Raw genomic sequence first — 55,525 nt, 5'->3', positions numbered from 1 at the left:
CGGCTACGTGAAGCTGTACGTCGATCACGTCATGCAGGCCCACGAAGGGGCGGACCTGGATTTCCTGACCGGCGGCAGCGGCGCGGCGGTGCCGCGCGACAACCACTAGCGGGCGCCGTCGTGCAGGCGGAACACCTTGTGGGCCACCCCGCCGCGCGCGTCGATGGCCACCGTCACCGGCATGTCGCGGACTTCGAATTCATAGATGGCTTCCATGCCCAGGTCGGCAAAGGCCACCACCCGCGCCGCGGTGATGGCGCGCGAGACCAGGTAGGCCGCGCCGCCCACCGCGCTCAGGTAGGCGGCGCCGTGCCGCGCGATGGCCGCCACGGCCTGCTCGCTGCGCTCGGCCTTGCCGATGGTGGCAAGCAGGCCGGTTTCGGCCAGCAGCCGCGGCAGGAACTTGTCCATGCGCGCAGAGGTGGTGGGGCCGGCCGGGCCCACCGCTTCGCCGGCCACCGGGTCGACCGGGCCGACGTAATACAGCGTGCGTCCGCGCAGGTCCACCGGCAGCGGCTCGCCGCGTTCGAGCAGTGCGGCCAGCCGCTGGTGCGCGGCGTCCCGGCCGGTCAGCAGCTTGCCCGAGAGCCGCAGCGTCTGCCCGGCCCGCCAGCCGGCCACTTCGCGGCCGTCCAGCGTGTCCAGGTTCACGGGGGTGCCGCCCGCTTCGGGGGGCAAGGCGTCCGGAATGCCATGCCACAGGGCGGGATCGGGCGCGGGGAAGCTGGCCGGGCCGTCGGCCGGCATGTCGAAGCTGACGTAGCGGGTGGCCGCGCAATTGGGCAGCAGCGCCACGGGCAGCAGCGCGGCATGCGACGGCGCGGCCAGGACCTTGACGTCCAGCACCGTGGTGTCGCCGCCCAGGCCCTGTGCGCCGATGCCCAGCGCATTGACGCGCTCGTAGACCTGCAGGCGCAGGCGCTCGGTCGCATCGGCCGGGCCGCGGCGGCGCAGCGCCGGCATGTCGATAGGCGAGAACAAGGCGCGCTTGGCCAGCATCATGGCCTGTTCGGGCGTGCCGCCCACGCCCAGGCCCAGCACGCCGGGCGGGCACCAGCCCGCCCCCATGCCGGGCAGCTGCGACACCACCCAGTCGGCCACCGAATCGCTGGGCCGCAGCATGGCATAGCGCGCCTTGGCGTCCCCGCCGCCGCCCTTGGCCGCCACCGTCAGCGACAGGCCGTCGCCTTCGGCCAGCTCCACGTGCAGCACGGCCGGCGTGTTGTCGCCGGTGTTGCGGCGCAGGCCCAGCGGATCGCTGATCATCGAGGCCCGCAGCGGATTGGCCGGCTCCGTGTAGGCGCGCGCCACCGCGCGGTCGGCGATGGCCTGCAGGCTGGGGGTGGGGCCGGCGCCCGCATGGCGTATGCGCAGGTCCATGCCCAGGCGGGCATACACGTGCACCACGCCCGTGTCCTGGCACACCGGCCGGCGGGCCCGGGCGCTGAGCTTGCTGTTGACCAGCAATTGCAGCAGGGCCTGCCGCGCGGCCGGCTGCGTCTCGCAGGCGTGGGCAGCCTTCAAGGCCTGCACGAAATCCGGCGGATGGGTATGGCTGGCCGCCTGCAAGGCATTGCACAGGCTGGCCTCGATGTCTTCGGCGTACACGCAGCGCATGGCGGGCGGCCTATTGCAGCGAGATGCCGGCCTGCCTGATCACCTGCGCCCAGCGCTGTACTTCGTCGGCCGTGTGGCGCTGCAATGCGGCCGGCGCATACTCGGCCTCGGGCAGCATCTGGATCCCCTGGCCAGCCATCTGGCCGGTGAACTGCGTATCCTGCAGGGCCTTGCTCCAGGCGCGATAAAGCGTCTGCACCACGGCCTCGGGCGTGTCCTTGGGCGCGTACAGGCCGTACCAGGTCGAAACCTGGAAGCCCGGGATGGCTTGCTCGCCCAGCGGCGGCACGCCGGGGAACTGCGCCATGGGCCGCGCAGAGGTCAGGCCCAGCGCCCGCACCCGGCCGCCGCGGGTCTGCGGCAAGGCGGTGTTGGTCTGGTCGAACATGGCGTCGACCTGGTTGCCCATCAGGTCGTTCAAGGCCGGCCCCGCACCCTTGTAGGCGATGGGCGTGACCTCCATGCCGGCCTGGCTGGCGAACATGGCCGCCACCAGGTGCGAGGTCGAGCCCACGCCGGCATTGCTGAAGTTGAGCTTGCCAGGGTTCTGCCTGCCGTAGGCGATCAGCTCGGACACCGTCTGGTAGGGAGAGGACTGGCCCACCAGCAGCACCAGCGGCGTATCGGGAAAGCGGAAGACGGCCCGGAAGTCGCGTACGGGATCGTAGGGCAGCCGGGCGTACAGCGAAGGGGCGGCGGCCATGTAGCCGATGTGCCCCACCAGGAAGGTGTAGCCGTCGGGCGCGGCCTTGGCCGCCTTGGCCGCGCCGATCGTGCCGCCGGCGCCGCCCACGTTCTCGATCAGGATGGATTGCCCCAGCTCCTGCGAGACCCGGTTGGCGATGTTGCGGGCCATGGCGTCGGTGGGGCCGCCGGCCGCGAACGGCACGATCCAGGTGATGGCCCGGCTGGGATAGGCGTCCTGCGCCTGGGCGCCGCAGGCCCATGCCAGGCCGCAGGCGGCCAGCAGCGTCGTCATCCATTGCTTCATGATGTGTCTCCGTATCGTATGGTGGGTGTGGTTGGTATCGTGATCGGCGCGGCAGCTCAGGCCGCCGCGCCGGCTTGCCAGGCGCGCATGCGGTCCACCATCTGCGGCGCCGCGCCCAGGTAGTTGGCCGGGTCGCACAGGCGCTCGATGGCCTGCGCATCGAGCCGTTGCGCGACCCGCGGATCCTGCTGGAGCACCTGGGGCAGGCGCCGGCCCGTGGTCGCCGCGGCGCGGCAGGCGTCATAGACCACGTCGTGCGCGCTCTGGCGGCCGATGTGCGGCGCCAGTCCCATCATTACCGCCTCGGCCACGATCAGGCCACCGGACAGCTCCAGGTTGCGGGCCATGCGGCCGGTGTCCACTTCCAGCCCGCCCAGCATGAACTGCGCCTGGTGCAGCGCGCCGGCCGTCAGCACGAAAGCCTCGGGCACCGCGGTCCACTCCACATGCCAGGGGCCGGTGGCTCTTTCGAAGTCCTGCAGCATCGCATCGAGCGCCAGCCCCGCGTGCTGGCGCACGGTCTTGGAGGCGCTCCACATCAGCTCGCAGGAAATCGGATTGCGCTTTTGCGGCATGGTGCTGGAGGCGCCTCGGCCCTTGACGAAAGGTTCGAAGGCTTCGGCCAGCTCGTTGGTCATCATCAGCATGATGTCCAGGGCGATCTTGCCCAGCGTGCCGGCCACCAGGGCCAGGAACTGCACCGTTTCGGCCAGCCCGTCGCGCGCCACGTGCCAGGTGACCGGCGCGCTGCCCAGGCCCAGTTCGCGCATCAGCGCCGCCTGCACCGCCAGGCCTTGATCGCCCAGCGAGGCCAGCGTGCCGGCCGCCCCGCCGAATTGCCCGACCAGCACGCGCGGGCGCAGCTGGGCCAGCCGCTCGCGGTGGCGCCGCACCATCAGCAGCCAGACGGCCGCCTTGTAGCCGAAGGTGATGGGCAGGGCGTGCTGCAAGTGCGTGCGCCCGGCCATGGGCGCGTCGCGATAGCGTCCGGCCAGCTGGTCCAGCGTCCGGTCCAGCCCGGCCAGCTGCCCGTCCACCAACGCCAGGGCATCGCGCACCTGCAGCACCGTGGCCGTGTCCATGATGTCCTGGGTGGTGGCCCCCCAATGCAGGTATTCGCCCGCCGGACCGCACTGGCGCGCGAGCTGGTGCACCAGCGGCAGGATGGGATAGCCGACGATCTCGGTCTCGGCCCGCAGGGCGTCCATGTCCAGCGCGGCGGGGTCGGCGCGCCGGGCGATGTCCAGCGCGGCCTGGCGCGGGATGATGCCCAGTTCGGCCTGCACCCGGGCCAGGGCGACTTCCGTTTCGACGTAGCGTCTTAGCGTGGCCGCGTCGTCGAAGACGGCGCGCATGGCCGCCGTGCCGAACATATCCTTGAAGAGGGAGGATTCCAGTACCGAGACAGGCATAAAATGTACGCTCATAAAAAGTTGTACGTACATTTAAACAGGGCGGCCGCACGGCGTCAAAGCTGGGGATAACCCGCAGCGGGCGCGGCGGCGGGACCAGCAGATAGAATGGAGCGCCTTGCACCCGTGCCTTGCCATGTCCCTTACGCTGTACTCCCGCATCTCGGAAGAGCTTGCCCGGCGGATCGCCTCCGGCGTCTACCCGCCCGGCTCGGTGCTGCCTTCGGAAACCGCCTTGGCGCAGGAGTTCGAGGCCAGCCGCCACACCTTGCGCGCGGCCATGCGGCAGTTGCAGGACCTGGGCCTGATCGCGCGCAAGCGCGGCAGCGGCACGGTGGTGACGGGCGCGCGGCCCAGCGCCGGCTTTACCCAGTCGCTGCGTTCGCTGGAAGACCTGGTGCAGCTGGCCGAGCGCACGCCGCGCACCATCCGGCACATACAGGAAGTGGTGGTGGACATCGAGCAGGCGGGGGCCCTGGGGGTGGGGCCCGGCACCCGCTGGCTGCGCTTTTCCTCGACGCGGGGCCTGGCCGGGCAGCCGCCCATGGTATGGACCGAGCTGTACGTCGATGCGCATTACAAGGGGGTGCGCGCCCTGGCGCGGCGCCACCCCGAGCGCCTGGTCTCGGAGCTGATCGAAGCGCACTACGGCCGGCGCATCACCACGGTCGAGCAGACGATATCGGCCTGCGCCATGCCGGCGGCCATCGCGGCCGAGCTGGCCGTCGAGCCGCGGTCGCCGGGACTGCACATCCTGCGCCAGTACAAGGACTCGGCGGGCCAGATCGTGGAGGTGTCGCGTTCTTATCATCCCGCCGACCGCTATGCCTTCTCCACCACGCTGATCCGTGCCCAGTAGCCGGCCGGGGCGTGCCGCCAGGTATGTTGTCATACAAGGTGGCGGATCGCGGCTCCAGCAGCCGGGGCGGCCGTGCAGGCCTGATTTCCTAGGAATAACCCGAGTTTTACGGATTCTCCGGCAAGACCTCGGCGCATAGCTTGTATGATGACATCCGTTGCGGCCCGGGCCCATTCCGGCCGGCCGCCGAAGGATATCGTCATGCCGTCTGCCATCGCCGAAAAGCCCATACTCATCAAGGTCAACCCCAGCGACAACGTGGCCATCGTCGCCAACGAAGGCGGCCTGCCGGCCGGCACGGCCGTCGACGGCGCGCTGGTGCTGGCCGAGGCCGTGCCGCAGGGCCACAAGGTCGCCCTGGCCGACCTGGCCGCGGGCGAGCCGGTGGTGCGCTACGGGGTGGTGGTGGGCCGCGCCGCGCGGGCCTTGCCGCGCGGCAGCTGGGTCAACGAGCGCGTCACCACGCTGCCGGCGGCGCGCACGCTGCAGGACCTGCCCATGGCCACGCGGCGCGCCGAGCCGCTGCCGCCGCTCGAAGGCTATACCTTCGAGGGCTACCGCAATGCCGACGGTTCGGTGGGCACGCGCAACATCCTGGCCATCTCGACCACGGTGCAATGCGTGCAGGGCGTGGTCGAGCATGCGGTGGCGCGCATCCGCCGCGAGCTGCTGCCGCGCTATCCCAACGTGGACGACGTGGTGGGGCTGGAGCATACCTATGGCTGCGGCGTGGCCATCGACGCGCCGGGCGCGGCCATTCCCATCCGCACGCTGCGCAACATCGCGCGCAATCCCAATTTCGGCGGCACGTCCATGGTGGTGAGCCTGGGCTGCGAGAAGCTGCAGCCCGAGCGGCTGCTGGCGCCCGGGGCCATTCCCGTGCGCGCGGGGCCGGACATGCCGGCGGGGCAGGGCGTGGACACCATCGTGCTGCAGGACGAGCAGAACCTGGGCTTCGAGTCCATGATCGCGGCCATCATGCGCACGGCCGAGCGCCATTTGCGCAAGCTCGACGCGCGGCGGCGCGAAACCTGCCCGGCCAGCGAGCTGGTGGTGGGCGTGCAATGCGGCGGCAGCGACGCCTTCTCGGGCGTGACCGCCAATCCGGCGGTGGGCTTTGCCGTCGACCTGCTGGTGCGCGCCGGCGCCGCGGTGATGTTCTCCGAAAACACCGAAGTGCGCGACGGCATCGACCAGTTGACGGCCCGTGCCGCGACCCCCGAGGTGGCCCAGGCGCTGGTGCGCGAGATGGCCTGGTACGACGAATACCTGCGGCGCGGCCAGGCCGACCGCAGCGCCAATACCTCGCCGGGCAACAAGCAGGGCGGGCTGTCCAACATCGCCGAGAAGGCCATGGGCTCGATCGTCAAGTCGGGCTCGTCGCCCATCAGCGGCGTGCTGGCCCCGGGCGAGCGGCTGTCGGGCAAGGGCCTGTTCTTCGCGGCCACGCCGGCCAGCGATTTCATCTGCGGCACGCTGCAGCTGGCCGCGGGCATGACCCTGCACGTCTTTACCACCGGCCGCGGCACGCCCTACGGACTGGCGCAGGTGCCGGTCATCAAGGTGGCCACCCGCTCGGGCCTGGCGCGGCGCTGGCACGACCTGATGGACCTGGACGCCGGCCGCATCGCCACCGGGCAGGCCAGCATCGAGCAGGTGGGCTGGGAGCTGTTCCGGATGATGCTGGAGGTGGCCAGCGGCCGGCAGCGCACCTGTGCCGAGCGGCTCAAGCTGCACAACGCGCTGGCGCTGTTCAATCCCGGCCCGGTGACCTGAGGCGCGCGGGCCGGGCGCGGCACGCCGGCGACAAACTCAAGAAGCGAAGGAGACACCGTCTATGCAGAACCACCACGGCTTCGAGGCCGGCCGGCGCCGCATGCTGGGCGCCGCGCTGGCGGCCGCGCCCCTGGCCGCGGCGCAGGGGCAGGCCTTCGATTTCACGCCCCAGCAACGCTACCCGGATCCCTCGGTGCGCATCCTGGATCCGGAGTTCGCCCAGTACCGCATCTTCAGCAGCACCGTCGAGCAGCTGGCCACCGGCGGGCGCTGGCTGGAAGGGCCGGTGTACTTCGCCGACGGGCGCTACCTGCTGGTTTCGGACATTCCCAACGACCGCATCCTGCGCTGGGACGAGACCACCGGCCAGGCCAGCGTGTTCCGGCAGCCGGCCAACTTCAGCAACGGCCTGGCGCGCGACCGGCAGGGGCGGCTGCTGACCTGCGAGCATCTGACGCGCCGGGTCACGCGCACCGAATACGACGGCAGCATCACCGTGCTGGCCGACCGCTACGAAGGCAAGCCCTTGAATTCCCCCAACGACATCGTCTGCCGCAGCGACGGGTCCATCTGGTTCACCGATCCGCCTTTCGGCATCGCGGGGCACTGGGAGGGCGAGAAGGCGCAGGCCCAGCTGCCGCACGCGGTCTATCGCATCGACCCGCGCAGCGGCGCGCTGCAGATGATGCTGGACGAGCTGGCCGGCACCAACGGACTGTGCTTTTCGCCGGACGAGCGCACCCTGTACGTCGTGGAGGGGCGGCGCCAGCCTTCCCGGGCGGTATGGGCCTATACGGTCGGCCAGGACGGCGCGCTCTCGGACAAGCGCCTGCACATCGACGCCCAGGGGCCCGGGGCGCTGGACGGCATCAAGTGCGACGAGGCCGGCAACCTGTGGTGCGGCTGGGGCAGCAGCGGCGCGCCGCAGGCCGATCCCGCGGAGCTGGACGGCGTCATGGTGTTTAACCCGGCCGGCAAGCCCATCGGCCATATCCGCCTGCCCGAGCGCTGCGCCAACCTGTGCTTTGGCGGCGCCAAGCGCAACCGCCTGTTCATGGCCGCCAGCCACTCGCTGTACGCGCTGTACGTCGAAACCCGAGGCGCCGCCTGACGCGGACGGCGCCCTGCCCGGGGCGGCGCGCCGCGCCTGCCCGACCTTTTCATCCAAAGGAGACGCAATGACACTGAACAGAAGAGCATTCATGGGCGCCGCCGCGGCGCTGGGCCTGTCGCACTGGGCCCCCGCCTGGGCCCGGCAGGACAGGCAATGGCCGACGCGGCCGGTGACGATCATCGTGCCGTATCCGCCGGGCGGCTCCTCGGACATCATCGCGCGGCTGGTCTCGCAGCATCTGGGCGAGGCGCTCAAGCAGACCGTGGTGGTGGAGAACAAGCCCGGCGCCAACGGCAACCTGGGCGCTGGCCTGGTGGTGCAGTCGGCCAAGGAAGGCCATACGCTGCTGCTGTGCGACGTGGGCGCGCTGGCCATCAGCCCCTCGGTCTATACCAAGCTGACCTTCGATCCTTCCACGGACCTGCGCGCGGTCAGCATGCTGGCGTATTCGCCTCACGTGCTGGCGGTGCACCCGGACGTGCCGGCCAATACCGTGGGCGAGCTGGTCGAGCTGTCCAAGAAGGAGCGCGTCAACTTCGCCGTCACCGCCATCGGCAGCGCGCCGCACCTGGCCGCCGTGGCCGTGCAGGAGGCCACCGGCGCCAAATGGGACTACGTGCCGTACAAGGGCGGCGCGCAGGCGCTGGCCGATACCATCGGCGGGCAGACCCACGCCATCATGAACGGCCTGCTGGCCACGCTGCCGCATATCCGCAGCGGCAAGCTGCGCGCCATCGCGATCTCCAAGCGCGAGCGCATGGACCTGGTCAAGGATATTCCCACCATTTCCGAGCAGGGCGTGCAGGGCTTCGAATCGGGCACCTGGCAGGGGGTGATGGCCCCGGCGAGCATGCCCCAGGAGACCGCCGAGCGGCTGGCCGGCATCCTGGCCGACATCGTCAAGCGGCCCGACATCAGCAAGCAGCTGGGCGACCAGGGCGCCGAGATCGTCACCTATCCGCCCGACGAGCTGTCGCGTTTTTTCAATAGCGAGCGCGAGCGCTGGGCCAAGGTGGTGCAAACCGCCGGCGTGCGGCTGGATTGACGCCGGGGCGGGCCCGGTTGCAAGGATCGGGTAGACTGCTGCGATGGCCGGCGCGGGCATGCGCCGGCAACCACGACTTCTCGACCACGCCATGAGTACCCTGACAGAAAAGGTTCAAGCCTCCTCCTTGCAGTTTCGCGCCACCCGCTCCACGGCCGCCCGCGTGGCGGCCGAGCGCGAGGCCATCCTGGCCGACCCGGGCTTCGGCAAGCATTTCACCGACCATATGGTTTCGATCGACTGGACGCTCGAGCGCGGCTGGCACGATGCGCAGCTCAAGCCCTACGGCCCGCTGTCGCTCGATCCCGCGGCCTCGGTGCTGCACTACGCGCAGGAGATCTTCGAGGGCCTGAAGGCCTACCGCCACCAGGACGGCTCGATCTGGACCTTCCGGCCGCAGGCCAATGCCGAGCGCCTGCAGCGCTCGGCCCGGCGCCTGGCGCTGCCCGAGCTGCCCACCGACATCTTCATCGAATCCATCAGGCAGCTGGTGCAGGCCGACGCCGACTGGGTGCCTTCGGCGCCCGAGACCAGCCTGTACCTGCGTCCCTTCATGATCGCCAACGAGAGCTTCCTGGGCGTGCGTTCGGCCCAGCGGGCGGCGTACTACGTGATCGCCAGCCCCGCCGGCCCTTATTTCGCCAAGGGCGTGGCGCCGGTCTCGATCTGGCTGTCCACCGAGTACGCCCGCGCGGGCAAGGGCGGCACGGGCGCGGCCAAGTGCGGCGGCAACTACGCCGCCTCGCTGCTGCCCCAGAGGCAAGCCTACGACAATGGCTGCGCCCAGGTGCTGTTCCTCGATACCCAGGAGAACAAATACCTGGAAGAGCTGGGCGGCATGAACGTGTTCCTGGTGTGCAAGGACGGCACCCTGCTCACGCCCGAACTGTCGGGCAGCATCCTGGAAGGCGTGACGCGCTCGAGCATCATCCAGCTGGCGCGCGACCGCGGCCACCGCGTCCAGGAACGCAAGGTCAGCGCCCAGGAATGGCGCGACGGCTTTGCGTCGGGCGAGATCGTCGAGGCCTTTGCCTGCGGCACGGCGGCGGTCATCACGCCCATCGCGGCGCTCAAGGGTCCGGGCTTCGTGGCCGGCGACGAAAACGCCCCGGCCGGCGAGCTGACCATGTCGCTGCGCAAGGAGCTGACCGACATCCAGTACGGCCGGGTGGCCGACCGCCACGGCTGGCTTACCCGGCTGGCCTGAGCGCGGCGGGCCGGCCCGGGCCTGCCCGCTCAGGCGGGAAACACCCTGGGACCCGGAATCCAGTACACCTGTCCATCCCGCTCCTGCACCTGCAGGGCGTGCAGGCGGCTGCCCTTGGGCGCGCCGCCCAGGCACAAGCCGGTATCCGGATGGAAGGTGGCGCCGTGGCGCGCACACATGAGCAGCTGGCCGTCGCGCGTAAAAAGCCTGCCCTCCCAATCCATCTCGCTGGCCACGTGGGTGCAGCGGTTGAGGTAGCCGTACGCCCGGCCTTTGTAGCGCACGAAGAATACGGTGGCCGCGCGGCCGGACTCCGTGGCCGGCAGCTTGACGGCCAGGCCGCCATCGACCAGGTCGGCGGCGGCGCACACGGCGATGGGATCGGTGGGCAGGGACATGGCAGGAAGGGAAAAAAGCCTGGCGGGCCGGCCCGGCTTGTTCTTTGCCTTGGCCGGTGTTAGAAAGCCTCAGGGCGCGGCCGGCCGGGACCGGCTGCGCGTATCCCGTCATCCTACAGGAGCATGCCATGCAGTCCTTGCCGGTCCGCCGTATTCCCCGCCTTTCGCCTTTTGCCGCCGTGCGCCGCCTGTGCCTGCATGCGGGGCTGGCGGGCGCGCTGGCCTGCGCCGCGGCCCCGTCGCTGGCCGCACAGCAAGGGCAGGCGCAGGATTACCAGCCCGAGGTGGGCCAGCCCGGCAAGGACGTGATCTGGGTGCCCACGCCCGACGTGCTGGTCGAGAAGATGCTGGACATGGCCAAGGTCTCGCCGCAGGACCGGCTCATGGACCTGGGCTCGGGCGACGGCCGCACCGTCATCGCCGCCGCCCGGCGCGGCCTGACGGCCAAGGGCATCGAATACAACGCCGACATGGTGGCGCTGGCGCGCCGGCGCGCCGAGCAGGCCCAGGTGGCCGACCGGGCCACCTTCGAGCAGGCCGACCTGTTCGAGACCGACCTGAGCCAGGCCGACGTGATCACCATGTACCTGCTGCCCACCATCAACGAGAAGCTGGCGCCCAAGCTGCTGGACCTGGCGCCGGGCACGCGCATCGTCTCGCACGCCTTCGGCATCGGCGACTGGGAGCCCGACCAGACCGAGCGGGTCAACGATGACTGTCCCGGCTATTGCACGGCCTTTCTGTGGGTGGTGCCGGCCAAGGTGCAGGGGCGCTGGTCGATGCAGGGCCAGCCCCTGGTGCTGGAGCAGCGCTACCAATTGCTGACCGGCACGCTGGACGGCAAGCTCCTGGCCCAGGGGCGGCTGGCCGGCGACCAGATTTCCTTCGAGGTCGACGGCGTGCGCTATGGCGGCACCGTGCGCGGCGACCGCATCGAAGGCACCGTGCCGGCCGACGGCAGCCGGCCCTGGACGGCGCAACGGCAATAAAAAGGCCGCCCAATTGCTATCATGACGGGCATTATGAATGCGCCGTTTCCCATCCGCACGGGATGCCCGCCCGGGGCCTGCGTCTGCGACCGCGAGCGCCTGCTCGAGGATCCGCAAGGCGACTGGCGGGTCCTGCGCCTGACCCGCGAAGAGGAAAAGCGCCTGGTCCAGCGGCTGGAAAACCTCTCCAGCCTGCAAGACCTGCAACGCATGCGCGAGCGCATGCATGCGCAGCTGGGCATCTCGCTGCACATCACGCCCAGTCCCAACGAGGTGCGCACCGTGCGCGGCATCGCCATCCTGGTGCAAGAGCGCCCCGGCCTGTGCCGCAAGACACGCCAGGCCATTCCGGCCGCGATACGGCGCAGCATGGAAAGCCGTCCCGAAATCGCCTGGGCCCTGCTCGACTCCTACGACCTCTTGGGCGGGGCCTGAGCGCGGCGCGCCGGCTCATAGCGGCTGCTCGCCCGCGGTGCGCAGCCAGTGCTCCAGCCGGTCGGCCGGCATGGGCTGCGCATACAGGTATCCCTGGATGTACACCACGCCGCGCGCCAGCAGGTAGTCCAGCTGCAGGCGCGTTTCCACCCCTTCGGCCACCGTGCCCAGGGCCAGCTTGTGCGCCAGGCTGATGATGGTGTCCAGCACCGGCGTCTCGCCGTCCAGGCTCTCGATGGCCTGCACGAAGCCGCGGTCGATCTTCAGGTAGTCCAGCGGGAAGGTCTGCAGGTAGCTCATGCCGCAGTGCCCCGTGCCGAAATCGTCGATGGCCAGGCGCACGCCGCGCGTGCGCAGCTTGTGCAGCCCTTCGAGCACGTCCGGCCCGTTGCTGATCAGGCCGCGCTCGGTCAGCTCCAGCGTGATGCATGGCGAGTGCGCCTGCAGGCGCGCGCACAGCGCCTGCACGTCGGCCACGAAATCCGGGGCCTGCAGGTGCTCGGCCGCCACGTTCAGGTTCAGGTGAAAGCCCGGCGCGATGCGCCAGCCGCAGACGTCCTGCGCGACCCGGTCGAATAGGTGGCGCGTCAGCTCCACGATCACGCCTTCGGATTCGGCCGCCGCGATGAAAACGTCCGGGCGCATCCAGCTGCCGTCCTGGCGCTGCCAGCGCAGCAGCGCTTCGACGCCGTTGCAGCGGCGCCGCCGCGAATCGTAGATGGGCTGGTAATGCACCGTGAACTCGCCATTGGCGATGCCGCGGCGGATTTCGTCCCGGAACGACAGCTTGCGCTGCTGCCAGCGGTAGGCCGCCACGCTCAGGCAAAGCGACAGGATCACCGACATGGGCAGCAGGGCGGAGAAGGCCTGCCACCATTGGGCCGTGGCGGCCGCGACGGGCGATATCACGCTGACCGTGACCGGGTATCGCGCCGAGGCGAGGTCCACCCGCGAGGGCGAGAACAGGAAATGGCCGGGCGGGATCGGGCTGCCGGCCTCGATCATCACTCCTTGGCCCACGCGCAGCGCGATCCGGTAGGCGCGCGACTCGCCGATGGCGCGCATGAAGTCGCCCAGGTATTGGGCATCGACGATGGCATAGGCGCCCGGCCCGTCGGGCTGGATGTCGGCGAAGATCACGGCCGGCCGGTCGCGCACGCCCGGCGTGCCGGCCACCGACAGGCTCCAGCGGCCTTGCGGGGCCTGCGGCGAGGAGATTTCCAGCACTTCGGCTAGCGAGGCGGTCTGCATGCCGAAGGTGGACGAGCAGTAGGCCTGGGCGCCCCGGGTCAGGCCGATGGAGCGAAAGTAGCCCGACAGCGAGGCCTGGCGCTGCAGCTGGGCCTCGGCGTGTTCGCACTCCTGGTTGGCGTAGCGCCGCAGCGTCCCGACCGTGCGCCAGGCGTGGTCGGCCACGGCTTCGGCATGCCGAAGCACGATCTGGGCGGTTTCCTCGGCCTGGCGGCGCACGGCGCGGTCGGCGGCATAGAAGGTCGAGGCCAGGCCCAGCAGCAGCGGCAAGGCTGCCGCCAGCAGCACCGCCCAGCGCGTGCGCATCTTGCTCGGGGAGGGATTGGCCATGGTGCCGCCTGCGGCTGTTCTTCTGCCTGGATTGTCCGACAAGCCGCGCATCGCGTCTACGGAGCGGGCCGGCCGGGCAATCCCTGCTTGCACGTGGCCGGCCGGCGCCCGGGCGGCGAAAATGCGGCGTAGACTGGCGGGCTTGGATCCTGCCGCCAAATCGTGATGCTTGCCGCCTTCCTGTTCGCCGCCACCCTCGTCCTGGTCATCTGGCAACCGCGCGGCCTGGGCATAGGCTGGAGCGCCGCCGGCGGCGCGCTGCTGGCGCTGCTGCTGGGCGTGGTGCACCTTTCCGACATTCCCGCGGTCTGGAGCATCGTCTGGAACGCGACGGCCGCCTTCATTGCCATCATCGTCATCAGCCTGCTGCTGGACGAGGCGGGGTTCTTCGAGTGGGCCGCGCTGCACGTGGCGCGCTGGGGCGCCGGCCGCGGCCGGCTGCTCTATGTCCTGGTGGTGCTGCTCGGGGCGGTGGTGTCGGCCCTGTTCGCCAACGACGGCGCGGCCCTGATCCTTACCCCCATCGTCATGGCGATGCTGGCGGCGCTGGGCTTCGGGCCCGCGGCCACGCTGGCTTTCGTCATGGCGGCCGGCTTCGTGGCCGATACCGCCAGCCTGCCGCTGGTCGTGTCCAACCTGGTCAACATCGTGTCGGCCGACTTCTTCGGCATCGGCTTTGCCCGCTACGCCTGGGTCATGGCGCCGGTCACGCTGGCCTCGGTGCTGGCCAGCCTGGCGATGCTGCTGGCGGTCTTTGGCCGCGCGGTGCCGGCGCGCTACGACCCGGCCCTGGTCCGAGCGCCCGCGCAGGCCATCCGCGACCGGCGCACTTTCCTGGCCGGCTGGTGGGTGCTGGCGCTGCTGCTGGCGGGCCTGTTCCTGCTCGAGCCGCTGGGCGTGCCGGTCAGCGCCGTGGCCGGCGCAGCCGCCGCCGTGCTGCTGGCCGTGGCGCGCAGCGGCGGGCTGATCGACACGGGCAAGGTGCTGCGCGGGGCGCCCTGGCATATCGTGGTTTTTTCGCTGGGCATGTACCTGGTGGTGTATGGCTTGCGCAACGCGGGCCTGGCCGATCTGCTGGCCGGCCTGCTCGATGCGCTGGCAAGCCAGGGGCTGTGGGCGGCGACCTTCGGCACCGGCCTGCTGGCGGCCGCGCTGTCCTCGGTGATGAACAACCTGCCGGCGGTGTTGGTGGGCGCGCTGTCCATCGACGCCGCGCAGGCGCAGGGCACGGTGCGCGAGGCGATGATCTACGCCAACGTGATCGGCAGCGACCTGGGCCCGAAGATCACGCCCATCGGCAGCCTGGCCACGCTGCTGTGGCTGCACGTGCTGCAGCGCAAGGGCGTGGCCATAGGCTGGGGCTACTATTTCCGCGTTGGCGTGGTGCTGACGCTGCCGGTGCTGTGCGCCGCGCTGGCGGCGCTGGCCTGGCGCCTGTCCTGACGGGCCTGCGGCGTATCGGCTAGCTTGCCGCCGGCGGCCAGCATTGCGGGTTGCGCAGGTTTTCCGGCCGGCGTCCGTCCAGCACGTCGATGATGCCTTGCGCGCATTGCAGCGCGGTCTCGCGCAGGGCTTCGACGGTGGAGCCGGCCAGGTGGGGCGTGAGCACCACGTTGGGCAGGCCCGCCAGGGCGTGGTCCTGCGGCAAGGGCTCCTGCTCGAACACGTCCAGGCCCGCCCCGGCCAGCCGGCCTTGCTGCAGCGCCTGCACCAGCGCCGGCTCGTCGATCAGCCCGCCGCGCGAGGTATTGATGACCAGGGCATGCGGACGCAGCCAGGCCAGCGAGCGGGCGTCCAGCGTATGGCGCGTATCCGGCCGCAGCGGACGGTGCAGGCTGACCACGTCGGCCTGCTCCAGCAGTTCCTGCAGGGTGGCGGCGCGCTGGGCGCCGTCGATGGGGCCGGGCGGCGCGCTGGGCGACCAGACGCGCACGCGCATGCCCAGGCCGCCGGCGGCCATGCGGGCCAGCCAGCGGCCGGTGTGGCCGTAGCCGACGATGCCCAGCGTCTTGCCCCATAGCGAATACAGGTCGTGGCGATACTTGAAGCCCCAGTCGCCCTGGCGCGTGGCGAGGTCGGCCGCCGCCGCCTTGCGCGCGGTGGCCAGCATCAGCATCAGCGCATGCTCGGCGACCGCCTGCACGTTGGCCTGGGGCGTGTAGACCACGGGTATGCCGCGCGCCGTGGCGTGGGCCACGTCCACCGCATCGGTGCCGGTGCCGTGGTTGGCGATCACCTTCAGCTGCGGGGCGCGGTCCATGACCCAGGCCGGCAGGGCATCGCGGATCAGCACCGCGTCGGCCTGGCCGATCTCGGCGGCCAGGGTGTCCAGGTCGGGCGCGCTGGCGGTGCGCACCTGCAAGCCCGCGGCCTGCAAGGCGGCGACGCCGGCTTCGTGGATGGGTTGTGCGATCAGGCAGAAAGGCATGCGCGACGGTCCCTCCCGCTCAGGTGCCGATGCGCAGCGGCGCGGCCATCTTGCGCAGGGCGGCCACGGCCGACAGCGCGGTGATGCGGCCGGTCTTGGGGTTCTCGCTGGGCACGTTCTGGATCTCCATGCTCAGCTTGGCCTCCTCCGAGTCCACCTCGATGCGGTGGATGTTGCGCGAGATGGTGGGGTCGGCCCAGATTTCCAGGATGGTGCGGTCCGGCCCGACGCCGGCCAGCGACAGCGATACCGCCACGTTCAGGTTGGCCGGAAAGCCGGTGGCCGCTTCGCGGGCGGTGCCCGTATAGATCCGTGTAGGCGTCTTGATGGCGTCCAGGTCGATGCCGTTCTTGACCACGTAGGGCGCGCCGGCAAAGCCGATGGGCGGCTTGCGGCTGACCATGCGCACTTCGTTGATGGTGCCTTCGGCCGCGGCCGTGACCGCGTCCAGCCCCAGCAGCGCGCCGGTGGCCACCACGATCTGGCCGCCATGCGCGCGCGCGACTTCGACCAGGTCCTCGTTCATGAGCAGGGCGCCGGAACTGAGCACCATGAGCTTCTTGCCGGCCTTGAGCACCGGCGTGGCGATGCGCGGCAGCAGCGCGGCCGGCGCGCATTCGACCACCACGTCGCAATGCTCGGCCAGATGGTCGATGTCGGTATAGACGGGCGGCGTGGCAAAGGCATGGGCCGCACGCGCCTTTTCGGCGTCGCGCACGCCCAGCGCGGCCAGGCGCAGGCCCGGGATGCCGGCGTCCAGCCTGCGGGCGATGGCCTTGCCGATGGCGCCGAAGCCGGCGATGCCCACGCGTACTTCTTGTGCTGCTTGCATGAAAACTCCTGTAGGCCGGATGGCCGCATCGAGGGCTAAAGCCTACGCAAGCCGGCGCATCCTGACAAAAGAATAATTTTGGCCGCGCGCATTAGCGCCGGTAATGGCTGGGCCATGCTCAGACGCAATCGTCCAGCCGGTATTGCCGGCGGGTCTGCCCGGCCTGCTCGATCAGCCACTGGCGCACCGACTGCACGGCCGGCGAGGTGTCCTGCGATTCGTGCGTGAGCACGTAGTATTCGCCCGAGCTGCGCACGGCCGGCGTCCAGGCGGCGGTCAGGTCGGGCGACTGCTCGCGGGCATAGTGGTAGATCAGCTCGGGCACCACCGCGATGCCGCGCCCTTCCTGCGCCGCCTGCAGCGAAATGAACAGGTGGCCGAACTCCAGGTCCTGCGCGCGCGGCTGGAAGCTCAGCGCATGCGCCTGGAACCAGTCCTGCCAGGCCCGCTGCCGGCTGACCGTATGGATCAGCGGATGGGCCAGCAGGTCGGCCGGCGAGGCGATGGCCGCGCCTTGCGCCAGCAGCTGGCGCGAGGCGACCGGCACCAGCGCATCGGGAAACAGGGCGTCGGCCACCAGGCCGTCCCAGCGTTCGGTCATGACCAGGTCGATGCGCGGGCGGTCGCGCCGGTAGGCGCGGCCGGGCAGCTTGCCCACGCGGATCGCCACGTCGATGCCGCCGCCGTGCAGGTCGGCCGCCTCGATGGACGTGGTCAGGCGCAGGTCGATGTTGGGCCGGCTTGCCGTGAAGGCGGCCAGCCGGGGCATCAGCCAGAAGGTGGCCAGCGAGGGCATGGCGCTGAGCGTGACCGTCTCGCGCGCGCCGCGCGCCACGATGCGCGCGGTGGTGCGCTCCAGGTCGTCCAGCGCGCGCTGCGCCGAGGCGAAGAACTGCCTGCCTTCGTCCGACAGTTCGAGCCGGCGCGCATGGCGCTCGAACAGGCGCACGCCCAGGTAGTCTTCCAGGTTGCGCACCTGCTGGCTGACCGCCCCTTGCGTGAGCGAGAGCTCTTGCGCGGCCAGGGTGAAGGAGCCCAGCCGCGCGGTGGCTTCGAAAGGACGCAAGGTGCTAAGCGGTGGCAGGCGTCGGCGCATCGGGGGCAGTATCACGGGGCATGCCCCGATTCTACTGCTGGGGGATGCCGGCTTCCTTGATGACCTTGCCCCACAGCGCGTATTCGTCGCGCATGTACCGGGCCATCTCCTGCGAGGGCAGCGGCATGGGATCCACGCCGCGCTCGTTCAGCGCCTTGACGATGGCCGGGTCGGCCAGGACCTGCATCAGCTTGCCGCTGAGCATCTGCAGGTTGGCCGCGTCCATGCCGGCCGGGGCCATCAGCACGAACCAGGTGCTGGCCAGGTATTCGGGCACGCCGGCCTCGGCGAAGGTGGGCACGTCCGGCGCCAGGGGCGAGCGCTCCTTCTGCGAGATGGCCAGCGGATGCACCTTGCCCCCGCGTATCTGGGGCAGGGCGGTGGCCACCGGCTCCATCATCAGGTCGATCTGCCCGCCCACCAGGTCGGTCATGGCCGGTGCGCCGCCGCGGTAGGGCACGTGCATCATCGACAGGCCGCGCTCCAGGTTGTATTGCGCCATCTGCATGTGCTGCGAGGTGCCGGTGCCGGCCGAGCCGTAGGTCAGCTGGCCGGGCTGGGCCTGGGCGGCGGCATGCACGGCCTTCAGGTCGGGATAGCGGTCTTTCTTGCCGGTAACCAGGATGCTGGCCACCGAGGCGATGCCGCCCACCGGCACGAGATCCTTGAGCGGGTCGTAGCCGGCGCTGGCGTTCATCTGCGGCACCACCGCCATGGTGCTGGCCGCGCCCAGCAGCAGGGTGTAGCCGTCGGGGGCCGAGCGCGCGGCCACGCTGCTGCCGATCATGCCGCTGGCGCCGGGGCGGTTCTCGACCACGATGCTGGCGCCCAGGGCCTCGCCCAGCTTCTGCAGCACGGGGCGGGCGATGGTGTCGTTGATGCCGCCGGCCGGAAACGGCACCACCACGGTGATGGGACGCTCGGGATAGGCGGCGCGGGCGGCCGTGCCGGCCAGGGCGGACACGGCCAGGGCGGCCAGGGCGCAGGCGCGCAGGAACGGTGCCGCGCGGCGCGCGGAGCGAGAGCGGTGCATGGAACTTCCCCTTTTGATATGTTTGCGCGCCGGGACGGGCCGGCACTGGGATCAGACTACCGCGGTGCAGCAAAAGCGGGCAAACCAGTTTTTTTCGGGCCGGGCATTAGCGTGGCTAATCCCGGGCCGGGCGGGCGCCATGCAGCCCCCACCAGCGCGGCAGCAAGGCCCGCACCTCGGGCTGGCGGTAGCGGTCGTCGATCAGGGTCAGCGAGCCCTGGTCGGTTTCGCTGCGGATGACCCGGCCGGCCGCCTGCACCACCTTGCGCAGCCCGGGGTACAGGTACACGTAGTCGTAGCCGCTGCCAAAGCGCGCCTGCATGATCTGGCGCATCTGCTCGTTGACGGCGTTGAACTGCGGCAGCCCCAGCGTGGCGACGATCACGCCCACCAGCCGCGAGCCGGGCAGGTCCACCCCTTCGGAAAACGCCCCGCCCAGCACGGCAAAGCCCAGGCCCCGGCCCTCGGGCACGAAGCGCGCCAGGAAGCCGGCGCGCGCGGCCTCGTCCATGTCCGGTGTTTGCACCCACAGCGGCCAGTCGCCGTGTTCGGCGCCCAGGTGGCCGGCGACCTGCCGCAGATAGTCGAAGCTGCTCAGGAACACCAGGTAGTTTCCCGGCCGGGCCCGGTAGCGGCGCGCGATCTCGCCGGCGATGCGCGGCACCGAGCCGGCGCGGTCGCGCCAGCGCGTGGAGACGTTGCCCACCACGCGCACGGCCAGCTGTTCGGGGCGAAACGGGGCGGCCACTTCCAGCCAGCCGGTTTGCGGGGGCAGGCCCAGGGTGTCGCGGTAGTAGCGCGCCGGGGCCAGCGTGGCCGAAAACAGCACGGTGACCCAGGCCCCGGCATGGCGCGGGGCGAGAAAGCCGGCCGGGATGACGTTGCGCAGGCAGACCGTGGCGTCGGTCCGGCGCTCATTGCCGGTGCGCGTGGTATCGAGCAGCGTATGCGGCCCGAGCTGCTCGGCCAGCCGCGTGAAATGCAGCGCGTCGAAGAAAAACCGCTGCACCGGCTCGGGCAGGCCGGCCGGGCTGTCGGCCAGGTGTTCGGCGATGGCCGAGACGGCCTGGTGCGGCGCGCGCAGCCAGGCCTGGGGCAGTGCGTCGTGGCGCCGGTAGGCCGGGCCGTCGGCGATCTGCCGCAGCCAGTCGTTCCAGTGCCGGCCCAGCGTGTCCAGGCAGGCCCGCAAGGCCGGCGGCGCGGCCGCGCGGGCGCGGCGGCAGGCCTGGCGCTCGATGCGGGCGGTGTACATGCCTCGCGCGCGCTCGACCAGGTTGTGCGCCTCGTCGGCCAGCACCGCCACGCGCCAGCCCTGCTGCCGGGCCAGCGCATACAGCATGGCGCTGGCGTCGTAGTAGTAGTTGTAGTCGCCCACCACCACGTCGGCCCAGCGCGCCAGCTCCTGGGCCAGGTAGTAGGGGCAGATGCCGTGGCCCAGCGCGATCTCGCGCAGCGCGGCTTGCCGCCAATGCCCCGTGCCGGCGCAGGCCTGCGCCCGGGCGGCGGGCAGGCGGTCGTAGAAGCCGCGCGCCAGCGGACAATCCTGGCCGTGGCAGGCGCGGCCGGGGTGTTCGCAGGCCTGCTCGCGCGCGCGCAGCTCCAGTACCCGCAAGGGGGCCGCGCCGTGCGCCTGCAGGGTTTGCAGGGCTTGCAGCGCCAAGGCGCGTCCGGGCGCCTTGGCGGTCAGGAAAAAAACCTTGTCCAGGCCGCTTTCGGGGCAAGCGCGCAGCACGGGAAACAACGTGCCCAGCGTCTTGCCGATGCCGGTGGGCGCCTGCGCCATCAGGCAGCCGCCGTCGCGCGCGCTGCGGTAGACCGCCACGCAGAGCTCGCGCTGGCCGCTGCGAAAGCGCGGCTGCGGAAAGGACAGGGCGCGCAGCGCCGCGTCGCGGGCCTGGCGGTGGGCGGCTTCCTGGGCCGCCCACGCCAGGTAGGCGTCGCATTGGCGCGAAAAATACGCGGCCAGCTCGGCGGCGTCCCAGCTTTCGTGCAGCACGGTTTCGCGCTGGCTGCCGGTCTCCAGGTAGACCAGCGCCAGCCCGATGCGGCCCATGCCGCGCGCCTGGCAGAACAGATGGCCGTAGATGCGCGCCTGCGCCCAATGCAGCGCGCGCTGGCGCTCGCCGATGGCCTCGAAGCGGCCGCGATGGGTCTTGATCTCTTCCAGGCGCTGCAGGCCCGGGTCGTAGCCGTCTGCGCGCCCGCGCACCAGCAGGCCGCCGTGATACGCCGACAGGGCGATCTCGGCTTCGTAGCCCGGTCCGCGCCGCTGGCGCACCAGGCCGTGGCCGGCCATGCCTTCCAGCGCCGAAGGGGCCGGCGTGTAGCGCGTGTCCAGGTCGCCGTGCCGCGCGGTGAACTCGCACAGGGCGCGCACCGCCACGACGTGGCCGGGTCCGGCCGGCGCGCTCATGCGACCCGGCTCGCGCGGCAGATGCGCCGGAAATCATGCAGGTAATGGCGCTGCCGTTCGTCGGCGGGCAGGCGGGCGGACATGTGCGGGACGGATGACTGTATGGATATACAGCCATCATAACAGGGCCTGCGGGCGGCTCAGGCGGCGTCGGCGGTGCGCGGGTGGGCAAGGCCCTTGGGCTGCGGCATGGCCTGGGGCCAGGCGTACAAGCCCCAGATCTGCCCGGCGTATTCGGCCACCGTGCGGTCGCTGGAGAAATGCCCCAGCCGCGCCATGTTGTACAGCGCCCGCTCGTGCCATTGCCGCGGCTGCTGGAAATCCCGGGCGGCCTGGCGCTGCGCGTGCAGGTAGGGACGGAAATCGGCCAGGTGCAGGTAGTGGTCGTGTTCGACCAGGTTGCGGTGCAGCTCGGCGTAGGTGCCGCGGTCGGCGGCGTAGCGCCCGTCGATCAGGGCGTCGAGCACGCGGGCCAGTTCGGGATCGCGCAGCAGGTAGTCGCGCGGCCGGTAGCCGCCGGCGCGCAGCGCGGCGGCCTGCGCGGCGTCCAGGCCGAAGGCGTAGAAGTTCTCGGCGCCGACGCAATCGCGGATCTCGATGTTGGCGCCGTCCAGCGTACCCATCGTCAGCGCGCCGTTGAGCGCCAGCTTCATGTTGCCCGTGCCCGAGGCTTCGGTGCCGGCCGTGGATATCTGTTCGGACAGGTCCGCGGCGGGGATGATGCGTTCGGCCAGGCTCACCTTGTAGTCCGGCAGAAAGACCACCGAAAGCCGCCCGCGGCAGCGCGGGTCGGCGTTGACCGCCGCGGCCACGCTGCGGATCAGGTGGATGATGCGCTTGGCCGCGGCATAGCCGGGCGCGGCCTTGCCGGCAAAGATGTGCGTGCGCGGGGCGATGTCCTGGCCATGCTCGGTCAGCCGGATGTGCAGGTGGATCACGTGCAGGATATGCAGCAGCTGGCGCTTGTATTCGTGCATGCGCTTGACCTGCACGTCGTAGAGCGAGTCCGGATCCAGCGCCTGGCCGCTGGTGGCGCGCACGTATTGGGCCAGGCGCTGCTTGTTGCCGCGCTTGACGCGCTGCAGCCGCTCGATGAAGGCGGCGTCGCCCGCATGGCGCTCCAGGCCCTGGAGGGTTTCCAGGCGGGTGACCCAGCCCGTGCCCAGCGCCTCGTCCAACAGCGCGGCCAGGGCGGGGTTGGCCTGCAGCAGCCAGCGCCGCGGCGCGATGCCGTTGGTCTTGTTGTTGAAGCGCCCGGGCATGAGCGCGTGCAACTCGGGCACCAGCTCCCGCTTGACCAGCTCCGAGTGCAGCTGGGCCACGCCGTTGACCGAATGGCTGCCGACGATGGCCAGGTGCGCCATGCGCACCTGGCGCTCGCCGCCTTCCTCGATCAGCGAGACCCGCGCGATGCGCGGATCGTGCTCGCCCCAGCGGACGCGGGCCTGGGCCAGGAAGCGCGCGTTGATCTCGTAGATGATCTGCATGTGGCGCGGCAGCACCCGTTCGAGCAGCGCCACCGGCCACTTCTCCAGCGCCTCGGGCAGCAGCGTGTGGTTGGTGTAGCCGCAGCTGCGCTGGGTGATGTCCCAGGCCTGGGTCCAGGGCACGTCGTGTTCGTCCACCAGCAGGCGCATCAGTTCGGCCACCGCCAGCGCCGGGTGGGTGTCGTTCATCTGGATCGCCACGCGCTCGGGAAAACGGGCGAAATCGTGCTCGTCCTGCAGGAACTCGCCCATGATGTCGCGCAGCGCGCAGGCCACCAGGAAGTACTCCTGCACCAGCCGCAGCTCGCGCCCCTGGTGAACCGCGTCCGAGGGGTAGAGCACCTTGGAGACGGTCTCGGACTCGATCTTCTGCTGCACGGCGCGCATGTAGTCGCCGCTGTTGAACACGTGCATGTCGAAGGTGGCCGAGGCGCGCGCCGCATAGAGCCGCAGCACGTTGGCGCAGGCGCCGCCGTAGCCGGCCACCGGCATGTCGTGCGGGATGCCCACCAGCTCGCTGGCCGCGTGCCAGCGCGGGCGGTAGCGGCCGTGCTCGTCGTATTCGTGCTCGACGTGGCCATACAGCGGCACGGCATGGCTTTCGTCATGGCGCTCGATCATCCAGGGGCTGCGGTCGCCGTCCCAGAAGTCGGGCAGCTCGACCTGCGAGGGGCCGTCGAAGGCCTGCTTGAACAGGCCATAGTCGTACTTGATGCCGCAGCCCAGCGCAGGCAGGTCCAGGGTGGCCAGCGACTCCATGAAACAGGCCGCCAGCCGGCCCAGGCCGCCATTGCCCAGCGCCGCGTCGTGCTCGCGCTCGGCCAGCGCGTCCAGGTCCAGTCCCAGTTCGGCCAGGGCCTGGCGGGTGCCTTCGAGCAGGCCCAGGCTGAGCAGGTTGCTGACCAGCGAGCGGCCCACCAGGAATTCCAGCGACAGGTAATAGACCTTCTTGCAGCGGGCGCCGCGCCGGCGGGCCTGGGTCGAGAGCAGGATGTCGACCAGGCGGCGGCGCACCACCATGGACAGGGCGGTCAGCCAGTCGTCGGCGCTGGCCTGCTCGGGCGGGCGATGCGGTATTTCAGCTCGTGCAGCAGTTCGCGGTGCATGCGTTCTGCCTGCGCGGCGACGGTTTCCCTGGGAAAGGCGGATTCGATCAAGGGCGTCTCCAAGGCGGCGGAAAAGAGCGAAGCATTGTGCCGGGCCATTCTACTGACAGGCCAGGCCCGCGCCACGCCGCGCAGCGCGGCGAAACGCGTATCCCGTTTCGGGATGTATCCACGCTTGCTTGGGGGCCGCATCCCGCGTGTTCAAGCGCCGCGTCCCGGCCTTAAAAAGTTCTTCAACATAGGTGTGGCGTAATCCACGCTGCCCGGCGCGCGAAGCGCCGGGCAATATCCCTGCAGCATCGACAAGGAGCCTTTTCATGACCATGCCCTTTACCCGCGCGTGCGGACCGCTCGCGGGTTCCTGCCTGGCGGCCTGCCTGGCGCTGGCCGCCCCGGCCGCGCCGGCCCAGAACTTCATCGGTGTCGGCGCGGCCTACGTCCCCGAATACGAGGGCAGCGACGAATACGAGTTCAAGCCCGTGCCGCTCGTGCGCTACGAGCGCGGAAACTTCTTCATTTCGCGCGTGGCCGGCGCGCCGGCGCTGGGCTTGCGCTGGCAGCTGGGCGGCCCCTGGTCGGGCGGCGTGTTCGCCGGCTTGCAGGATGGACGCGACGCCGACGACTACGATCGGCTCAAGGGCCTGGACGACATCGATTGGCATGGCGTGGGCGGCGCCTTCCTGCGCTGGTCGCAAGGGCCGCTGGGCTTCTCGGTGGCCTATCGCCAGGCCCTCAAGAGCGGCTACGGCGGGATACTTGCGCTGGATGCCGACTATCGCCTCTACCAGCGCGGGCGCAGCACGGTTACCCTGGGCGTGGGCACGCAATGGGCCAGCAGCGACGCCATGGACACCTATTTCGGCGTCTCGCAGCGCGAGTCGCAGCGCAGCCGCGCGGGCCTGCGCCCCTACGAGGCCTCCTCGGGCTTCAAGTCGGCCACCGTGGCGGCCACCTGGACCTATGGTTTCGACAACGGCATCAGCACCATCGCCACCCTTGGGGCCAGGACGCTGCTGGGCGATGCGCGCGACAGCCCCGTCACCGAGCGGCGCGGCGGCGCCTTCGGCATGGTGGGGCTGAGCTACGCATTCTGAAGCCGGCGCGCGGCCGGCGCGCAGGGCGCGTCCTGGCCTTCGTAGATCCGCCGTACCCGCTTCACGTTGCAAAGCAGCTCGTACGGGATGGTGCCCGCCGCCTGCGCCACGGCGCCCACCGGCACGGCGGCGCCCCATAGCTCGACTTCGCTGCCCACCCCGCAGCCGGGCAGGTCGGTCAGGTCCACCGTCAGCATGTCCATGCTGACGCGCCCGGCCAGGGCTGCCGGGCGGCCGTCCACCGCGACCGGCGTGCCCGAGGGGGCGCGGCGCGGATAGCCGTCGGCATAGCCCATGGCCACCAGGCCCAGGCGGGTTGGCCGCGGCGCCACGTAGCCGGCGCCATAGCCCACGGGCTGGCCGGCCGGCACGGTGCGCTCGGCGAAGACGCGGCTGCACAGGCGCATGACCGGACGCAGGCCGGCGCGCGGCTGCGGCAGGGGCTCGGCGCCATAAAGCATGATGCCGGCGCGGCCCCAGTCGCGCCGCGCCCCGGGCCAGGCCAGGATGCCGGCCGAATTGGCCACGCTGCGCGGCCCGGGCAGGCCGGCCGTGGCCTCGTCGAAGCAGGCCAGCTGCGCGGCGGTCTGGCCGCTGGCCGGTTCGTCGGCGCTGGCCAAATGCGTCATCAGGGTGATGCCGGCCACGCAGCGCAGCGCCCGCAGCCGCGCATGCGCCTGGCCGGCCTGGCCGGGGGGCAAGCCGGCGCGGCTCATGCCGGTATCGATCTTCAGCCAGACGTGCACGGGCGGCCCGCCCAGGCGCTCGGCGGCCTGCAGCATGCCCAGCTGGGCGTGGTCGTGGACCACCAGCGCGCAGCCCAGCCGGGCGGCCTGCACGGTTTCTTCCAGCGAGAAGGCGCCTTCGAGCACCAGGATCGGCCCGGCCACGCCCGCCTGGCGCAAGGGCCGGGCCTCGTCCAGGAAGGCCACCGCATAGCCGTCTGCCAGCCCTTGCAGCGCGCCGGCGCAAGCCGTCGCGCCGTGGCCATAGGCGTCGGCCTTGAGCACGGCCAGCACGCGGGCGCCGTGCTGGCGCCGGGCCTGCACGTAGTTGTGGCGCAGGGCTTGCAGGTCGATGACGGCGCGGGCCGGCCGGGCCGCCTCGGGCCGGGCCGTATCCGCCCCCGCCGCATCCGCCCCCGCCGCGCCGGCCCAGGCCGCGCCCGACAGGCCTGGCTGGTTCATGCCCCGGCCGCCTGCGTGCGCAGGCCGGCCCGGGACGCGCGCTTGCCGTAGCGCTCCAGGGTCAGGCCCTCGGTGGAGATGTCGGGGGTGTGGCCCGTGATCACGTCGGCAAGCAGGCGCCCGGAGCCGCAGGACATGGTCCAGCCCAGGGTGCCGTGCCCGGTGTTCAGGTACAGGTTGGGATAGCGGGTCCGGCCCACCAGCGGCGTGCTGTCCGGGGTCATCGGGCGCAGCCCGGTCCAGAACTGCGCCTGCTCGCTGGGTCCGCAGTCCGGATACAGGTCGTTGACCACGTGTTCCAGGGTTTGGCGGCGCCGCGCGCGCAGGCTCAGGTCGAATCCCGCCAGCTCGGCCATGCCGCCCACGCGCACGCGCTCGCCCAGGCGGGTAACGGCGATCTTGTAGGTCTCGTCCAGGATCGTCGAAGCCGGCCCGCGTTCGGGATGGTGCAGCGGGAAGGTCAAGGAATAGCCCTTGACCGGATACACCGGCACGTCCAGTTCCAGCGGCAGCAGCAGGGCGCGGCTGTAGCTGCCCAGCGCGGCCACGTAGCGGTCGGCCTGCAGGCGTTCGCCGCCGGCCTGCACCCCGACGATGCGTTCGCCCTCGCGCAGCAGCTTTTCGATGTGCACGCCGTAGCGGAACTGCACGCCCATCCGCGCGGCCAGCTCGGCCAGGCGGGTGGTGAACAGGTGGCAATCCCCGGTCTCGTCGTTCGGCAGCCGCAGCCCGCCGGCCAGCTTGTGCGCCGACCGCGCCAGGCCCGGCTCGGCCTGGACCAGGCCGTCGCGGTCCAGCAACTGGTAGGGCACCCCGCATTCTTCCAGCACGGCGGTGTCGCGGCGCGCGGCTTCCAGCTGCGCCGGATCGCGAAAGATCTGCGTCAGGCCCAAGGCGCGGCCGTCGTAGGCGATGCCGGTCTGCTCGCGCAAGGCGATCAGGCATTCGCGGCTGTATTCGGCCAGCCGCAGCATGCGGCCCTTGTTGATGGCGTAGCGCTCGGCGCTGCATTCGCGGTACATGGCCGCCATCCAGCGCAACTGGTACAGCGATCCGTCCGGCCGGATGGCCAGCGGCGCGTGCGACTGGAACATCCACTTGAGCGCCTTGCCAGGGATGCCGGGCGCGGCCCACGGCGTGGAATAGCCCGGCGAAACCTGCCCCGCGTTGGCGTAGCTGGTTTCCCTGGCCGCCGCGTCCTGGCGGTCGAGCACCGTGACCCGCGCGCCGCGCCGGGCGAGATAGTAGGCAGTGGTCACGCCGATGACGCCGCTGCCCAGGACGATGACATGCATGCTGGCCCCCTTGTATCGATTCAGGTGATTCTTCTAGTCTAGTGATACATGGGTAGCGATTTCATTTTATTTATTGCCAAAGACTAGTGGATTACACTACGACGGTCGCCTGTCAGGCCCTTCCAACAGTGGATTTCCATGGTCAAGCTGGACCGCATCGACCGCCTCATCCTCGATATCCTGCAGCGCGAGGGCCGCATCCCCATCAGCGAGCTGGCCGGCCGCGTCAACCTCTCGGCCACGCCTTGCGCCGAGCGCGTCAGGCGGCTCGAGCGCGACGGGGTCATCATGGGCTACTACGCGCGCGTGAACCCGGCGCTGGTGGGCAAGGACCTGCTGGTGTTCCTGGAGATCAAGCTTTCGGCCAAGTCGGGCGACGTCTTCGACAAGGTGCGGCGCGACCTGGCGCTGGTGCCCGAGGTGCTCGAGTGCCACCTGGTCTCGGGCGAGTTCGACTACCTGGTCAAGGCCCGCCTGAAGGAAATGAGCGCCTATCGCCGCCTGCTTGGCGACCTGCTCAAGCGCCTGCCTTCATCGGCTTCCTCGCACAGCTACGTGGTGATGGAAGAGGTCAAGGAGACCCTGTACCTGGATCTGCGCTAGCGGCAAGGCGGCCGGCGCCGCGCCTGCGATTGTAGGTCAGCAGCATCGACGCGAATACGCGTGCCGCTGGCGCCAGCGGCACGGCCTGGCGCTGCACAAGGCAGATCTCGGCTCCGGGCAAAGGTTCCTTCAGGTCCATGGCGGCCAGCGCACCGGCAAAGCCATCTTGCCGCACGAAGGCCGGGCCCAGGAACAGGTAGTCCGTCTCGGCCACCAGCTTGAGCGTATCCAGCAGCGATTCCACCGTCAGCGCCACGCGCGGCTGCGCCAGGCCGTTCTGCTCGAACCAGTCGCCCAGGCGGTTCGAGGGCGTGCCGGCGCGACCCAGCGGACGGGTATTGATCCACTCCGCCTGTGCCAGCGCATGGATGGAGCCGGCATGCTGCAAGGGATGGCCGCGACGGCACAGGATGCGCGCCTGGGAGTCGGCAAGCTTGACGGCGCTCAGGTCGGTCATGTCGCTGCCGTGCGAGACCAGCGTCATGGCGAAATCCAGACGGCCTTCCCGTATTCCCGACAGCAGCAGCGAGGAAGGGCCGCTGGCCAGGTTCACCGCGATGTCCGGATGGGCCCACCGCAGCTGGCGCAGCGCCACTGGGAGCAGCCGCGCGCAGGCTTCGGCCGAGGCGCCCACGTTGACGTTGCCCGATAGCCTGCCTTGCAGGTAGTTGAATTCCTGCTCGGTGCGGTGGCATTCGCCCAGGATGATGCGGGCGCGCGCCAGCAGGGTATCGCCTTGCGCAGTCAGCACCACGCCGGTGCTCGCCCGGGTGAACAGCGTGGCCGATAGCGAGTGCTCCAGCCGGTGCAGTTGCTGGGTCAAGCCGCTTTGCGCGATGCCCAGGTGGCGCGCGGCAGACCGGATGCTGCCATGCTCGACGATGGCCACGAAGGCGCGCAATTGGTCCAGCGTCATACCCGTGCTTCCGTATAGCGATAGGTTTTTGTGATCATGATAACCGTATTCAGATCTTATGCGATCGCTTGCCCTTGCCTAGACTGCCTTTGTCAGCGCGGCCGCGGGCCGCTGCCACATACACGGGAAACGCGATGAGCAAGGATCTTTATCAGCGCGGCGAGGAAATCCGCCGCGAAGTCTTGGGCGAGGAATACGTCCGGAACTCGGCGGCGAACACAGACGCATTCAGCGAGCCGATGCGCAGCTTTGCCATCCGAAACCTGTGGGGCGAGGTATGGGATCGTCCGGGGCTGGACCGGCGTTCGCGCAGCTTGATCAACCTGGCCATGCTGGCCGCCATGGACCGTCCGGCGGAATTGAAGATCCACCTGCGTGGGGCCTTGAACAACGGTGTCACCCGGCAGGAGATCGCCGAGGTTTTCCTGCAGGTTGCACTGTATTGCGGCGTGCCGGCCGGCAGCGAAGCGACCCGCACGGCCAAGCAGTTCCTGGCCGAATACGACGCCGAGCAGGCTGCCGCCCGATGAGCCGCACGCCAGTCCATGCGGCCGTCGCGCCGCAACGGCTCTACGCGCACCTGATGGGCGAGGGGCAGCCGGTCGGTTCCTGGGTGGATGGCCGCTGCGTGGCCGGGCAGGGCGAGGAAATCGCCTTGAACGATCCCACCACGGGCGGGTTGTTGCTGCGCTATCGCGATGCCACGCCCGGGGCCGTGCGCGAGGCTCTGGCAAGTGCTGCGCAGGGCCAGGCAGCCTGGGCCGCGCTGCCCGCGCGCGAGCGCGCCGTCGCCTTGGCCAGCCTGGCCGAGCGGATTGCCGCGCAGGCCGATGCCATCGCGCGCCTGGAGGCCTGGTCCACCGGCAAGGCGGTCAAGGGTTGCAGGGCCCAGGTAGCGGCCGTGGCCGAAAGCCTGCGTTATTTCGCGGGCTGGGCCGACAAAGTGGAAGGCCGTGTCGTTCCCGTGCCCGGCGGGCAACTCAACTACATCTTGCGCGAACCCTTGGGCGTGGTGCTGCAGATCATGCCTTGGAACTCTCCCTTTTACCTGGCCGGCTGGAGCATGGCCCCGGCCTTGGCCATGGGCAACGCCGTACTGCTCAAGCCGTCGGAGTTGACGCCGTTGTCCTCTCTGGTGCTGGGCAAGCTGGCGTTGGAGGCGGGTCTGCCGCCGGGCACGCTGAACGTGGTCAATGGACTGGGCCAGACGGTAGGGCCCGCCGCCATCGGGCATCCGGCGGTCAGGAAGGTGGTCTTCGTCGGCTCGACCGGGACCGGCAGGCGGGTGAACGCGGCGGCTGGAGAACGGCCCATCCCTTGCCTGCTCGAGCTGGGCGGCAAGTCGGCCAACATCGTGTTCGAAGACGCCGATCTGCCGGCGGCCGCGCAGGCGGCTGTGGTGGCGGCCTTTGCCAATACCGGGCAAAACTGCGCGGCGGGTTCGCGCTTGCTGGTGCAGCGCGGCATTCACGACGCCTTCGTGCGCCAAGTCGTCCAGGCCAGCGCGCAATACCGCATCGGCGATCCCTTGGACGAGCAAAGCGACGCGGGACCGCTGAACAACCTGGCGCAATATCGCCGAGTGCGCGAGATGGTCCGTATGGGGCTGCAAGAGGGAGCGCGTCTGGAACTGGGACAGGCCGAAGAGCCGCGGGATCAGAAGGGCTATTACGTGCCGGCCACCATTCTGAGCGGCGTGAACAACGGCATGCGGATCGCCCGGGAAGAAGTGTTCGGTCCTGTGCTGGCGGTCATCCCCTTCGATACCGAGCAGGAGGCTATCGACATCGCCAACGACAGCGAGTTCGGCTTGGCCGGCGCCGTATGGACGCGCGACGTGGCGCGCGCCCATCGCGTGGCCGGGGCGGTTCGTGCGGGGATTTTCTGGATCAACATGTACCGCGAGATGCATGCATCCACGCCTTTTGGCGGCTATGGCAATAGCGGCTACGGCCGAGGCAGCGGCCAGGAGGCCCTCTACGAATACACCCAGACCAAGAGCGTCTGGCTGCCCTTCGGCCAAGGCGCCTGAGGGCCTGTCTTTCAACTACATCGGATGTTTGTCATGAAAGAAAACACTTGCGTCGGCGTCATCGGCCTGGGCCAGATGGGCCGTGGCATGGCCAACTCGCTCAGGCGCGCCGGCTTCGAGGTGCACGGGCTGGACGCCTCCCAGGCAGCCAGGGAGGCGTGCGCGAAGGATGGCATCAGCCTGGCGGACTCCCTGGCCGGGCTGCTGTCTCGCGCCGGCATCGTCGTGCTGTCGCTGCCCAACTCGGACATCGTGCGGTCGCTGATCGAAGGCCCGCAGGGCCTTGCCGACCTGGCGCGGCCAGGCACGCTGCTGATCGATACCACCACCGCCGACCCCGCTGTCATGAGAGCCGTGATGCCAGTGCTTCAACGGGCCGGCGTGGCGCTGATTGATGCGCCGGTCAGCGGCGGGCCGCGCGGCGCGGCGGCCGGCGAACTGACGATGTTCATCGGCGGCAGCCAGGCCGACTTGGCGCGTGCCCGGGACGTGCTCTCGGCGCTTGGCAGCAAGCGCTTTCACATCGGGGATTGCGGCGCGGGTTATATCGCCAAGCTGGTCAACAACCTGCTGGTGGCCGCCCATCTATTGACCGCCAGCGAGGCGTTTCGCATTGCCGAAGCCGCGGGCGTGAAGACGGGGCAACTGCTCGATGCCATCAATGCCGGATCGGGCCGCAGCGGCGTCACGCTTTACAACTATCCGAGCCGCATCCTGAATGATGCCTTCGATTCGGGCTTCACCATGCAATTGATGCGCAAGGACGTGCGCCTGGCGCAGGGGCTGATGCAAAGCGTCGAGCTGGATCTGCCTGTCTGCACGCAGGTGGCGGGCATCTGGCAGGACAGCGTGGCCAGCCTGGCCGACCAGGAGGACTTCAACCGTATCGTCAAGTTCGACACCAACCGGCGCGGTTGAGCGCCGGGCCACTCATCAAGGGGAAAACACCATGAAAATAGCATTCCGTTCCGTCCTGCTTGCAGCGGCGCTGGCCACGGGCGTGCTGGCAGGCGCTCCCGCCCTGGCGCAGTATCCCGACCGGCCCATCAGAATGATCGTGCCGTTCCCGCCGGGCGGCACCGTCGATACCGTGACGCGCATCGTCGTGCAAGGGTTGTCCGAGCGCCTGGGCCAGCAGGTCGTGGTGGATTACCGCGCCGGCGCGGCCACCATCATCGGCGCGGACCTGGTAGCCAAGGCGGCGCCCGACGGCTACACCTTGCTGATGGGCACGGCCACCACCTTTGCGGTCAATCCCATCCTTTACCCCGACCTGTCCTACGATCCGCTTGAGAGCTTCACGCCCATCGGCGTGGTGGGCACGACCAGCCTGGCGCTGCTGGCCAATAACGCCGAGCCCGCCAAGGATCTGCCCGGGCTGATCGAGAACATCCGCAAGCAGCCCAACCGGTATTCCTACGGCTCGCATGGCAATGGCACGACGGTGCACTTTGCCGCGGAAATGCTCTGGTCGGCCGCCGGGGTGAGCGTGACGCACATTCCGTACAAGGGCGCCGCACCCGCGTTGACCGACCTGATGGGCGGCCAGATCCCGATCAGTTTCGACGCCTTGCCCGCCACGGTGGCCGCGCTCAAGGGCGGGCGCGTCAAGGCCTTGGCCGTCACCGGCCCGGAGCGATCCAAGCTGCTGCCGGACGTACCGACCATCGCCGAAAGCGGCTATCCTGGTTTCGCGATGCAATCGTGGTTTGCCGTCGTCGCCCCGGCCGGCTTGCCGGCGCCTGTGCAGGCCCGGCTGGAGCAGGCATTGGCCCAGACCATGGCCGAGCCCAGTATGCTTGAGCAACTGGCCAACGCGGGTATCGAGCCGGGTTTCGAATCCTCGCAAGACTACGTCAAGCGGGTCCGGGGCGACATCGCCAAGCTGCGTCCCATCGCCGAGCAGGCCGACATCCAGCGCAACTAAGCAAGCGGCGCGCGACCGCGCCTCTGCCTTTCCCCATGACACGAACCGATTGCCTGGCCGCGGCCGACGGCCATTTCGATGACGGCAGCTTCCTGGAGGCGCTGTGCCGGCGCGTGGCCTACCGCTCTGAAAGCGACGCGGGCTGCGCGTCGCCCGCGCTGGCGCAATATCTTGAGCAGGAGATGCGGCCCTTCCTGGGGGCCCTGGACTTTGACGTGCAGGTGTTGCCCAACCCCGTGGCGGGCGCCGGGCCGCTGCTGGTGGCGCGCCGCATCGAGGCACAGGGGTTGCCTGCCGTGCTGACCTACGGCCATGGCGACGTGGTGGGTGGCCAGCCCGATGCCTGGTCGCCGGGCCTGTCGCCCTGGCAACTGACAGTGCGCGAGGGCAAGTGGTATGGGCGGGGGACTGCAGACAACAAGGGGCAGCACAGCGTCAACCTGGCCGGGCTGGCCGCGGCCATAGAGGCGCGCGGCGGCAGGCTGGGCTACAACGTGACCGTCCTGCTGGAAACTGGCGAGGAGGCGGGCTCGCCCGGCTTGCAGGCGTTCTGCCACGAGCAGCGCGAACGGCTGCGTGCCGACCTGTTCATCGGATGCGACGGCCCGCGCGTGTGCGCCGGACGACCCACGGTTTTCCTGGGTTCGCGCGGCATGGTCAACTTCTCCCTGCGCCTGCAGGCGCGGCAGCGCGGGTATCACTCGGGCAACTGGGGCGGCGTAATCTCCAATCCGGCGACCAGGCTCGCCAATGCGCTGGCCTGCCTGGTGGATGCGCGCGGCGTGATGCGCGTCGACGGGCTGCGGCCTGACTCGTTGACGCCAGCCGTTCGCGCCGCCCTGAGGGACATTCCTGTCGGCGCGGGAGACGGCGACCCGCCGCTGACTCCAGGCTGGGGCGAGCCCGGTCTGAGCGCGGCCGAACGCTTGATCGGCTGGAATACCCTGGAAGTGCTGGCGCTGGAAGCGGGTACGCCGCAGCGGCCGGTCAACGCCATTCCTCCCGCTGCGGTTGCGCATTGCCAATTGCGTTTCGTCGTAGGCACCCGCTGGCGCGAGCTGCCCGAGCTGCTGCGCAGGCATCTGGATGCGCACGGTTTCGAGGATGTGGCCGTAGAACTGGGCATGCAAGGCGCTGCGACCCGTCTGGATGTCGAGCATCCGTGGGTACGCTGGGCCTGCCGCTCGATGGCGCGCAGTTGCGGCGCGGAGCCGGCGGTGCTGCCGAATCTGGCTGGTTCGCTGCCCAACGAAGTGTTCGCAGAGACCCTTGGGCTGCCCACGCTGTGGGTGCCGCATTCGTATCCGGCCTGTGGGCAGCACGGCCCGGACGAGCATCTGCTGCCCGGGGTCGCCCGCGAAGGGTTGCGCATCATGGCCGGTCTCTACTGGGACCTGGGCGAACCGGACGCGCCGTGGCCGGCACCAGCCGCAGCCGGGTGATCTCGGAGGGCGCGCCCAGGCGCTTGGGCGGGCCCCAGTAGCCCGTGCCGCGGCTCACGTAGACCCACAGGCCGCCCAGCCTGTGCAGCCCTGCCGTGATGGGCTGCTGAAAGCGCACGAACCATCCCCAGGGCAGGAACTGCCCGCCGTGGGTGTGGCCCGAAAGCTGCAGCGTATAGCCCAGGCCCTGCGCCTGCAGCGCGGTGCGGGGCTGGTGCGCCAGCAGCAGCCTGACGGCCGCCTCGGGCGGCGCGCCGTGCAAGGCGCGGGCCGGATCGCAGGCCTGGGCGCGGTCGAAGCTGCCGGCGCCATGGTCGGTCACGCCGGCCACCACCAGCACGGCGCCGCCGCGCCGCAGCACGGCGTGCTCGTTCATCAGCACTGTCAGGCCCAGGCGGCGGAACTCCTGCACCCATTGCTGCACGCCCGAATAGTATTCGTGGTTGCCGGTGACCAGGTACACGCCGTCGCGGGCCCGCAGGCCCGCCAGCGCCTCGGTGTGGGCGCGCAGGTGGCGCACGCTGCCGTCGACCACGTCGCCGGTGACCGCGATCAGGTCCGGCGCCAGCGCGTTGGCGGCATCGACGATGGCCTGCACATAGCCGCGCTTGATGGTCGGCCCCACGTGGATGTCGCTCAGTTGCACGATGCTGTAGCCGTGCAGGGCGGCCGGCAGATCCTGGACCGGGACCGCGATGTCCACCACCGCGGCGCGGCGGCGGGCGTTGAACAGGCCCGCCAGGCTGGCCAGGCCCGCCAGCGCGGGCACGGCCCAGGCGCTTTGCGCGCGCAGCGCGGCCATGGGCACGGCCAGGCCCGCCCAGGCGGCCAGCTGCGCCAGCACCAGCAGCACGTCGCGCAGCAGCGTCAGGACGAACAGCGACGAGAACAGCCCCATGGCCAGCAGCCCCGCCCAGGCCAGGGCGTCGCGCGGCCCCTGGCCGGCGCCCGAGCGGCCGAGCAGGCCCAGCGGGATGAGCAGGCAGGAGGCGGCCAGCGCGGCAGCCGCCGCGGCCTTGGACGTGCCGCCCAGGGGCAGGTCGCCCAGCAGGCGCAGGCCGACGTAAAGGTGCGCCAGGGCGAGCAGGGCAAGGAAGCGGATGAGCAAGGGGGTGGTTCGGTGGGACATGCGATCAGCGGAGCTGCGGTCGGCGAGCCGGGACGCACCGGGCCGGTGGCGCGGCGAATCCCGACATTCTAGGCGCAGCGCGCCATGGGGCAGCGGCCCTGTCCTGCTGGGGGCTGCGGCGGACCTTGCGCACTGCTGCCATTGGTTACCTCGCCCGGCCGGCCGCTTGGGTAGGATGGAATATCCGGCAAGTCGACCAAGGAGCCAAGACATGGGAAGTTTCGCCAAGGCCACCAATGCGCAAGCCAATGGAGACGACGTAACCTTCATGCTGGAGACGGGCGGCGTCAAGCGCCAGTTCGAGATTTCGGGCGATGCCCTGCGGCGCCATTTCGGCGCTGCCGACGGTACGGGCAGCGAGTTGCTGCGGGCCTTCGAGCAGGCCCGCGGGCAGATCGAGGCCTTGGGCAAGAAGGCGCAGTGGGTGCCTTCGGAAGGCGTGATCAAGCTGGGCGAGGGGGACTTCGGCGAGGATGGCGAGGCCAACCCCCCGTTGCCCGAGCGCAAGGGAGCCTCAAAGGCATAGGGCGGGCTGGCCGGCCCGCCGCAGTCTTGCCGCCCGCCGGGGCTAGGCCAGTTTTTCGCAGGCCCGGCGCAGGCGCGCGCAGGCCTCTTCGATGCGGTCCATCGCCGTGGCGTACGAAAGCCGGAAGTAGGGCGAGACGCCGTAGGCATCGCCCTGCAGCACGGCAAGGTTTTCTTCGTCCAGCAGGTACATGACCACGTCGGCGTCGGTCTGCAGCGCCTTGCCGGCGGGCGTTCGGCGGCCGATCAGCCCCGCGCAGTCCGGAAAGGCGTAGAAGGCCCCTTCGGGCACGTGGCAGCGCAGGCCCGGCATGCCGTTCAGTTGTGCCACCAGGTAGTCGCGCCGCGCCTGGAAGGTCCGGCAGCGCTCGGCGATGAAGTCCTGCGGGCCGTTCAGCGCCTCCGTCGCGGCGGCCTGGCTGATCGAGGAGGCGCCAGAGGTGCTTTGCGACTGCAGCTTGGTCATGGCCTTGACCAGCGGCGCCGGCCCCGCGCCGAAACCGATGCGCCAGCCCGTCATGGCGTAGGCCTTGGACACGCCGTTGAGCGTCAGCGTGCGCGCCTTGAGCGCCGGCGCGACCTGCGCCATCGTGAAGTAGGGGCGGCCGTCGTAGCGGATGTGCTCGTAGATGTCGTCGGTCAGCACCCAGACGTGGGGATGCCTTTGCAGCACTTCGGCCAGGGCCAGCAGTTCCTCGCGCGAATACAGCGCGCCGCTGGGGTTGTTGGGGCTGTTCAGCGCCAGCCAGCGGGTGCGGGGCGTGATGGCCCGCTCCAGGTCGGCCGGCTGCAGCTTGAAGCCATGTTCGGGCGGGGCCGGCACGAACACCGGCTGGCCGCCGGCCAGCAGCACGATGTCCGGGTACGACACCCAGTAGGGCGTGGGCACGATGACTTCGTCGCCTTCCTGCACCGTGCTCAGCAGGGCGTTGAAGATGATCTGCTTGCCGCCGTTGCCGACCACCACTTCCTCGGGCCGGTAGGTCAGGCCGTTATCGCGCGCGAACTTGGCGCAGATGGCGTCCTTCAGTTCCGGCGTGCCGCCCACGTCGGTGTACTTGGTGCGCGACTGGGCCATGGCGCGCACCACCGCTTCGGTCACGTTGGGCGGCGTATCGAAGTCCGGTTCTCCCGAGGTCAGGCTGACGATGTCGCGGCCCGCGGCGCGCAGTTCGCGCGCGCGCTGGCCGGCCATCGAGCTGGGAGAGGGTTTGATGCGTTCGATTCGGGATGCGATCAGGGCCATGTCGTTCGATTGGAAGTGGGCGGGACCGGCGGCGTCAATCGCGCCACTGGCCCAGCAGGTCGAGGAAAATCCGCGCTACGCGTCTTTCGTTGCCGTCCGAATGTCCCGCCGAATGGGGCGTGACGATGACGTTGGGCATTTGCCAGAGGGCGCTGTCGCGGGGCAGCGGTTCGAATTCGAATACGTCCAGGTAGGCGCCCGAGAGCCGGCTCTCGCGCAGGGCCGCTTCCAGGCTGGCTTGCACGATCACTTCGCCGCGTGCCACGTTCACCAGGCGGGCCCCCGGCTTGATGGCCGCCAGCGTGGCCGGGCCGACCAGGCCGCGGGTCTGCTCGGTCAAAGGGCAGGCCAGCACCAGCCAGTCTGCCTGGGCGGCATGAATGTCCAATTCCGCATAGGCGATGGTGGACAGGTCCGGGCCGGCCCCCGGTTCGCGCTGGCGGCGTGCCACCGTCACCCGCAGGCCCAGCATGCGCAGATAGCCGGCGATACGCTGGCCGATGGGCCCCCAGCCCACCACGATGGCGTGTTGTCCGGCCAGGTCGGCCGGCAGGCCGCTGGCCACGAGCGAAACCCATTCGCGCCGGCGTTGCGCCTCGAGCAAAAGCGGAAAGTGGCGCGCCAGCGCCAGCACGCCGGCCAGCGCGGTTTGCGCCACCACCTCGGCGTTGGCGCCGGGCGAGGTGCTGACCTGCACACCGCGCTCGCGCAGTTCGGCGAAGATGGGCCGGTCGGCGCCGGCCGAATGCACGTGCACCCAGCGCAATGCAGGCGAGCGGCGCAGGCTGGCATAGAAGGCCTGCAACGGCTCCTGGACAACGTGCTTGGTGGACAGGCCGGTGACGTCGCGCGAGATGAAGCCGATGTCCACGTCGCCGGGCGCATCGTCCACGCGCGGGCTGGCGCGTACGATTTCATGGGGGCGCCGGCCCAGGGCGGCCGCGACCTGCGCGCCGAGATTATCGGCGCACTGGGAGGAAAGCAGGATGCGCAAAGGGCGCGTGACAGTTGCTTGCATGAAAGAGCGTTTTCCGTGCCGGTCGATCCGGGGGTGTGAAAAATTCTAGGCTGCGAATTTATTCATAACAAATAATTGATATTTGTTGATTGTTCGGTTCTGTCAATATATTCTTCGTGCGCCCGCCGTCCGCACATTCCGGCGGGCGGAGACCCGCATGATCCGCAACCTGTCGCTGCGCCACCTGCGCTGTTTTGTCGCCGTCGCCGAGGCGGGCTCCTTTACGGTCGCCGCCTCGCGCCTGTTCCTGACGCAGTCCTCGCTGACCGCCACCATCCAGCAGTTCGAGGAGGCGGTGGGCGTGCGGCTGTTCGACCGAACCACGCGGCGGGTGACCATGACTCGCGAGGCGCAGCGCTTCAAGGCCGAGGCCGAGCGCATCCTGAGCCAGTTCGACGGCGCCATCAGCGACCTGCAGGCCTTTTCCCAGGGTAGGCAGGGCCAGTTGCGCGTGGCCGCGCCGGTTTCGGTAATGGACCTGTTCCTGGCCGATGCCATCCATGCATTTCGCAAGCTCCATCCCAACGTGACGCTGGCCTTGCGCGACGCCGGTGCCCAGATGGTCGAGACCATGGTTTCCAACGGCCAGATCGATTTCGCCGTGACCAGCAGGCACAAGGGCCTGGAAGACCTCATCTATACCCCTCTGTTCGAGGACCGCTACGGCGTGGTCTGCGATGCCGCGCATCCGCTGGCCGGTCGCAGCGGCCCGCTGCCGTGGTCCGCGCTGGATCCGGCCGGCCACGTGTGCTTCAGCGCCGATACCGGCATCTATGCATACCTGCGCGAGCATTCGGGCCAGCCGGCCTTCTTCGAAGGCTCGCACGACGAGGTCTCCAGCACCAATTCGCTGCATGCCCTGCTGCGCCATGGCGACCGCTACGCCATCCTGCCGGCGCTGGTGGCGCATTCCGTGGGCTATTCGGGCTACGTCTTTCGCGAACTGAAGGGTCCGCGCCTGTCCCGCGAGGTCTGCCTGGTCACGCGCAAGCTGCGCGCCCTGTCCCCGAGCGCGGAAATGCTGCTGGCGCTGATCGGCGAAACCATGGCCAAGAAACCCCTGACCGGCGTGCGCGTCCTGCATGGCAAAATGCCCAGGCGGGGCCGCGCGGCGGCCGGCGCGGGCAAGCTCACTCGATCCTGATGTCGGCTTGCTCGATCACCTGCTTCCACTTGGCCGATTCCGAAGCCATCAATTCGCTCAGGCGGCTGGCGGGTCCGCCCACGATCTCGAAGCCCAGGCCTTGCAGCTTGGCGCGCGTCGGTGCATCTTGCAAGGCTTGGTTGAAGGCGTGGTTCAGCTTGGCCAGCACCGGCTCGGGCGTGCCGGCCGGCGCCAGAAAGCCGTACCAGCCGATCAGCTCGTAGCCGGGCACCCCCGATTCGGCTACGGTCGGCAGGTCGGGATAAGCCGGCAGGCGCTCGCGGGTGGTCACCGCCAGTGCGCGCAACTGGCCGTTCTGCACCAGCGGCATGGACTCGGGCAGGATGGCGAACATATAGGCGGTATGGCCGCCCACCAGGTCGGTCAGCGCGGGCGCACCGCCCTTGTACGGGATGTGCGCGGCCTGCGCCCCGGTCATGCGCTTGTACAGTTCGCCGCCCAGGTGCGAGGGCGTGCCATTGCCGGCCGAGGCGTAGTTGGTGGCCTGCCTGCCTTGCTTGAGCGCCTCGGTCAGCGATTGCAGCGTCTGGTGGGGCGAGTTCGCGTTCACGACCACGATGCTGGGCAGCATGGTGGCCAGCACGACCGGCGCGAAATCGCGCTGGGGGCTATAGGGCAGGTCGGCATACAGGCTTTCGTTCACCGACAGCGCGGTCGAGGTGCCCAGGAACAGCGTGTAGCCGTCGGGCGTGGATTTGGCGGCGTAGCTCGCGCCGATGTTGCCGCTGGCGCCTGCGCGGTTCTCGACCACGACCGGCTGGCCCAGCGTCTCGCCCACTTTCTGTCCCAGCGTGCGGGCCAGCACGTCGGTGGAGCCGCCGGCCGGGTAGGGCACGACGATCCGGATAGGCTTGTCGGGATAGCCGGCGGCGGCGTCGGCCGCCCAGGCCGGGGCGGCCAGCGCAAGGCTGGTCCAGGCTGCCGCGAACAACTGCGTTGCAATGGTCGTTCTCATGGTATTTCCCCTTTTATTGGTTGGTGAGAAAGAAAAGGCCCGCCCGGCCCCTGCGCCGGGCGTGGCGCACGGACGCTTTAGGCGGGCTGGGCGACGTAGCCTTGCCTGAAGTCTTCGTCGCAAAGCCGCGGGTCGCGGGCCTGCGCGGGCCCGTAGCCGCCGCCGCCGGGCGTGCGCAGGATCACTTCGTCGCCGGGCGCCAGCACCTGCGGCTTGCGGCTGTCCACCGGCTGGCCGTTGATCAGCACGGCGCCCAGCGCGCCGTCCCCGCCGCCGCCCAGGCCGGGCGCGCCCACTTTCAGGCGCTCGGTCAGGAAGACGATGGAAAGCGGGGTGTCGTGGCGGCTGGCAAAGCAGATCTCCTGACCCAGGCCGCCGCGCAAGGCGCCGCTGCCGCCCGAACCGGGGCGCAGGCGCTTGTACTTGAAGAACAGCGGCGCCTCGCGTTCGGCCACCTCCACCGGCGTGGCCGAGATGTTGCTGGGCCAGGACATCGCCGAGGCGCCGTCCTTGACCGACGTGGCGCCCATCCCGCCGTTGTAGAACAGCACCGTGGCGAAAGGCCGGCCGTCCTGGCGGGTGCCGCTCAGGTTGGCGATCCACAACGGCGAGCCCACGCCGGCCATCACGCGCTCGGGCAGCACGGCGTGCAGCGCCCCGAAGATGGCCACAGGCACGTAATGCCCGGTGCAGGCGCGCCCGCCCACCGGCGCGGGAAAGCGCGGGTTCAGGATGGAGCCTTCGGGCGCGGTCACGCGGATGGGGCGGAACAGGCCGTCGTTGTTGGCCAGATCGGGCAGCAGCAGGCACTTGATCGCATAGGCGGTCATGGCGCGCGTATAGGCCAGCACGCAGTTGATGCCGCGCGGCTGCTGCGGCGAGGTGCCGGTGAAATCGCATTCGATCTCGCCCGCGCCGATGCGCACCGTGACCGTATAGCAGAAGCGCTGCTCGAAGCCGTCGGTCTGCATGGTGTAGCGGTATTCGCCGCGGGGCAAGGCGGCGATGGCCTGGCGCATGGCCGCCTCGCTGCGGGCAAACAGCGCCTGGGCCAGTTCATCCACGCCCTGTAGGCCGTATTCGTCCAGGATGGCGCACAGGCGTGCGCTAATCAGTTCAACCGCGCCCACCTGCGACCAGACGTCGCCCACGCTTTGCTCGGGCGTGCGCACGTTGGTGCGCAGCAGCGTCAGCAGCGATTCGTCGGGCCGGCCTTCGTCCAGCAGGCGCATCAGCGGGATGTGGAAGCCCTCCTCGAACAGTTCGCGCGCGTCGACCGAGCGGATCTTGCCGCCGATGTCGGGCAGGTGGGCGGCCGTGGCGGCAAAGCCGACCAGGCGAGCGCCATGGAAGACCGGCTTGACCAGGCTCACGTCGTTCAGGTGCCCGGTGCCGATCCAGGGGTTGTTGGTGATGAAGACGTCGCCGTCGCGCATGTCCTGCACGCCGAAGCGTTCGATCGCCGCGCGCACCGTGGCCGGCAGGGTGCCGATGAACGAGGGGATGCTGCCGCTGTTTTCGGCTAGCGCGCGTCCCTGCGTATCGGTGAGCACCACCGCGAAATCGTTGGCCTCGGTCGAAAGCGTGGAAAAGGAAGTGCGCACGATCAGCTTGGCCGCCTCGTTGACGACCGAACGCACGCGGGTCCAGAACACTTCCAGGAAGATGGGGTCGTCCGCATTGCGGGTATTGCGTTGGCCGGTTTTCATGCCTGCTCCTGAAGCTTGATGACGAGATTGCCGCTGGCCCATTGCTCGACGTGCCCCTGCGGGCCGACCACCAGGGTCGAGCCTTCGTCCTCGATCAGCATCGGTCCGCTGGCTGAAAAGCCCGCCCGCAGCACGGTGCGGTCATAGACCGGCGTGTCCAGGTACTGCCCGGCTTCGTGGAAGTACACGGCACGGCGCGCCTTGACGGGGGCCTGGCCGCCCGCCCGCAGGCCGGCCAGCGCGATCGACTGGCGCGGCGACGCCAGGGCCGTCACACGCAGGTTCACCAGTTCGATGGGCACGTCCGGCGGCGTGCGGCCGAACTTCTCGCGGTAGCCGGCCTCGAAGGCGGCCAGCAGCGCGGCGCGCACGTGGTCGGCCGCCGGGGCGCCCGCGCCATCGTAGGGGCCCGCGGGCAGGTCCACCGTCAGGGTAAAGCCCTGGCCCGCATAGCGGCCGTCGGCCTGGCGCGCAAGCCGCACCGGCCCGAAGGCGGGGTCCAGCGGCGCCAGGCTGGCGCCGGCCTGGCCTTCCAGTTCGGCGAAGACCGCCTCCAGCCGTTGCAGCGCGTCGGTGGCCGGGCGCACGCTGACCGTGCGCGAGCGGTCGGCGCGCGCCGGCGCGACCAGCAGTCCGTAGGCCGAGGCCACGCCGGCGGCCGGCGGGCAGATGATGGTGTTCACGCCGATCTTGCGCGCCACGTAGTACGAATGCAGCGGGCCGCCGCCGCCCGTGCTCAGCAGCACGAAGTCGCACGGATCCCTGCCGCGTTCGGCCACGTGCACGCGCGCGGCGGCGGCCATGTTCTCGGCCACGATGTCGTGCATGCCCCAGGCCGCCTGGACGGGGTCACAGCCCAGTTCGCGCGCCAGCGCGCCGACCGCCTGGCGGGCCAGGTCCACGTCGATGGGCACGGTGCCGCCGGCGAAGTAGTCCGGGTTCAGATAGCCCAGCACCAGGTTGGCGTCGGTTACGGTCGCCTGCTCGCCGCCGCGCCCGTAGCAGGCCGGTCCGGGCTCGGAGCCGGCGCTTTGCGGGCCCACCTTGAGCAGTCCCAGCGCATCGCGGTGCGCCAGGCTGCCGCCGCCGGCGCCGATTTCTATCAGGTCGATGGTGGTGATGCGGATGGGCAGGCCGCTGCCCTCGGCAAAGCGCTTCTGGCGGGCGGCCTCGAAACCGAAGGCGATGGCCGGCTGGCCTTGCTCGACCAGGCACAGCTTGGCCGTGGTGCCGCCCATGTCGAAGGCCAGCAGGTTGGGCTGCTTGTCCTGCGCGCTATGGCGCGCGGCCGAGATCGCGCCGGCCGCCGGCCCGGATTCCAGCAGCTCGATGGGCGTTTGCTTGGCCTCGTCGATGTGTGCCAGTCCGCCGTTGGACAGCATCATGAGCAGGCCGCTGCGCAGGCCCAGCTCGGCCAGGCGCGCCTGCAGCCGGTCCAGGTAGCGGTTGGCCAGCGGCTTGATGTAGGCATTGGCCGCGGTGGTCGAGAGCCGCTCGAACTCGCGCACCACCGGCGCTACGTCCGAGGACAGGGTCAGGGCCAGCTGCGGATAGGCCTGCTGCACGATGCGCTGCACGGCCTGCTCGTGGGCGGGCGAGACGTAGGCGTGCAGCAGGCACACCGCCAGCGATTCGATGCCTTGCTCGACCAGCGCGCCCACGGCCTGCCTGACCTGTTCGGCGTCCACCGGCGCCAGTTCCTTGCCGGCGGCGTCCATGCGGGCGCCGATCTCGGCGCGCAGCCGCCGCTCGACCAGCGGGCGCGCCGCCTCGATGTTCAGGTCGTACAGGTCGTACTTGCGCTCATGGCCGATCTCGATGACGTCCTTGAATCCTTCGGTCACCAGCAGCCCCGTTCGGCTGCCGCGCCGCTCGATCAGCGCGTTGGTGAAAAGCGTGGTGGCGTGCACCACGCGCACCACCGCGCCCGGCTCGATGCCGCGCGCCTCGATGAGCCGCCGCACCCCGTCGGCCACGCCCTGCGCCGGGTCGCCGTGCGTGGTCAGGACCTTCAGGCTGTGCAGCGCGCCGGTCGCGTATTCCAGGGCGACCACATCGGTGAAGGTCCCACCGATGTCGATCCCTATGGCCCATGCATCCAATGCCATCTCCTTGTTCATGTGACGCCGTCATCATAGGAACCCGGATTTGGCATTTCCAATGAAAAATAAAGAACGATTATTCGCTATTAAAGATAAATAGGGTTCGGCGGAAAGCCACCCCCTTGTAAACCTCGGTCCAGCGGGGAGGCCGCGGAGCTGGCTTTGCCAGTCCGCCAGCGTCGCCCCCTTGAGGGGGAGGCGCGAAGCGCCTCGGGGGTGGGTTCTCCCCGCCGGTCCGCAGGCGTGCCCCCTTGAGGGGGATGAGCCCGGACACCGTACAGTCCTTGAGGACTGTACGGTGCCTGGCGAATCCGAGTGGCCTGCCAGCCGCGAGGTGGGACACGCGCTAGCGCTTCGGGGGTGGGCCACCCCACCCCCCGCCGCCGGCCGTCTCCATCAGGATCCGGTCGCCGGGGCGCAGCAGCCGCTGCTCGGTCGGATCGGCGGGGCTGCCGTTGATCAGCAGGCGTCCGCGCTGGCCGGGCTGCCCGCCCCTCAGGCCGGGCGGCGGATACTTCAGGCGCGTCATCAGGAACGACGCCGACACGGAAGTGGCCTGCGGCGTGATCTCGAACTCCAGCGAAATGCCGTCGCCGCCGCGGTGGTGGCCAGTGCCGCCGCTGCCGCGCCGGATTTCGCGGCGCAGGATGCGGATGGGCGCCAGCGCTTCCATCATTTCCACGGGCGTGTTGCCCAGGTTGGCGGGAAAGGACAGGGCCGAATAGCCGTCGCGCGCGGCGGTGGCGCCCTGCCCGCCGTTGACGAAGTTGACCACGTTGAAAGGCCGGCCCCGGTACTGGCCGAACATCGTGACCGAGGAATTGGCCGAGCCCGAGGCCCAGACCCGGTCGGGCAGCACGTCGGCCAGCGCCAGGAAAATGGCTGGGGCCAGCATGTGGCCGATGGCGCCGCGCCCGCCCGAGGCCGCCGGATAGGTGGGGTTCAGGATGGAGCCGAGCGGCGCGTGCGTGGTGATGGGCAGGAAGCCGCCCTCGTTGTTGGGCACGTCCGGGCACAGCAGCGCCTTGATCGGGAAGGCCGAATAGGCGAAGGCGTAGATGGGCACCACGTTCACGGCGCGCGGTTGCTGGGGGCTGGAGCCGGCGTAGTCGATGTCTATGCGCTCACCCTGTACCGCCAGCCGGCAGCGGATCCGTATCGGCTCCTCGAAACCATCGTGCAGCACCTCGGACTCGTAGCTGCCGTCGGGCAGGGCGGCGATGGCCTGGCGCATGGCGCTTTCCGAGCGCTGGCGTATCTCGGCGCCCAGGGCCTGCAGGTCGGTGGTCTCGAGCAGCGGCAGCAGGCGCTCCTGCATCATGCGGCAGGCGCTGACCTGCGCCCAGATGTCGCCCATGCCCTGCTCGGGCACGCGGATGTTCTGGCGGATCAGGTCCACCAGCGTCTGGTTGACCTCGCCGCCATCGAGCAGCTTGAGCATGGGAATCTGCAGGCCTTCCTCGTAGATCTCGCGGTTGGCGTTACTGCGCAGCCGCCCGCCGATGTCGGGCAGGTGCGAGGTGACCGCGGCGAAAGCCGCCACCTTGCCTTCGTGGAAGATGGGCATGACGGTGTTGACATCGTGGATGTGGCCGGTGCCCATCCACGGGTCGTTGGTCACCAGGACATCGCCCGGCTTCAGGCTGTCGGCCGGATACTTGCGCAGGAAGTGCTTGACGGTGGCGGGCAGGCTGCCGATGAACGAAGGGATGCTCATGGTCGACTGCGCCAGCGAACGGCCCTGCGCGTCGGTCAGCACCACGGCGAAATCGTTGGCGTCGCGCACCAGCGTCGAGAAGCAGGTGCGCACGAAGGTGGTGGAGGCTTCGTCGACGATGCTGATGAGCCGCTTCCAGAGGATTTCCAGCTCGATCGGGTCGAAACGGTCGCGGCGCGCCGCCCGGGCGCTCGCGTGAGGGACGGCGGCATGCATCATTCGAACTCCTTGATTTCGACGGAGACCGTCAGGTCGGCAAGCACCTGCACGTCCGCGCGAACCGGGACGACCAGGGTGGATTCGCGCTCTTCCAGCACCAGCGGCCCTTGCAGCCGGGTGCCGGGTGGCAGCGCGTAGCGTTCGTAGACGTCCACGGTGCCGAAGGCCTGGCGCAGCGGCAGGTAGATGTCGCGGCGTGCCTTGGGCTCGGCGGCCGCGCCTTGTCGCCCGCTCCAGCGGAAGCTGCGCACGCTGTCGCGCGAGCGGCCGGTCAGGCGCCAGGTCAGGGCCTGCACGCGCGCGCCGGGCACCAGGCGGCCGTACAGCTCGCGGTAGCGCGATTCGAATGCGCCGCGCACGGCCGCGTCCGCGTCCTCGCCGAAAACCTGCCAGGGCAGGGCCACGGACACGCTGTCGCCCTGGCCGTCATAGCGCATTTCCACCCCGATGTTCCATTCGAGCGCCTGCTCGTCGGCGCCGGCCGAACGCAGTTCGCCGGCGATCTGCCCGTGCAGCGCGGCCAGCCGTTCGTTGACCTCCTGCCAGCGTATCTCCTCGAGCAGCGCAGGCTGAGACCAGGCGCGGTCCGCACGCGCAGGCGCGGCCAGCATGCCCAGGCAGGAGCCGGCGCCGGCCGCGATCGAAGCCAGCAGGCGCGGGATGCGCAGCTTGCGCGCCACCTCGACGGCGTGCACGGGGCCGGCCCCGCCGGTGGCCACGAAGGTGAAGCCGCGCGGATCGTGGCCTTTCTCGGCGATGTGGATGCGGGCCGCGCTGGCCATGTTCTCGTTGACCATGTCATGGATGCCCCAGGCCACCTGCATGGGCGCCATGTCCAGCGCGCTGGCCAGGCGCTGCACGCCGGCCAGCGCCAGGTCCTTGCGCAGGCGCATTTCGCCGCCCAGGAAGTTGTCGGCGTTCAGGTAGCCCAGCAGCAGGTCGGCATCGGTCACGCTGACTTCGGTGCCGCCCAGGCCGTAGCAGGCCGGCCCGGGCACCGAACCGGCCGACTCGGGCCCGACGTTGAGCAGGCCCATCCGGTTGACGTGGGCCAGCGAGCCGCCGCCGGCGCCGATCTCGATCAGGTCGATGCTGGGAATCAGGATGGGCAGGCCCGAGCCGCGCTTGAAGCGGTGCACCCGGGCGCATTCGAAGCTGTGGGCCACCGGCGGCTCGTCGCCCGCCAGTACGCAGGCCTTGGCCGTGGTGCCGCCCATGTCGAAGGCCAGCACCTTGCGTACGCCATGGTTGCGGGCGGTGTTCAGTGCCGACAGCACGCCGGCCGCGGGTCCGGATTCGAGCAGGAAGATCGGCGTCTGCGCGGCCGCAGGGGCGGAAGTGAATCCGCCGCTCGAGACCATGATGCGCAGCGGTGTGTCCGGCTGCACGGCGGCGATCCGGCTTTCGAGCTGGCGCAGGTAGTCCGCCACGATGGGCTTGACGTAGGCGTTGGCCGCCACCGTGGAGGTTCTTTCGAATTCCTTGACCTCGCGGGCCAGTTCAGAGGACAGCGAGACCTCGACCTGCGGCAGCGCGGCGCGCAGGGTCTCGCCCACCAGCTTCTCGTGGCTGTCGTTCAGGTAGGCGTGCAGCAGGCAGACCGCCACCGACCGCACCCGCAGCGCCTTGACGCGTTCGGCCAACTGTTCGAGCGCCTGGCGCTCGGGCGCGGCCAGCACCTGACCAGCCGCGTCCAGGCGTTCGTCCAGCTCGACGCGCTGAGCAGGCGGGATCAGCGGTTCGGGCAGGGCCAGTTCCAGGTCGTACAAGTCATAGCGCCATTCGCGGCCGATGTCCAGGGCGTCGCGCATGCCGGCCGTGGTCACCAGCGCGGTGGGCACGCCCTTGCGCTCGATCAGCGTGTTGGTGACCAGCGTGGTGCCGTGCACGACTTCGGACAGGCCCGGCGCCGGGCCGGCCTGCGCCACCTGGCGCAGCAGGTCGCGGGTGACTTCGGAGACCGCCATGCCGGGGTCCTCGGGCGTGGTCAGGGTCTTGCCGACCCAGATCAGGCCGTCGGATTCGCGGATGGCAACGCCGTCGGTAAAGGTGCCGCCGATGTCGACGGCGATGCGCAGGGCATCGCGGACGGCGGGCAAGTCGCTGGGAGCGTTCACGTCAAAAGCCTCGATTGAAAAAACGGAGCAGGTGCCGCCATGATAGGAATTCGGATTGACAGCTACCAATGAAAAATAACTGTTGATTAATTAATCATGCCTATATATTCTTGGGCTGTTTCCGCCGTTCCACAGGATCGCGATACGTCCATGGCTTCCCTGATCGCCTTGCGCCACCTGCGCAGCTTCGTCGCCGTCGCCGATACCGGTTCGTTCACGCGTGCGGCCGAGCGCCTGTTCCTGACCCAGTCCTCGCTCAGCGCCACCATCCACCAGTTGGAGGAGGACGTCGGCGTCAAGCTGTTCGAGCGCACCACGCGCAGCGTCACGCTCACGCCCGCGGCCCGCCACCTGCATCGGCAGGCCGCCGGCGTGCTGGCGCAGTTCGACGCCATCGTCAGCGACCTGAAGTCGCTGGCCCTGCAGGCGCAGGGACACCTGCGCATCGCCGCGGCGCCCTCGGTGCTGGCCTGGCTGGTGGTGCCGGCGCTGCCGCGTTTCCAGGCCGACTGTCCGGCCGTAACGCTGTCGGTGCGCGAGGGCGGGGCGGCCGAGATCGAGCGGCGCGTGCGCGACGGCGAGGTCGATTTTGGCCTGACCAGCCGCCTGTCCGACTACGACGGCCTGGACTACACGCCCCTGCTTCAGGACCGCTACGGCGTGGTGTGCAGTCCGGACCATCCCCTGGCGCAGCAGGTCGGCGAGCTCGGCTGGAGCGAGGTTTCCGCCTACAAGCGCGACCTCGTCGGGCTGGCCTCGGATACCCAGGTCGGCAGCGTGCACCGCAGCACGCTGCAGCGCTTCGACCTGGCCGAATACCGCGAGGAAGTCTCCAGTTCGCCCTCGCTCTATCCCATGCTCGAACTGGGCGGCAGGCTGTGCATTCTGCCGGCCCTGACCGCCAGCACCCACCAACTGGAGACCTTGCCTTTTCGGCCGCTGGGCACGCCTGTCCTGTATCGTGAGCTGTTCCTGGTCACCCGCAACATCCGCTCGCTCTCGGGTACGGCGCAGGCACTGCTCGATGCGCTGATGGGCGTGCTGGCCACGCGCCGGCTGCCGCAGGGCGTGCAGCCGGCGCAGGCCGCTTTCAGCCAGCATCGGACAGCGCCCGGATCTGCTCCCGGCGCTTGAGCCACCAAGCGTAGTCGGACGGCAGCAGATCCAGGTAGTCGGGTGCGCCCAGTTCGCGCGCGGCCCGAACGGGCCAGCGCGGGTCCAGCATCAGCTCGCGCGCCAGCGCGATCAGGTCGGCGTCGCCCCGGCGCAGTATGGCTTCGGCCTGGGCCGGCTCGGTGATCAGCCCGACCGCGCAGGCGGCCATGCCGGCCTCGCGCCTGACCCGGGCGGCATAGGGTACCTGGTAGCCCGGCGTGCGCGGCACCACCGCCATGTTCAGCGGTCCGTTGATCCCGCCCGATGAGCAGGTCACCACGTCCACGCCGCGCTCGCGCAGGGCCTGCGCCAGCGCCACCGTATCGTCCATGTTCCAGGCGCCGCCCTCGCCGTCGACCGCGGAGACGCGGAAGAACACCGGCAGCCCGGCCGGCCACTCGGCCCGCACCGCCTCTGCGATCTCCAGCGCCAGGCGCATGCGGCCCTGCAGGTCGCCGCCCCAGGCATCCTGGCGCAGGTTCGACAGCGGCGAAAGAAACTGGTGGATCAGGTAACCGTGGGCGCCGTGGATTTCGCAGACCTGAAAGCCCGCATCGAGGCTGCGGCGCGCGGCCAGCCTCCACAGCGCGATCATTTCGCGGATCTGCCCGGCGTCCATCGCCCGCGGGGCCAGCGCGCCGGGCTTGGCGGGCATCTCGCTGGCCGAGACGCCGCGCCAGGGCGGCATGCCCGCCTGGGCGTCCTGTTCGGTCAGCGGCCGGAATTGCGTCCACGGCGGCCCGCAGGATGCCTTGCGCCCGGCATGGCCCAGCTGGATGCCCGGCACCGCGCCCTGGCTGCGGATGAAGTCGGTGATGCGCCGGTAGGCGGCCACGTGCGCGTCGCCATAGATGCCGGCGCAGCCATAGGTCTTGCGGCCTTCGGCCGCCACCGCGGTTTCCTCGGTGAACACCAGGGCTGCGCCGCCCAGCGCGAACTGGCCCAGGTGCACCAGGTGCCAGTCGCCGGGCAGCCCGTCCTGCGAGGCGTACTGGCACATGGGCGAGACCACGATGCGGTTGCGCAGCGTCAGGTCGCGGATGCGCAGCGGGGACAGCAGCAGGGACGCGCTGCCGGTTTCGGCGGGGGTGGCGGGATTCATTGGGTCAGGGTGATCTTGCGTTCGGTGATCAGTTCGCCCCACTTGGCGTTCTCGGCGCGGGCATGCTCGACATAGGCCTGCGCGTCGCCGGGCGTCAGTTCATAGCCCATCGCGCCCAGCCGATCGATCACGGCCGGGTCGGTCAGGGCCGTGTTCAGCGCAGCGTTCACGCGCGAGACGACGGGCGCGGGCACGCCCGCGGGTACCAGCAGGCTGAAGGTCGTCAGCGAACTGAAATCCCGGGCGCCGGCCTCGGCCAGCGTCGGCACGTCGGGCAGCGTGGGCGCGCGGTTGGTGCCGCTGGTGCCCAGGGCGCGCAGCTTGCCGCCCTTGATCAAGGGTTCGGCCAGGCTGATGTCCACGAAGCCGATGTCCACCTGCTTGCCCATGATGGCCTGCAGGGCCGGCGCGCCGCCCTTGTAGGGCACGTGCAGCATGTCGAAGTCCAGCCTGGCCATCAGCAGTTCGGTGGCCAGGTGGCTGGAGCCGCCCACGCCGGAGGAGGCGTAGGTCACTTCGCCGGGCTGGCGCCGGGCCCGTTCGAGCAGCGTGTCCAGCGATTGCAGCGGCGAGTCGGCGGTCACGCACAGCACTTGCTGGTTCACGCCGATCATGCCGACCGAGGCGAAGTCGCGCAAGACGTCGTAGTTCAGGTCAGGGTAGAAATGCGGCGCGATGGCGAAGGTGCTGTTGGTGCCCAGCAGCAGGGTATAGCCGTCGGCCGGGGCGCGCGCCACCTGCGAAAAACCGATAGTGCCGGTGGCGCCGGGACGGTTCTCCACCACGATGGCCTGGCCCAGCTCGCGGCCCATGCGCTCGGCCAGCAGCCGTCCCAGCATGTCGGTGGACCCGCCCACGGCCCAGGGCACGATCAGGCGCAGCGGCCGTTCCGGGTAGGCGTCCTGCGCGGCCGCGGGGCCGGTGGCGGCCAGCATGCAGGCTGCGCCCAGCGCGCCCGCCATGGCCTTTGCGATCCATGTCTTCATTGCGATTCCCCTTGTGCTTGTGACGACTGCGGCTCTGTGCCGCTATGTCCATCACTATGGGCGATGCCCGGGAGGAACCACAAATGAAAAACATCGATGCCTTGATAGGCGGCATTGAACAATGCCGCGCAGGCGCCGGCCATGCACCGCGCGGTGCGCCTCGGTGGGGCGCGGCGCACCGCCTTTGTGCGGCGGTGGGTTCAGGGCGGGACAGGGCCGGTAGGAACCGGCTAAGGGGCAGCCAGCTTGCGCGCCTCGATGATCTGGGCCCATTTGTCCGATTCCTTGTGCATGAAATCGGCGAATTCGGCGCGGGTGCTCGGCTGGGGCGTCAGGCCATGCTGTTCCAGGCTCCGGCGCACCGCGGGGTCGTTCAGCACCTTGACCAGTTCCTCGTTCATGCGCTCGAGCACCGCTTCGGGCGTCTTGCCCGGCGCCACGAAGGCATACCAGTTCAGGGCCTCGAAACCCGGGTAGCCCGATTCGGCCACGGTGGGAATCTCCGGCAGGTAGGCCGGCCGCTGCAGGCCGGTGGTCGCCAGCGCCACCAGCCTGCCGGTCTTGACGTGCGGCATGGCGGTAGGCGGCGCCGCGAAATACGAGGACACGCGATCGCCCAGCAGGTCCTGCATGGCCGGCGCGCCGCCCTTGTAGGGAATGTGGACCATCTCGATGCCGGCCTGCTGGTTGAACAGCTCGCCGGCCAGGTGCGAGGCCGAGCCCGCGCCGGTCGAGGCAAAATCGACGGAGCCGGGCTTGTCCTTGTCGCGCTGCACCAGTTCGGCCAGCGTCTTGACGCCCAGGCTGGCCGGCACGACCAGCACGTTGGGAAAATGCACGCCGCCCGAGACCGGCGCCAGGTCGGTGAAGGGGTCGTAGGGCAGCTTCATCAGGTGCGGCGCGATGGTCAGCGGCCCGATCGAGCCGAACAGCAGCACCGAGCCGTCGGCCGGTGCGCCGGCCACGTACTGGTGGGCGATGTTGCCGCCGGCCCCGGCGCGGTTCTCGACCACGACCGATTGGCCGATGTTCTCGCCCAGCTGCTTGGCGATCAGCCGCGCCGCCGCATCGGCCGCCCCGCCGGGCGCGAAGCCCACCACCAGCGTGACGGGCTTGGAGGGGGGGAAGTCCTGGGCCTGGCTGGCCGCCATCGGCAGCAGGCCCTGGATGGCGATGGCGGCCGCAGCCAGCCACCGTGTTCTTTGCTTTGCCATGCCGGTGTCTCCTCGGGTTGTTTTTTTGGGGGGCCGGCACAGTCTAACGCCGTCAGTCCGAACCCGCCGCAACGGGATTGGGTTTGCGCTTTTCGATGTTCCACTTGAGCAACGCCGCGCTGCGGTAGATGCCGTGCGCGAACTTGCCGTAGGGCAGCGTCAGGAACAGCGCCATCACGGTGCCCAGGTGGATGGCCAGCAGCAGGCCCATGGCCGAGGTGTCGCGAAACGCCAGCAGCAGCAGGCCGGTCAGGCTGACCACGAACAGCAGCGCGATGAAGCCGCGGTCCATGGGGCGCTGGCGCGTGTCGCCATGCTCGGGGTGGCGGCGCAGGTTCAGCCACAGCAGGCCGGCCGGGCCGATCAGCAGGCCGATGCCGCCGACCGTGCCCAGCAGCACCGGCAGGCTGAGCACGGGATACGGCGCCTGCAGGCCCAGCACGTAGTGGTAGAGCGTGGCCACCGAGGTCGAGGCAAAGCACAGCATAAAGCCGTAGAAAGTGAAGTGGTGAAAGCGCCTGCGCCACAGCGTGAAGGCGTCGTCCGCTTCGTTGCAGCCCTTGCCGTGTCCGCCGTCCAGGTAGCGCAGCCGCAGCGCGTCGTGCGCCGCGCCGGCCACCGCCGCGCCGCTGGCCTGTCCGGGCGAGACGTTGCGCCAGAAGCGCGTCACGCCGATGGCCAGCGCCAGCATGGAAAAGCCGAACACCGTGCCGAACAGCGCCACCAGGGTGTTGTGCGGGAAGATGGCATAGAAGTCGCCGGCCAGCGGCTCGTGCAGCAGCGAACCGGCCGAGGCCACCGCCAGAACCAGGAACAGCGCCAGCGCCAGCGCCGTGGCCATGGCCACGGTCAGGCCGTTGCGCTGGTACAGCCGGCCCATGCCGGCGGGCCAGGCATAGTCGGTGTAGGTCTGCATGCGCACGCGCGCCATGGCCTGCGGCACGTTCACCGCGAACTCGTGCGGCGGGGCGTACTGGCAGGCGTGCAGGCAGGCCCCGCAGTTGTGGCACAGGTTGGCCAGGTAGTTGATGTCGGCCTTGCCGAACTCCAGCCGGCGCGTCATGGCCGGAAACACCGCACAGAAGCCTTCGCAATAGCGGCAGGCATTGCAGATCTGCATCATGCGGGCAACTTCGGCCTCGTCCTCGGTGGTGGGCGAGGCGGGCACGGCGCGGCGCGAGACGAAGCTCACGGGCGCTTCCTTCACGCCGGGGTCGCGGTCGGCGCTGGCGGGCTGGGCCATGGTCGAGGGCATGGCCTGGGCCTGGGCAATAAGGGATTCAAGCGGCTTCACGGGTACTCCTGTTCTTCATGCCTTGCCTGGCGGCCAGGGCAAAACGGGCGGCCTGGGTGCCGGCGATGCGGCCGAAGGCCGTGCCGATGGACATGCCCACGCCGGCGGTGTAGCCCTTGCCCAGCACATTGCCGGCCATCATTTCGCCGGCCACGTAGAGGTTGTCGCTGGGCACGCCGCCGAAGTGCACGGCGGCCTGGTCGTTCACCTTCAGCCCCAGGTAGGTGAAGGTGATGCCCGGACGCACCGGGTAGCCGTAGAAGGGCGGACGGTCGATGGGGCGGGCCCAGTGGGTCTTGGCCGGCGTGAGGCCCTCGGTATGGCAGTCGTCCAGGGCGGTGTGGTCGAAGGTGCCCACGCGGCAGGCCGCGTTGTAGTCCTGCACCGTACGCACGAAGGCCGCGGGGTCCAGGTCCAGCTTGCGGGCCAGTTCCTCCAGCGTATCGGCCTGCGTGCCGGGGAACACCGGCGGCATGAAGCGGCCGATGGCCTTGCTATCGATGATGGAGTAGGCGATCTGGCCGGGCTGCTGGGCCACCAGGCGGCCCCAGATGGCGTAGCGCTTGGGCCAGAAATCCTCGCCCTCGTCGTAGAAGCGCTGCGCCTGGCGGTTGACCACCACGCCCAGCGACACGCAGTCGATGCGCGTGCAGATGCCGCCGTCGTACAGCGGGGCGCGGGCGTCGATGGCCACGCAGTGCGATTGCGAGGGATCGCCGATGCTGTCGGCGCCGGCCTCGATCATGTGCTTGAGCAGCACGCCGCGATTGAAGCGCGTGCCGCGGATCAGGAAGTTGTCGGCCGGCCATTCGCCGCGCTCGTTCTGGCCCCAGGCCTCGCGCAGCCATTCGCGGTTGGACTCGAAGCCGCCGGCCGCCAGCACGCAGGCATGCGCCTCGATCCGTTCATCGCCCACCCAGGCCGCCACGAAGCGCGTGCCGTCCAGCTCGATGCGCTCGACCGGCGCCTGGTAGCGCACCTGCACGCCCAGCGCCTCGGCGCTGCGGTAATAGGCGTTGACCAGCGCCTTGCCGCCGCCCATGAAAAACGCATTGGTGCGCGCCACGTGCAGCGCGCCCGACAGCGGCGGCTGGAAATTGACGCCGTGCTTGCGCATCCAGTCCCTACAGGAGGACGAGGCGCGGATGGTCAGGCGGGCCAGGTGCTCGTTGGTCAGGCCGCCGGTCACCTTCAGCAGGTCCTGCCAGTATTCTTCCTCGGGGTAGGCGTCCACCAGCACGTCCTGCGGCGCATCGTGCATGCAGCGCAGGTTGCGGGTGTGTTGGGAGTTTCCGCCGCGCCATTCGCGCGGGGCGGCTTCCAGCATCAGCACGCTGGCGCCGGCTTCGCGGGCCATCAAGGCCGCGCACAGGGCGGCATTGCCGCCCCCTATGACCAGGACATCCCACATGGGGCTTTACCTTTCTCGTTTCGCAGGGATAGGGCTGGACTATAGGAGGGGCCGCCGCACGCCGCCAGACCCCAAATGCTAAGGGGTGTTCAGTTTTCCTGAAGACTGGCGCCCGGCCAGCGGCGCTCGCGCACCAGCGCGCGGGC

General features: G+C 69.9%; 48 protein-coding genes (2 of these 48 only partly in view). 19 read left to right on the top strand and 29 right to left on the bottom strand.

Annotated elements, in window-relative coordinates; translation table 11 throughout:
• A protein-coding gene (locus V8Z80_RS10000) for an IlvD/Edd family dehydratase (protein ID WP_155192238.1) crosses the window boundary here: on the top strand, positions 1 to 109 show its end. Its footprint begins 1,679 nt before the window's first position; 109 of the gene's 1,788 nt are visible here — the last part of the coding sequence; its start codon lies beyond the left edge, outside the window; its stop codon occupies positions 107 to 109.
• On the opposite strand, the gene V8Z80_RS09995 is transcribed toward V8Z80_RS10000, so the two are convergent.
• The 3 genes from V8Z80_RS09995 to V8Z80_RS09985 are packed head-to-tail and all read right to left on the bottom strand — an operon-like array spanning position 106 to position 4,035.
• The gene (locus tag V8Z80_RS09995) at positions 106 to 1,617 is read right to left on the bottom strand and encodes a fumarate hydratase (protein WP_155192236.1); all 1,512 of its coding nucleotides are present in this window, start codon (positions 1,615 to 1,617) and stop codon (positions 106 to 108) included. The two genes, V8Z80_RS10000 and V8Z80_RS09995, sit on opposite strands and share 4 nt — an antisense overlap.
• Before the next feature lie 10 nt (positions 1,618 to 1,627).
• Positions 1,628 to 2,608 (bottom strand): Bug family tripartite tricarboxylate transporter substrate binding protein, encoded by a 981-nt coding sequence (locus V8Z80_RS09990; RefSeq protein ID WP_336061906.1) that lies wholly within the window; start codon positions 2,606 to 2,608, stop codon positions 1,628 to 1,630.
• A gap of 56 nt (positions 2,609 to 2,664) precedes the next feature.
• Positions 2,665 to 4,035, bottom strand: coding sequence for a class-II fumarase/aspartase family protein (locus V8Z80_RS09985; RefSeq protein ID WP_336061905.1), 1,371 nt, complete (start codon positions 4,033 to 4,035; stop codon positions 2,665 to 2,667).
• 121 nt (positions 4,036 to 4,156) lie between these two features.
• Here V8Z80_RS09985 and V8Z80_RS09980 point away from each other — a divergent pair, with 121 nt between their 5' ends.
• The 5 genes from V8Z80_RS09980 (at position 4,157) to V8Z80_RS09960 (ending at position 10,021) form a co-directional block, all read left to right on the top strand.
• The gene (locus V8Z80_RS09980; protein WP_336061904.1) at positions 4,157 to 4,879 is read left to right on the top strand and encodes a GntR family transcriptional regulator; all 723 of its coding nucleotides are present in this window, start codon (positions 4,157 to 4,159) and stop codon (positions 4,877 to 4,879) included.
• A 201-nt stretch (positions 4,880 to 5,080) separates the two neighbouring features.
• Complete coding sequence (gene garD / locus V8Z80_RS09975; protein ID WP_336061903.1) at positions 5,081 to 6,655, top strand: galactarate dehydratase; 1,575 nt, start codon at positions 5,081 to 5,083, stop codon at positions 6,653 to 6,655.
• A gap of 61 nt (positions 6,656 to 6,716) precedes the next feature.
• Complete coding sequence (locus tag V8Z80_RS09970; RefSeq protein ID WP_155192227.1) at positions 6,717 to 7,766, top strand: SMP-30/gluconolactonase/LRE family protein; 1,050 nt, start codon at positions 6,717 to 6,719, stop codon at positions 7,764 to 7,766.
• 67 nt (positions 7,767 to 7,833) lie between these two features.
• Positions 7,834 to 8,814, top strand: a complete 981-nt coding sequence (locus V8Z80_RS09965; protein ID WP_336061902.1) for a Bug family tripartite tricarboxylate transporter substrate binding protein — start codon at positions 7,834 to 7,836, stop codon at positions 8,812 to 8,814.
• A 91-nt stretch (positions 8,815 to 8,905) separates the two neighbouring features.
• Entirely contained in the window at positions 8,906 to 10,021 is a 1,116-nt protein-coding gene (locus tag V8Z80_RS09960) for a branched-chain amino acid aminotransferase (RefSeq protein ID WP_336061901.1), read from the top strand.
• A gap of 29 nt (positions 10,022 to 10,050) precedes the next feature.
• Here V8Z80_RS09960 and V8Z80_RS09955 read toward each other — a convergent pair whose 3' ends face one another.
• On the bottom strand, positions 10,051 to 10,419 hold the full coding sequence (locus V8Z80_RS09955) for a Rieske 2Fe-2S domain-containing protein (RefSeq protein ID WP_155192221.1): 369 nt from the start codon (positions 10,417 to 10,419) through the stop codon (positions 10,051 to 10,053).
• A gap of 128 nt (positions 10,420 to 10,547) precedes the next feature.
• Between V8Z80_RS09955 and V8Z80_RS09950 the strand changes: the two genes are divergently transcribed.
• Together V8Z80_RS09950 and V8Z80_RS09945 are read left to right on the top strand one after the other, a co-directional pair.
• Positions 10,548 to 11,408 (top strand): SAM-dependent methyltransferase, encoded by an 861-nt coding sequence (locus tag V8Z80_RS09950; protein WP_336061900.1) that lies wholly within the window; start codon positions 10,548 to 10,550, stop codon positions 11,406 to 11,408.
• Between the two features lie 33 nt (positions 11,409 to 11,441).
• Positions 11,442 to 11,843: a hypothetical protein gene (locus tag V8Z80_RS09945; RefSeq protein ID WP_336061931.1), complete on the top strand. Its 402-nt coding sequence runs from the start codon at positions 11,442 to 11,444 to the stop codon at positions 11,841 to 11,843.
• A 15-nt stretch (positions 11,844 to 11,858) separates the two neighbouring features.
• On the opposite strand, the gene V8Z80_RS09940 is transcribed toward V8Z80_RS09945, so the two are convergent.
• Positions 11,859 to 13,424, bottom strand: a complete 1,566-nt coding sequence (locus V8Z80_RS09940) for an EAL domain-containing protein (protein ID WP_336061899.1) — start codon at positions 13,422 to 13,424, stop codon at positions 11,859 to 11,861.
• Positions 13,425 to 13,589: 165 nt separating this feature from the next.
• Between V8Z80_RS09940 and V8Z80_RS09935 the strand changes: the two genes are divergently transcribed.
• The gene (locus tag V8Z80_RS09935) at positions 13,590 to 14,867 is read left to right on the top strand and encodes an arsenic transporter (protein WP_155192218.1); all 1,278 of its coding nucleotides are present in this window, start codon (positions 13,590 to 13,592) and stop codon (positions 14,865 to 14,867) included.
• A gap of 19 nt (positions 14,868 to 14,886) precedes the next feature.
• Here the strand turns inward: V8Z80_RS09935 and V8Z80_RS09930 are convergent, their stop codons facing one another.
• From V8Z80_RS09930 to V8Z80_RS09900, 7 genes are all read right to left on the bottom strand, one after another.
• The gene (locus tag V8Z80_RS09930; protein ID WP_336061897.1) at positions 14,887 to 15,852 is read right to left on the bottom strand and encodes a hydroxyacid dehydrogenase; all 966 of its coding nucleotides are present in this window, start codon (positions 15,850 to 15,852) and stop codon (positions 14,887 to 14,889) included.
• Between the two features lie 19 nt (positions 15,853 to 15,871).
• Positions 15,872 to 16,684, bottom strand: coding sequence for an aspartate dehydrogenase (locus V8Z80_RS09925; RefSeq protein WP_155192215.1), 813 nt, complete (start codon positions 16,682 to 16,684; stop codon positions 15,872 to 15,874).
• Between the two features lie 118 nt (positions 16,685 to 16,802).
• Positions 16,803 to 17,750, bottom strand: a complete 948-nt coding sequence (locus V8Z80_RS09920; protein WP_336061896.1) for a LysR substrate-binding domain-containing protein — start codon at positions 17,748 to 17,750, stop codon at positions 16,803 to 16,805.
• A gap of 61 nt (positions 17,751 to 17,811) precedes the next feature.
• Positions 17,812 to 18,813, bottom strand: coding sequence for a Bug family tripartite tricarboxylate transporter substrate binding protein (locus tag V8Z80_RS09915; protein ID WP_155192211.1), 1,002 nt, complete (start codon positions 18,811 to 18,813; stop codon positions 17,812 to 17,814).
• A 115-nt stretch (positions 18,814 to 18,928) separates the two neighbouring features.
• On the bottom strand, positions 18,929 to 21,226 hold the full coding sequence (locus tag V8Z80_RS09910) for an ATP-dependent DNA helicase (RefSeq protein WP_336061895.1): 2,298 nt from the start codon (positions 21,224 to 21,226) through the stop codon (positions 18,929 to 18,931).
• Positions 21,227 to 21,366: 140 nt separating this feature from the next.
• Positions 21,367 to 23,733, bottom strand: coding sequence for a glycogen/starch/alpha-glucan phosphorylase (locus tag V8Z80_RS09905; RefSeq protein WP_336061894.1), 2,367 nt, complete (start codon positions 23,731 to 23,733; stop codon positions 21,367 to 21,369).
• Positions 23,734 to 23,744: 11 nt separating this feature from the next.
• Entirely contained in the window at positions 23,745 to 23,870 is a 126-nt protein-coding gene (locus V8Z80_RS09900; protein ID WP_336061893.1) for a hypothetical protein, read from the bottom strand.
• 266 nt (positions 23,871 to 24,136) lie between these two features.
• Between V8Z80_RS09900 and V8Z80_RS09895 the strand changes: the two genes are divergently transcribed.
• Positions 24,137 to 24,913, top strand: a complete 777-nt coding sequence (locus tag V8Z80_RS09895; protein WP_336061892.1) for a MipA/OmpV family protein — start codon at positions 24,137 to 24,139, stop codon at positions 24,911 to 24,913.
• On the opposite strand, the gene alr is transcribed toward V8Z80_RS09895, so the two are convergent.
• Positions 24,901 to 26,100: an alanine racemase gene (alr, locus tag V8Z80_RS09890; RefSeq protein ID WP_336061891.1), complete on the bottom strand. Its 1,200-nt coding sequence runs from the start codon at positions 26,098 to 26,100 to the stop codon at positions 24,901 to 24,903. The genes V8Z80_RS09895 and alr overlap by 13 nt on opposite strands.
• Complete coding sequence (locus tag V8Z80_RS09885; RefSeq protein ID WP_336061890.1) at positions 26,097 to 27,395, bottom strand: D-amino acid dehydrogenase; 1,299 nt, start codon at positions 27,393 to 27,395, stop codon at positions 26,097 to 26,099. The genes alr and V8Z80_RS09885 overlap by 4 nt, the downstream gene beginning before the upstream one ends.
• 138 nt (positions 27,396 to 27,533) lie before the next feature.
• Here V8Z80_RS09885 and V8Z80_RS09880 point away from each other — a divergent pair, with 138 nt between their 5' ends.
• Positions 27,534 to 27,998: an Lrp/AsnC ligand binding domain-containing protein gene (locus tag V8Z80_RS09880; RefSeq protein ID WP_155192205.1), complete on the top strand. Its 465-nt coding sequence runs from the start codon at positions 27,534 to 27,536 to the stop codon at positions 27,996 to 27,998.
• On the opposite strand, the gene V8Z80_RS09875 is transcribed toward V8Z80_RS09880, so the two are convergent.
• Positions 27,967 to 28,914, bottom strand: a complete 948-nt coding sequence (locus V8Z80_RS09875; RefSeq protein ID WP_155192204.1) for a LysR substrate-binding domain-containing protein — start codon at positions 28,912 to 28,914, stop codon at positions 27,967 to 27,969. The genes V8Z80_RS09880 and V8Z80_RS09875 overlap by 32 nt on opposite strands.
• Before the next feature lie 134 nt (positions 28,915 to 29,048).
• On the opposite strand from V8Z80_RS09875, the gene V8Z80_RS09870 reads away from it, so the two are divergent.
• Genes V8Z80_RS09870 through V8Z80_RS09850 form a run of 5 tightly spaced genes read left to right on the top strand, consistent with a single transcriptional unit; the run spans position 29,049 to position 34,315 of the window.
• Positions 29,049 to 29,444, top strand: a complete 396-nt coding sequence (locus V8Z80_RS09870) for a carboxymuconolactone decarboxylase family protein (RefSeq protein WP_155192203.1) — start codon at positions 29,049 to 29,051, stop codon at positions 29,442 to 29,444.
• Positions 29,441 to 30,946, top strand: coding sequence for an aldehyde dehydrogenase family protein (locus V8Z80_RS09865; protein ID WP_155192202.1), 1,506 nt, complete (start codon positions 29,441 to 29,443; stop codon positions 30,944 to 30,946). Before V8Z80_RS09870 ends, V8Z80_RS09865 begins: the two co-directional genes overlap by 4 nt.
• Positions 30,947 to 30,979: 33 nt before the next feature.
• Complete coding sequence (locus V8Z80_RS09860; RefSeq protein ID WP_336061889.1) at positions 30,980 to 31,864, top strand: NAD(P)-dependent oxidoreductase; 885 nt, start codon at positions 30,980 to 30,982, stop codon at positions 31,862 to 31,864.
• A gap of 31 nt (positions 31,865 to 31,895) precedes the next feature.
• Entirely contained in the window at positions 31,896 to 32,873 is a 978-nt protein-coding gene (locus V8Z80_RS09855; protein WP_336061888.1) for a Bug family tripartite tricarboxylate transporter substrate binding protein, read from the top strand.
• 35 nt (positions 32,874 to 32,908) lie between these two features.
• Positions 32,909 to 34,315 (top strand): M20 family metallopeptidase, encoded by a 1,407-nt coding sequence (locus tag V8Z80_RS09850; protein ID WP_155192199.1) that lies wholly within the window; start codon positions 32,909 to 32,911, stop codon positions 34,313 to 34,315.
• On the opposite strand, the gene V8Z80_RS09845 is transcribed toward V8Z80_RS09850, so the two are convergent.
• The gene (locus V8Z80_RS09845) at positions 34,245 to 35,444 is read right to left on the bottom strand and encodes a metallophosphoesterase (protein WP_336061887.1); all 1,200 of its coding nucleotides are present in this window, start codon (positions 35,442 to 35,444) and stop codon (positions 34,245 to 34,247) included. The genes V8Z80_RS09850 and V8Z80_RS09845 overlap by 71 nt on opposite strands.
• Positions 35,445 to 35,655: 211 nt before the next feature.
• Here V8Z80_RS09845 and V8Z80_RS09840 point away from each other — a divergent pair, with 211 nt between their 5' ends.
• On the top strand, positions 35,656 to 35,970 hold the full coding sequence (locus V8Z80_RS09840; protein ID WP_336061886.1) for a DUF1488 family protein: 315 nt from the start codon (positions 35,656 to 35,658) through the stop codon (positions 35,968 to 35,970).
• 42 nt (positions 35,971 to 36,012) lie between these two features.
• Here V8Z80_RS09840 and V8Z80_RS09835 read toward each other — a convergent pair whose 3' ends face one another.
• Complete coding sequence (locus tag V8Z80_RS09835; RefSeq protein WP_336061885.1) at positions 36,013 to 37,215, bottom strand: pyridoxal phosphate-dependent aminotransferase; 1,203 nt, start codon at positions 37,213 to 37,215, stop codon at positions 36,013 to 36,015.
• A 34-nt stretch (positions 37,216 to 37,249) separates the two neighbouring features.
• Positions 37,250 to 38,233 carry a D-2-hydroxyacid dehydrogenase gene (locus V8Z80_RS09830; RefSeq protein WP_336061884.1) on the bottom strand — a complete coding sequence of 328 codons (984 nt, stop codon included), beginning with the start codon at positions 38,231 to 38,233 and terminating at the stop codon, positions 37,250 to 37,252.
• Positions 38,234 to 38,390: 157 nt separating this feature from the next.
• On the opposite strand from V8Z80_RS09830, the gene V8Z80_RS09825 reads away from it, so the two are divergent.
• On the top strand, positions 38,391 to 39,377 hold the full coding sequence (locus V8Z80_RS09825) for a LysR family transcriptional regulator (protein WP_336061883.1): 987 nt from the start codon (positions 38,391 to 38,393) through the stop codon (positions 39,375 to 39,377).
• Here the strand turns inward: V8Z80_RS09825 and V8Z80_RS09820 are convergent.
• The 5 genes from V8Z80_RS09820 to V8Z80_RS09800 form a co-directional block, all read right to left on the bottom strand.
• On the bottom strand, positions 39,364 to 40,353 hold the full coding sequence (locus V8Z80_RS09820) for a Bug family tripartite tricarboxylate transporter substrate binding protein (RefSeq protein WP_336061882.1): 990 nt from the start codon (positions 40,351 to 40,353) through the stop codon (positions 39,364 to 39,366). The two genes, V8Z80_RS09825 and V8Z80_RS09820, sit on opposite strands and share 14 nt — an antisense overlap.
• Positions 40,354 to 40,430: 77 nt before the next feature.
• The gene (locus tag V8Z80_RS09815; RefSeq protein ID WP_336061881.1) at positions 40,431 to 42,062 is read right to left on the bottom strand and encodes a hydantoinase B/oxoprolinase family protein; all 1,632 of its coding nucleotides are present in this window, start codon (positions 42,060 to 42,062) and stop codon (positions 40,431 to 40,433) included.
• Positions 42,059 to 44,182, bottom strand: coding sequence for a hydantoinase/oxoprolinase family protein (locus tag V8Z80_RS09810; protein WP_336061880.1), 2,124 nt, complete (start codon positions 44,180 to 44,182; stop codon positions 42,059 to 42,061). The genes V8Z80_RS09815 and V8Z80_RS09810 overlap by 4 nt, the downstream gene beginning before the upstream one ends.
• 328 nt (positions 44,183 to 44,510) lie before the next feature.
• Complete coding sequence (locus V8Z80_RS09805) at positions 44,511 to 46,100, bottom strand: hydantoinase B/oxoprolinase family protein (protein WP_336061879.1); 1,590 nt, start codon at positions 46,098 to 46,100, stop codon at positions 44,511 to 44,513.
• Positions 46,097 to 48,217 carry a hydantoinase/oxoprolinase family protein gene (locus V8Z80_RS09800; protein WP_336061878.1) on the bottom strand — a complete coding sequence of 707 codons (2,121 nt, stop codon included), beginning with the start codon at positions 48,215 to 48,217 and terminating at the stop codon, positions 46,097 to 46,099. The genes V8Z80_RS09805 and V8Z80_RS09800 overlap by 4 nt, the downstream gene beginning before the upstream one ends.
• A gap of 150 nt (positions 48,218 to 48,367) precedes the next feature.
• On the opposite strand from V8Z80_RS09800, the gene V8Z80_RS09795 reads away from it, so the two are divergent.
• Complete coding sequence (locus tag V8Z80_RS09795; protein WP_336061877.1) at positions 48,368 to 49,351, top strand: LysR family transcriptional regulator; 984 nt, start codon at positions 48,368 to 48,370, stop codon at positions 49,349 to 49,351.
• On the opposite strand, the gene V8Z80_RS09790 is transcribed toward V8Z80_RS09795, so the two are convergent.
• From V8Z80_RS09790 to V8Z80_RS09765, 6 genes are all read right to left on the bottom strand, one after another.
• Positions 49,308 to 50,474, bottom strand: coding sequence for an NADH:flavin oxidoreductase/NADH oxidase (locus V8Z80_RS09790; protein ID WP_336061876.1), 1,167 nt, complete (start codon positions 50,472 to 50,474; stop codon positions 49,308 to 49,310). The genes V8Z80_RS09795 and V8Z80_RS09790 overlap by 44 nt on opposite strands.
• Entirely contained in the window at positions 50,471 to 51,460 is a 990-nt protein-coding gene (locus V8Z80_RS09785; protein WP_336061875.1) for a Bug family tripartite tricarboxylate transporter substrate binding protein, read from the bottom strand. Before V8Z80_RS09785 ends, V8Z80_RS09790 begins: the two co-directional genes overlap by 4 nt.
• 230 nt (positions 51,461 to 51,690) lie before the next feature.
• Positions 51,691 to 52,674: a Bug family tripartite tricarboxylate transporter substrate binding protein gene (locus tag V8Z80_RS09780; RefSeq protein ID WP_442951961.1), complete on the bottom strand. Its 984-nt coding sequence runs from the start codon at positions 52,672 to 52,674 to the stop codon at positions 51,691 to 51,693.
• 52 nt (positions 52,675 to 52,726) lie between these two features.
• Positions 52,727 to 53,968, bottom strand: a complete 1,242-nt coding sequence (gene tcuB / locus V8Z80_RS09775) for a tricarballylate utilization 4Fe-4S protein TcuB (protein ID WP_336061874.1) — start codon at positions 53,966 to 53,968, stop codon at positions 52,727 to 52,729.
• A complete protein-coding gene (tcuA, locus tag V8Z80_RS09770) occupies positions 53,955 to 55,379 on the bottom strand; it encodes an FAD-dependent tricarballylate dehydrogenase TcuA (protein WP_155192194.1) in 1,425 nt (474 codons plus the stop codon). The genes tcuB and tcuA overlap by 14 nt, the downstream gene beginning before the upstream one ends.
• Positions 55,380 to 55,468: 89 nt before the next feature.
• Positions 55,469 to 55,525, bottom strand: partial view of a LysR family transcriptional regulator gene (locus tag V8Z80_RS09765; RefSeq protein WP_155192192.1) — the 3' portion only. Its footprint extends 864 nt past the window's final position; the window shows 57 of its 921 coding nt (coding positions 865-921); its start codon lies beyond the right edge, outside the window; the stop codon is at positions 55,469 to 55,471.

The sequence above is a fragment of the Orrella sp. JC864 genome (genome assembly GCF_037026685.1).
Taxonomy (GTDB): Bacteria; Pseudomonadota; Gammaproteobacteria; order Burkholderiales; family Burkholderiaceae_B; genus Orrella.
The sequence above is the reverse complement of the archived record's forward strand: the minus strand, read 5'-3'. Positions and strand labels throughout refer to the sequence as shown.

Excerpts from the sequence above, each read along its gene's own strand:
- V8Z80_RS09995 (WP_155192236.1), bottom strand. The coding sequence starts at position 1,617 with ATGCGCTGCGTGTACGCCGAAGACATCGAGGCCAGCCTGTGCAATGCC.
- V8Z80_RS09990 (WP_336061906.1), bottom strand. The coding sequence starts at position 2,608 with ATGAAGCAATGGATGACGACGCTGCTGGCCGCCTGCGGCCTGGCATGG.
- V8Z80_RS09985 (WP_336061905.1), bottom strand. The coding sequence starts at position 4,035 with ATGAGCGTACATTTTATGCCTGTCTCGGTACTGGAATCCTCCCTCTTC.
- V8Z80_RS09980 (WP_336061904.1), top strand. The coding sequence starts at position 4,157 with ATGTCCCTTACGCTGTACTCCCGCATCTCGGAAGAGCTTGCCCGGCGG.
- garD (WP_336061903.1), top strand. The coding sequence starts at position 5,081 with ATGCCGTCTGCCATCGCCGAAAAGCCCATACTCATCAAGGTCAACCCC.
- V8Z80_RS09970 (WP_155192227.1), top strand. The coding sequence starts at position 6,717 with ATGCAGAACCACCACGGCTTCGAGGCCGGCCGGCGCCGCATGCTGGGC.
- V8Z80_RS09965 (WP_336061902.1), top strand. The coding sequence starts at position 7,834 with ATGACACTGAACAGAAGAGCATTCATGGGCGCCGCCGCGGCGCTGGGC.
- V8Z80_RS09960 (WP_336061901.1), top strand. The coding sequence starts at position 8,906 with ATGAGTACCCTGACAGAAAAGGTTCAAGCCTCCTCCTTGCAGTTTCGC.
- V8Z80_RS09955 (WP_155192221.1), bottom strand. The coding sequence starts at position 10,419 with ATGTCCCTGCCCACCGATCCCATCGCCGTGTGCGCCGCCGCCGACCTG.
- V8Z80_RS09950 (WP_336061900.1), top strand. The coding sequence starts at position 10,548 with ATGCAGTCCTTGCCGGTCCGCCGTATTCCCCGCCTTTCGCCTTTTGCC.
- V8Z80_RS09945 (WP_336061931.1), top strand. The coding sequence starts at position 11,442 with ATGAATGCGCCGTTTCCCATCCGCACGGGATGCCCGCCCGGGGCCTGC.
- V8Z80_RS09940 (WP_336061899.1), bottom strand. The coding sequence starts at position 13,424 with ATGGCCAATCCCTCCCCGAGCAAGATGCGCACGCGCTGGGCGGTGCTG.
- V8Z80_RS09935 (WP_155192218.1), top strand. The coding sequence starts at position 13,590 with ATGCTTGCCGCCTTCCTGTTCGCCGCCACCCTCGTCCTGGTCATCTGG.
- V8Z80_RS09930 (WP_336061897.1), bottom strand. The coding sequence starts at position 15,852 with ATGCCTTTCTGCCTGATCGCACAACCCATCCACGAAGCCGGCGTCGCC.
- V8Z80_RS09925 (WP_155192215.1), bottom strand. The coding sequence starts at position 16,684 with ATGCAAGCAGCACAAGAAGTACGCGTGGGCATCGCCGGCTTCGGCGCC.
- V8Z80_RS09915 (WP_155192211.1), bottom strand. The coding sequence starts at position 18,813 with ATGCACCGCTCTCGCTCCGCGCGCCGCGCGGCACCGTTCCTGCGCGCC.
- V8Z80_RS09910 (WP_336061895.1), bottom strand. The coding sequence starts at position 21,226 with ATGAGCGCGCCGGCCGGACCCGGCCACGTCGTGGCGGTGCGCGCCCTG.
- V8Z80_RS09905 (WP_336061894.1), bottom strand. The coding sequence starts at position 23,733 with ATGGTGGTGCGCCGCCGCCTGGTCGACATCCTGCTCTCGACCCAGGCC.
- V8Z80_RS09895 (WP_336061892.1), top strand. The coding sequence starts at position 24,137 with ATGACCATGCCCTTTACCCGCGCGTGCGGACCGCTCGCGGGTTCCTGC.
- alr (WP_336061891.1), bottom strand. The coding sequence starts at position 26,100 with ATGAACCAGCCAGGCCTGTCGGGCGCGGCCTGGGCCGGCGCGGCGGGG.
- V8Z80_RS09885 (WP_336061890.1), bottom strand. The coding sequence starts at position 27,395 with ATGCATGTCATCGTCCTGGGCAGCGGCGTCATCGGCGTGACCACTGCC.
- V8Z80_RS09880 (WP_155192205.1), top strand. The coding sequence starts at position 27,534 with ATGGTCAAGCTGGACCGCATCGACCGCCTCATCCTCGATATCCTGCAG.
- V8Z80_RS09875 (WP_155192204.1), bottom strand. The coding sequence starts at position 28,914 with ATGACGCTGGACCAATTGCGCGCCTTCGTGGCCATCGTCGAGCATGGC.
- V8Z80_RS09870 (WP_155192203.1), top strand. The coding sequence starts at position 29,049 with ATGAGCAAGGATCTTTATCAGCGCGGCGAGGAAATCCGCCGCGAAGTC.
- V8Z80_RS09865 (WP_155192202.1), top strand. The coding sequence starts at position 29,441 with ATGAGCCGCACGCCAGTCCATGCGGCCGTCGCGCCGCAACGGCTCTAC.
- V8Z80_RS09860 (WP_336061889.1), top strand. The coding sequence starts at position 30,980 with ATGAAAGAAAACACTTGCGTCGGCGTCATCGGCCTGGGCCAGATGGGC.
- V8Z80_RS09855 (WP_336061888.1), top strand. The coding sequence starts at position 31,896 with ATGAAAATAGCATTCCGTTCCGTCCTGCTTGCAGCGGCGCTGGCCACG.
- V8Z80_RS09850 (WP_155192199.1), top strand. The coding sequence starts at position 32,909 with ATGACACGAACCGATTGCCTGGCCGCGGCCGACGGCCATTTCGATGAC.
- V8Z80_RS09845 (WP_336061887.1), bottom strand. The coding sequence starts at position 35,444 with ATGTCCCACCGAACCACCCCCTTGCTCATCCGCTTCCTTGCCCTGCTC.
- V8Z80_RS09840 (WP_336061886.1), top strand. The coding sequence starts at position 35,656 with ATGGGAAGTTTCGCCAAGGCCACCAATGCGCAAGCCAATGGAGACGAC.
- V8Z80_RS09835 (WP_336061885.1), bottom strand. The coding sequence starts at position 37,215 with ATGGCCCTGATCGCATCCCGAATCGAACGCATCAAACCCTCTCCCAGC.
- V8Z80_RS09830 (WP_336061884.1), bottom strand. The coding sequence starts at position 38,233 with ATGCAAGCAACTGTCACGCGCCCTTTGCGCATCCTGCTTTCCTCCCAG.
- V8Z80_RS09825 (WP_336061883.1), top strand. The coding sequence starts at position 38,391 with ATGATCCGCAACCTGTCGCTGCGCCACCTGCGCTGTTTTGTCGCCGTC.
- V8Z80_RS09820 (WP_336061882.1), bottom strand. The coding sequence starts at position 40,353 with ATGAGAACGACCATTGCAACGCAGTTGTTCGCGGCAGCCTGGACCAGC.
- V8Z80_RS09815 (WP_336061881.1), bottom strand. The coding sequence starts at position 42,062 with ATGAAAACCGGCCAACGCAATACCCGCAATGCGGACGACCCCATCTTC.
- V8Z80_RS09810 (WP_336061880.1), bottom strand. The coding sequence starts at position 44,182 with ATGAACAAGGAGATGGCATTGGATGCATGGGCCATAGGGATCGACATC.
- V8Z80_RS09805 (WP_336061879.1), bottom strand. The coding sequence starts at position 46,100 with ATGATGCATGCCGCCGTCCCTCACGCGAGCGCCCGGGCGGCGCGCCGC.
- V8Z80_RS09795 (WP_336061877.1), top strand. The coding sequence starts at position 48,368 with ATGGCTTCCCTGATCGCCTTGCGCCACCTGCGCAGCTTCGTCGCCGTC.
- V8Z80_RS09790 (WP_336061876.1), bottom strand. The coding sequence starts at position 50,474 with ATGAATCCCGCCACCCCCGCCGAAACCGGCAGCGCGTCCCTGCTGCTG.
- V8Z80_RS09785 (WP_336061875.1), bottom strand. The coding sequence starts at position 51,460 with ATGAAGACATGGATCGCAAAGGCCATGGCGGGCGCGCTGGGCGCAGCC.
- V8Z80_RS09780 (WP_442951961.1), bottom strand. The coding sequence starts at position 52,674 with ATGGCAAAGCAAAGAACACGGTGGCTGGCTGCGGCCGCCATCGCCATC.
- tcuA (WP_155192194.1), bottom strand. The coding sequence starts at position 55,379 with ATGTGGGATGTCCTGGTCATAGGGGGCGGCAATGCCGCCCTGTGCGCG.